The following is a 57,671-nucleotide window of genomic DNA, read 5'->3' as shown; positions in this document are numbered from 1 at the left end:
CCTGTTCCCCGTTCCCTGTTCCCCGTTCCCCGTTTCCTATGAGACGCAAAATATTGATGTTTCTAACTTATCTAGGTTCATAATCAAGAAAATTCTTAATTCTTAATTCTTAATTCTTAATTCTTAATTACTTAAACTCCTCTAGATAATCCAGTGTATTCATTAGTTGATACTTAGGACTGCGCTCTAACCACATATTAAAGAAGGCCGTATGCGTTCCTCCCATTAAGATAAATACGCGATCATCTTTCGTCAGTGGGATCTGATTTAAATTAGAATACATAACCAAATTACGGTGATAAAATTTAGCAGCTTCATCTGCTCCTTCTGAGTTACCAGGGCTAGAGATATGAGTCAACATATCAGCATTCAGATTAATCAAAGCATCGAATACTTCTTTTTTATTATTAAAATAAAGCATTTGCCTCACATCTCTCATCTCTTTTTCTCCTTCGTCTAATACTTTAAAACAAGCCGCCATATAATCATCATATAATTGCTTATCATTGTACCTTCCTACTTTTTGTGCTATCATATAGTTATACCCTTCCTTGTAATCAATGCCGTAGAATTTCTTAGTCCCTGCTAACCTACCTAATTCATAAGCTAATAGCTCAACTTCGTTTGGATTCTCAAACTTCATCTGTGGGTCTTTTACATAAGCTTGGAAAGCGGTGTTTAGTTCTTCATCATGTTTAGCTAACTGCTCTACTATGATAACAGTTGGTTTAAAAGCAGCCAAAGCTCTAGCTACCTCGTGTACCATCGCTTTATTATTAGCATTGTGTTCATCGAACTCTGTAGTAGTCGCATCAGGTGTATATCCCATGTGAAAAGTTCCCATATTCAGTACTGGTATAGGGTATTCTGACTTTAGATTATCGTTTACCTGAGCATTGGCTATTTGCCCTCCCATTAAACATATTGCTAATAAACTGAATAATTTAGTTTTCATAATTGTTTGTTTTTTTGCGATGTCGTGAAGTGTATTCTCCCGACTTGCCTATTTCTAGTTTCTTTAAATATTCTTTTAATTACAGAACAAAGATGAAATAGTAAGCGCTTTCTCTTTTTACTTTTTCGACCAACACTCTATTTTATCCGATGAACCCCCTTTACTAGAAAGGGAAGTTTTAATAGCTTTACAAAAAACAATACTTATGAAGACAGTAGAGGTTTTATCCATCCAAAAAGAAAGAAAACTACACCTATTCTTATGGTTATTCATCATCTATATTTACTATGTTCACTTAGATTATAATGCTCCATATTTAGTTAGTTTTACTGATTTTTCTATTCTAAGTAATACCACTGCGATCATCTTCGTTAGCGTTTTTTATTTTCACTATCTCTACGTCATGCCACGAGTGATGAAATCGTTCACTTGGAAAAGAGTCTTGCTAGGGTGGCTATCTTCTTATCTCTTTTTCTTAGTGATAAGAGCTTTTATAGAACAAGGTGTCATATTGTGGATATGGGGCGTACAGAATTATTACCCTGGTACTCCAGTATTATTTTACATTTTTGACAACTTATACTTTAGTCTAATTCCTATTCTTTCTTCTACCATCACCTTTATAATCATCTATTTAATTCGCAGTTTACAACTAAATCAAATCATACAGCAGGAAAAGAATGATACCGAATTGCGCTTCTTAAAGTCTCAGATAAATCCTCATTTTATCTTTAATACACTAAATAATATCTATTCTTTAGTTTATCAAAAGTCTGAACAGGCTCTCCCTGCTATCGATAAAATGAGTCAACTCATGCGGTATATGACTTATGAAACAGATACAGATCACATAGAACTACAAAAAGAAATCAATTATCTACAAGACTTTATTGACTTAGAAAAAATGCGCATTGCGGGTGAGACACACATAGTATTGAGCATTGATATAGACAATCCTCAGCTACTTATCCCTCCTCTATTACTATTGCCTTTCATAGAGAACGGCTTTAAACATGGAATATTGACAGATCAAGAACACCCTTTTACAATTACGATTAAACAGCACAATAATCTACTTGAAATACATACTCTGAACAAAGCTAATAATTATAACAAGGATAAGACTAAGGGAATAGGTCTAGCCAATATCCGCAAACGCTTAGATTTACAATTTCCGAATAAACATACTTTGAATATTACAGAAGAAGAAAATATCTTTACTTGCCAACTATCTATTGAATTATGAGTACTATCCGATGCTATATACTAGATGATGAGCCCTTAGCGGTAGCCTTACTAAGCGATTATGTACAGAAGTCTCCTCAGCTAGAGCTAGTCGGGAGTTCTACCTCTGCATTAACAGCTTTAACTGAATTACAACAACTAGACGTAGACCTGTGCTTCATCGATATACAAATGCCTGAACTAACAGGGTTGCAAATCATGAATCTACTGGGGAGAAAGGCTTACTTCATCATCACCTCAGCGTATAACCAATATGCATTAGAAGGGTATGAGCATAATGTAATCGATTATCTATTAAAGCCGATTACCTATGAGCGTTTTTTTAAAAGCATACAGAAGGCTTCTCCCATTATACAACAGAATAATATAGTGACAACTCCTCCAAAAATAGATCAAGAGAATCAATTATTTATCAAAACAGATGGTAAGCATATCAAAGTACTCTTTAATGATTTAAAGTACATAGAAGGGTTAAAAGATTATTTGGTATTACATCTCGTGAACGAACGTCTTATCACACTATGTACGTTAAAGGAGATGGAAGATAAGTTACCTAGTCACCTATTTATCCGTGTACATAAGTCCTTTATTATTAACAAACAACACTTAGACACTATAGAGCGTAATAGATTATATATAGATAAGACCATCATCCCCATAGGAGAAACTTATAAAAAAACTGTGCTTACACAGCTAATTAGAGAATAAAATAGATCTATAAAATCACTTGTATCAAGTGGAATTGACCATTGAGATAAATAAACGTCAGATTCGTATTTCTCCATTTTTTATTCAACGCAGAGGCAGAGTCTATCCCTAATACCAAAATTGGATACTTTGCCATACGCCACTCATTACAGTTATTAAAGTACTGCTCTAACTCCTTGACCTCAGCGAAACTAAAGGGAGCACTACTTTCTGACCTAATGTAATAGTCCTCTTTTTTTGCACCTTTGATCGTTTTAAGGTATTTCTCTATAGTCTTCTTATTACTTTCTAAAAATGCTGTAGGAACCAATGAATTAGTCACTTGCTCAGTGTAGTCAAAGCTGTAATAAGAAGTATAACTATGCTTTAATAGGTTGTCTACAGTAGGATTCGTTAATAATTCGCCATGAACAAAATCATTAAAAACAGCTTCTAAATCCGTAAAGTAATAATACTGACCATCTGTTCCCTGAAACATAATTGTATTCTTGTGCTCCTCAGGGTTTTCACTCATCTTATAGTTATATAAATCGATAGACTTATCGCCAATATCGAAGTTTTCTATTAACACTTTATTCTCTTTAGTCAGCAGTACAGTCTCGCCTCCTACTAAGCTATAGTGATTACATCCACTATGATTTCCTTCATCCCAATACTGTCTTTTAGCATTCTTAAGTCCGAGTACCAATCCATTATTACTCTTCGCTAACGCACTGTAAATAGCAGGAATAGCCACATTCCCTTTCGCATCGAACATCCCCTCTAGATTAGTCTCCCGATTCACAAAACGAATGAGTCCCTCCTGTTCACAGTCAAAAGTATTATCAAATACATATAGACTATCGCGACCTACTTTAGTCCCGTCTTTTAACAAATAATAACTATCATACTTGCCATTGAGTTCTTCATATACAGCAGCGATATCATCAAATCGATAAGCAGTCATAAATGGACTGAAACGTGGAGCAATCATTACTTCACCTTGGCTATTTTTATAACCTAATAGCTCTTCACTCTCATTGTAAAAAGTTGTCCAAGTATCCTTAGTTTGTCCATGAATAACAAAGCTGAATAGCAATACTGCAAATATAATTAGTCTCTCCATACTGCTTTCAAACTTAGCGATTAAATAGATTATTTCATATACCGAAAGCACAAAAAAAGGGTCTATATTTTATTGTTTCTTACTTCTCGAAATAACACTGATATATCTGATAAATCAGATTAGGTCAAATATAAAAAAAGCTAAAGTGCAAACCTTTAAGCTTTCAGACAAATAAATAGAAATATTGAAGGTATTCAATCTTTTACTTCAACACCTATATTATTATCGCCAGTTTTTGATTTAGACTTCCCTTAAATCAGCGATAGCGTTTTATTATCAATTATAGAGGTACCCCTACTCCATAATATTTAGTCCATATTCAATATACATACTTTCTAAACGATGAATGAAAGAAGTACAATAAGTCTATAGTAGGACAAAAACTACTCTAAGCCCTTTATAGTCCTACTATTGTCCAATAATTGTCCTAGAGTACACTATGAATACCCAATATCACTAGGATATAGAGCAATACACGATTATAAAGCAACTGACTAAAAAAACAATAAACAACTAAAAATCAATACTTTATAACAAAAAGTATTTCAAACAAAATTAGCTATTTTTTACTTTTTAGAGCTCGATAGGCTGTAAAGAGAGGAAATTGTAGTAAAAAAGGGGATAAAAAAGAGCGTGAATCTAAAAAAAATAGACTCAGAAAAGGAATTTTAGAAAAAAAAGATTGTTTTTTTAAATGTTGATGAATGAGTTATCGTATAAAACTGATTCACACTATAAGGATAGAATATTCTAGAGTAAAGATGAATCTATAACAATCAAAAAAAAAGGCTACATCTCTGTAGCCTTTATCCTTTTTAGGAACACTTTGTTGCAATACTTGTCACTGTTAGTAAGATGTATATGAAAAAGAAATCGACAAATACTTGATATTTCGTGTTTCAAAAAAAAATCAAAATTTTAAGTTTTTAGGTTAGTGCAATCTATAAAATAATATTAGGTTATCACTGGCCAAAAGCTAATGGTATTCAAACATTTACTAATATCCTCTTCTCACCTCCTTTGAATTACAATGATAATACCCTTAACTCTTCATCGCGTACAGTTATTACTTGAGTATTAGCTAACAATATTAAAGGCAATTTATCTTTATATTCTTGATATACTTGTTCTGCTACTGCTGTAAAAGGTTCACATCCATAATGTACTAAAGGATACTGGTCTATCATCCCCAGCGCCTTATAATCTGTCAGCTTAGGAGCAAATGATTTGTCGTCCATCACTTCTATATACTGGATATTAGGGGACATGACTACACTACCTGCAGAAGTACCTATGTATAACTTTCCATTAGACACTTGTTCTTTAATCAACTGATCAGCACCTGTTTCTTTTAATATTTGTAACAAATAGAAAGAATTACCTCCTGAAACAAAGATATAATCATTAGCAGTGATCTTTTCTTTTATTACGTTATTACTTGCTGTACTCAACTCTAATACATCTACAATAATCCCTAAATTTTCGAAAGCTCTTTTGTCATTCTCTACATGACCTACATAATCTTCTACTATACTCGCAGTAGGTATGAAGGTTACCTTTTTTCCTTTTACCTCCTCGCCTGCAAAGTCACTAAATAGACTAACAACATCACAGAATGAAGAACTTAAAAACATCTTTATCACACTACAAATTATTAAAAATAGATAAGACTAATTTACAATTCTTACCAATACACTTTTGCGATTAATTATAGCTATTTAGAGAAGGAGAAGTACAAGCATGTACAAGTAATAACTTACTTCTTCTTCGAACGATTGTATTCTTTTATAATTTCGATCTCTTGCTCTGCGATATCTACAGGCATTAATTCTAATCTTGTAACAATAGATAAGCCTATATTTTGTACTTTAATTCGCATGAAATATTCATACCCTTTCTCTATTTTTAACTCTGTCCATACTCGCCCATTTGTATCAGCTATATACCGATGCACTCCATAATCTTTGACCTGATAAGAGAAATAGTCATTACTTTTAATAGTCGCGACATCATTTCCCATTCCATCAAATACTTTCTCTGAGTTCAATGAATAAGATCCTTTACCTCTGTAGAAAGTAATGTATGCACAGTCTACATTATCTCCTAAATACTTTTTACGAGATAAGTGGTCTATCTTCTTACTTTTTCCTTCTGCTTGTTCTGTTAGCAAATTCTCATTGCGATAAACATTCGTTTTTATTCTATAACAATTACTTCCAAAAGTAGTAGGCATCTTTACTTCAGTAACTTGCAATATATTCCCTCCTATTTTAGCTGCTTGTATCTGAGCATCTAATAAAACTAATTGATAATCACAAGCATAAACATTTGTAATCCCAGAATCCCCTACATTCACAGTCCCTATAAAAGTAGATCCTTTAGGTATAGAGTCTTTCATTAGATATACGCTCACCTCTTTGGCATTAACTATAGGTGCTTGTTTAGCCCCTACTCTTTTAACATTAATAGATGTACCACATCCTACTAATAACAAACAACTTAACAATAAAAAGTAAAACTTCCTCATTTTTTATAATTAACATAATTAACTATTCGCTAAGTTAAGTGGATAATGGCTATTAGACTAGTGTTCTAAAGGGATATTACATCACTCCATTCTACTTTAACACAAGTAAGACAAAAGATTTTACAATGTATCCTACTATAGTTTAATAGAGTACTTATTTAAGAACTTTCATTAATAAAACCCAAAAAAACAAATATTGTAAAACACAATCTATTCTATATACAATACATTAGTATAGTTCCAACTCTAACTGAGAAGAAGTACTCCTCTCTTTATGCTCTAAATCTAATAAATACTTCTTGCGCCAAATACCTCCTCTATACCCTGTTAATCCTCCATCTGAGCCTATCACCCGATGACATGGTATCAATATCGCTATTCGATTCATTCCATTTGCATTGGCTACAGCTCTGATACTCTTAGGGATTTTTAGATAGTCCGACTGTTCTTTATAAGTACGTGTTTCTCCATAAGGGATAGTTAGTAATCCATTCCATACTTGTTGTTGAAATGTAGTTCCTACTAGATCTAAGGCAACACTAAAAGTAATCAGCTCTCCTTCAAAGTACTTCATTAACTCCGCTTTCAACTGTGTTATATGTTTATTCTCTCCTTGTAATATAACTGCATTATTTACTTTACAAAGCCTGTCATACTCTTTCTCTAATCCATCTATATCAGCAAATTCTAGTAAGCAAATTCCCTTATCTGTAGCACAGACCACGATAGTACCGATAGGAGTTTCTAGTTTTTGTAAATCTATAGTGTATGGTTCTGTGCTTTGTTTCATTTCGAATAGACTTTATTTAAGTCTACTAAGATAATCATCTATTTTGTACATTTTTATTCGCTTATCTATCTTTATAAAATAAAATAGGTTCCGAGAAACAACTGGAACCTATTTATCACTGACTTAGTAATCAAGTCAATTATAAAGAAATTTACTAGCCAATTAAATGAGTAAATAGTGCTTCATTATCATTTAAATATTGATAATTAAAATTACGTTCCTCTAATTGTTTAATTAGAGAATCATAATCGAGTCTATTGGCTAATTCGATACCAACTACAGCTGGCCCACGTTCTCTATTATTTTTCTTAGCGAACTGAAAGTAAGTGATGTCATCATTCTCCCCTAGTACCTCATTCACAAACTCCTTTAGCGCACCTGGTCTCTGTGGAAAGTTAACTATGAAATAGTGTTTCAATCCCTCGTATAATAGCGATCGTTCTTTAATCTCTTCTGTTCTCGTAATGTCGTTATTACTTCCACTGATGACACAGACTACCTTTTTATCTACTAATTTATCTTTATACAGATCAAGAGCAGCTATACTCAGTGCTCCAGCAGGTTCTACTACTAAAGCTTCCTCGTTATAAAGTTTGAGAATAGTAGTACATACCTTACCTTCAGGTATCGAGATGACTTCATACAAATTCTCTCTACAAATTTTGAAGGTCAGATCACCTACTCTCTTCACTGCTGCACCATCGACAAAGGTGTCTACTGTTTTAAGCATTGTATTTTTATTTTCGCGAAGAGAAGTCTGCATAGACGCAGCTCCTGCTGGTTCTACACCGATAATCTTCGTGTTAGGACTTAGCTGTCTAAATACTGTACTTACGCCTGCTGCTAGCCCTCCACCTCCTATAGGCACGAATACATAGTCAATAAATTCCGTCATAGACTGTAACACTTCTAACCCCACTGTCCCCTGCCCAGAGATGACTTCTTCATCGTCGAAAGGGTGAATAAAAACGGCATGATGTTCTGTACAATATTGACTCGCCTCTGCAAAACAAGCGTCAAATGTATCTCCTTTTAGAACAATCTCTACCTTGTCTTTTCCAAATAAGCGAACTTGATTTATCTTTTGCTTAGGGGTGGTAATTGGCATAAATATCGTTGCCTGTATTCCTAATTGACAACACGAATAGGCTACTCCCTGCGCATGATTACCTGCGCTGGCACACACTACCCCTCCAGACTTTTGGTCTGGAGTAAGTGTTGTGATTTTATTATAGGCTCCTCTTAATTTATATGATCTGACTGGCTGTAAATCTTCTCTTTTCAGATAGACTTCAGCCTGATATAGCTCACTGAGATTGAGGTTCTTTATCAGTGGAGTCTGCACGGCGACTCGAGCTATATTCTGTTGTGCTTGATATACTTTAGTGATTAGGCTCATACATTGGATGGTCTTAGTTTGCGCACTTCAGCACCTGCTTGCCACAGTTCGCTTTCTCTTAATTCTTTTAATTCCTCTTCTAGCTTCGCTCTGTAATCTTTCTTACTATTAGCTGTAATTACGATTTCTGCTTCTTTACCAGAGGCAACACTTTCGTACAACTCCTTAAACACGGGTTTAGTAGCATCTCTAAACTTATCTTTCCAGTCTAGAGCTCCTCGCTGTGCAGTAGTAGAACAGTTAGCATACATCCAGTCCATTCCGTTCTCTGCTACTAGAGGCATTAAACTCTGTGTCAGTTCTTCTACTGTCTCATTAAAGGCTTCGCTAGGTGTATGTCCTTTTTCTCTAAGCACATTATACTGCGCTTCAAAGATACCTGCGATAGCCCCCATTAGTACTCCTCTCTCTCCTGTTAGGTCACTATAAGCCTCTTTTTCGAAAGTCGTTTCAAACATATAACCTGACCCAATAGCAATCCCTACTGCTAGAGCGCGTTCTTCTGCTCTACCTGTAGCATCTTGAAAGATAGCGTAACTCGAATTCAGCCCACATCCCTTTAAAAATAGTGTGCGCAATGATGTGCCTGATCCTTTAGGGGCTACTAAAAATACATCTACATCTTTAGGCGGTACTACATTTGTTTTTTCGTGAAAAGCAACGCCAAAACCATGCGAAAAATACAAAGCTTTACCTGCTGTAAGATTAGCTTTAACAGTATCCCAAGTATGGATTTGCCCTGCATCAGATAATAAATTCATCACGATAGTCCCACGTCTGCACGCCTCATCAATATCAAATAAGTCTTTACCTTCTACCCATCCATCTGCTACTGCCTTATTCCAACTGTCTGAATCCTTGCGCTGACCTACAATGACATTGAATTTGTTATCTCTTAAGTTTTGTGCTTGTCCTGGTCCTTGTACACCATAGCCGATTACAGCTAATACTTCATTTTTTAATACTTCTCTAGCTTTATCTAGTGAAAACTCTTCTCTAGTTACTACGTTCTCTACTGTTCCTCCGAAATTAATTTGTCCCATAATGTATTGTTTTTTTTGTGATTTTATTTTTTTGTGATTTTGTGAAATCGTTTTTTTTGTATTGTCACGGATTGTAAATCCACGCCATCAAAGTCACTATAAGAAGTTCTTGTTTCTTATTTTCTTCTTTCTCTATTCTATTTCTAATTTTTGGTTGCCTATGTTCTTATCGCATAGGTTTAGTAATCGCTACTCTACCAGATCGGGTAAATTCTAAGATACCAAAGTCTGATAACTGTGTGAACAGATTCTCTATCTCCTCTATATATCCAGTCTTTTCTATCGCGATAAAATCTTTATCTACAGATAATATACGCGCTTGACTCTCTCGAATGATTTGCTCAACCTCGCGATTAGAAAGCAGATCTGTCTTCACTTTATACAGTGCTAATTCCTGATAAATAATATCTTCATTCTTATGTGCAAAAACGTTAAACACCTCTACTAATCGCTCTAATTGTCCGATTAGTTTTTCTATTTGTGCTTGCGAACTTTTAAACACCACTGTATATTTAAAGACCTGCTTAATCTCAGACTCTGATACAGTCAAACTATCGATATTAATATGTCTTCGTGTAAACACATTCGTGATTCTGGTCAGCATCCCTACGCTATTCTCTGTGAATACGGATAAGGTAAATTCTTGTTCTGTCATCATCGCTATTTTTTAATTTAATAAAACTTCTGATACACTAGCACCAGTCGGAATCATAGGGAATACATTCTCTTCTTTTTCTACCACCACCTCTAGTAAATAAGCACTAGGGTGAGCTAGCATTTCTTCTAACGCTTGTTTTAGATCACTAGCTTGCTCCACTTTATTTCCTTTTATATTATACGATTGGGCTATACCTACAAAGTTTGGATTACTCATTTCGGTAAAACTATATCTCTTCTCAAAAAACAGCTGTTGCCACTGTCTTACCATTCCCAAGAAACTATTGTTCAGTATAATCACCTTCACTGCAATATCACTTTGCATAATCGTCCCTAACTCTTGTATATTCATCTGAAAACCAGCATCTCCTGCTATAGCAATGACAGTCTGTTTAGGATTGCCTAATTTCGCACCAATTGCAGCAGGTAAGGCAAATCCCATCGTACCTAATCCACCAGAAGTTATATTAGTTTTCTTCTCATTATACTGATAGTTGCGAGCGGTCACCATCTGATGTTGCCCGACATCGGTCACTACAGTTACCTCTCCATGGGTCAATTCAGTCAATAACTTCACGACATCCTCCATCATAATCTTCTCCATCGCTACTTCTACTTTCTGCTTCAGCAATTGCTCTTGCTCATATTCCTTTCCTTGCACAAACTCAGCTAACCAATTCGCATGAGTCTTTGGCTCTACAAGGCCTAGTAATGTTTTTAATGCCGTCTTAGCATCACTGTGTATAGGGACTTTAGCAGGTATGATCTTGTTTAACTCAGCTGCATCTATATCAATGTGAATTACCTTAGCCTGCTTAGCATAGCGAGATACATCTCCCGTCACTCTATCGTCAAATCGCATTCCGATAGCGATTAATACATCGCATTCGTTCGTTTTGACATTTGCTGCATAGTCTCCATGCATTCCTAGCATTCCACAAAAATTAGGATGTGTATTCGGCAAAGCACCTAACCCTAATAAAGTAGAAGCAGTAGGGATACCCGTTTTTTCAACAAAGTCTTTTAACTCCTGTTCGGCATTAGCCAATACAATACCCTGTCCTACTAACAGATATGGTTTCTCTGCTTGGTTAATCAAATCCGCTGCTCGTATAAAATCTGCCAAATCAGGCTGTGGTATAGGAAAATAGCTTCTCACATTGAAACACTGTTGGTATTCAAAAGAAGTCATTTCGAACTGCGCATCTTTCGTAATATCAATCACTACTGGCCCAGGTCTTCCTGACTTAGCAAGGTAAAATGCCTTCGCAATAGTAGGAGCGATCTCTGATGCCTTAGTCACCTGATAATTCCACTTGGTAATAGGCATAGAAATACCGATCACATCTGTCTCTTGAAAGGCATCCGTTCCTAATAGTTTAGAAGCTACCTGTCCTATGATACACACCACAGGTGTTGAATCAATATAAGCATCTGCTAACCCTGTAATCAAATTAGTTGCCCCTGGCCCTGAAGTAGCAAAGACTACTCCTACTTTTCCAGAAGCTCTGGCAAATCCTTGTGCTGCGTGTATTGCTCCTTGTTCATGACGTACTAAAATGTGTTCTAACTCATCCATCTTATCATAAAGTGCGTCATAAATAGGCATTATGGCCCCACCTGGGTACCCAAATATTGTCTCTACTTCTTCACACAACAAAGAAGATATTACTGCTTGTGCTCCTGTTATTTGTTCTTGTTGCATAATTTGTGTTTTTATGTATTCGTTTATTTGTGAGGTTTGTGAGGTTGTGAAGTTGCTTATTTGTGAAACTGTGAAATCGATGTTCTTGTTTTCTGTTTCTCGTTCCCTGTTTCTCGTTCCTTGTTTTCTGTTCCCTGTTTTCTGTTCCCTGTTCCCTGTTTCCTGTTTCCTGTTTCCTGTTTCCTGTTTTCTGTTCCCTGTTTTCTGTTCCCTGTTTCCTGTTCCCCAACCATCTGTGAACAAAACATTCTTAAATTTAAATCCCTAATTATCAGAAGGATAAATATTCTTAATTTTATCTGTGATACACCCCTCTGATGCATCCGCTACACAGCTCAGATATTTATAGAGTACCCCTTTCGTACTTTTGGGATTAGGCTTAGTCCACTTTTTTCTACGCAAATCCAGTTCTTCTTTATCTACTAATAATTCTAACTTCCTCTGTTCTACATCGATACTAATCATATCGCCATTCTGAACTAAAGCTATGGTTCCTCCATCATAAGCCTCTGGAGTTATATGCCCAACTACGAACCCATGCGTTCCTCCAGAGAATCGACCATCCGTGATAAGAGCAACACTATTCCCTAAACCAGCCCCCATAATTGCGGAAGTAGGTTTTAACATCTCTGGCATTCCTGGGCCTCCCTTAGGACCACAGTATCGGATAACGATTACTTCTCCTGGTTGTACTTCCTTAGCAGACACACTTGCGATAACTGCATACTCATCATCGAATACTCTAGCAGGACCTCGAAAGAAGTTTCCTTCCTTTCCACTAATCTTAGCTACACTGCCTTTTTCAGCAAGATTGCCATAGAGAAATTGTAAGTGTCCACTTTCCTTAATGGGAGTAGTGATATCCACAATAATATCTTGATCTTTAGTCAAGTCTTTTGCTAAGCTTAGATTTTCTCTTACTGTCTTTCCCGTTACTGTAAGACAATCTCCATGTAGCAATCCTTTCTCTAATAGATGTTTCATAATAGCAGGTACACCACCTATTTTGTGCAAATCTTCCATAAGGTACTTTCCACTTGGCTTAAGATCAGCTAAGACAGGGACTCTATCACTAATCTCCTGAAAGTCCTTTAGTGTTATCTCAATGTCTACAGCGTGTGCCATAGCGATTAAGTGAAGTACAGCATTCGTAGATCCGCCTAACGTGATTACCATTGTCATCGCATTCTCAAATGCTTCTCTAGTCATAATATCTTTAGGTTTGATATCTAACTCAAGTAACTTCCTCAAGGCCTTACCTGCTTCTAAGCACTCTTCTCTCTTTTCCTTACTCAGCGCGGGATAAGACGAACTATTAGGTAAACTCATGCCTAACGCTTCTATCGCTGATGCCATGGTATTGGCTGTGTACATCCCACCACAAGCTCCTGCTCCTGGGCAAGCATTCTTAATCACTCCTTTGTAGTCTTCGTCCGAAATAGTATTGCTAAACTTCTTGCCTAGCGCCTCAAAGGCAGAGACGATATTTAGTGATTCGCCTTTGTACTTGCCAGAGTGAATACTTCCACCATATACCATAATTGAAGGTCTATTTAGTCTTCCCATGGCAATAATAGCGCCTGGCATATTCTTATCACATCCAGGAATAGCAATAACGGAATCATACCACTGAGCATTAACCACTGTCTCAATAGAGTCTGCTATGATATCACGTGATACGAGCGAGTATTTCATCCCCTCTGTTCCGTTCGAAATACCGTCACTCACTCCGATCGTATTAAAAATAAGTCCTACTAAATCGCTTTGTTTTACGCCCTCTTTGACATACTTCGCTAAATCATTTAAGTGCATATTACAAGTATTACCCTCATACCCCATGCTCACGATACCTACCTGTGCCTTATCCAGGTCCTCTTCAGTCAGTCCGATACCGTACAACATTGCTTGTGCCGCAGGCTGTGTTTGGTCTTGTGTGATTACTCTACTGTACTTGTTTAATACATTCATATCTATGTTTTTTGGTTAATTATATATCCTTGATAGCGAAACGACTAGAGAAGTTCAATTACAAAATACTATAACAAAAAAAGCCTCCCGATAACGGGAGGCTTCAAATATTCTTTATCTCTAGATAGAAAAAATTAGCATAGCAGCTCCCGTGCAAATGTGTTAATCACAATTACAATAATTAGGACCACTAGAATGTTTACTAAATTTTTCATTTTGTTTCAGTTCTATGGTTCAAAGATATAAATTGATTTAACACAACCAAACAACAAAAACCACTTTACTCAATATTTTAATCAAAAAATAGACAGTTTTACAGAATAAAAAACAAACAAATTCAGTATAAAATATAAAAAAAACATTACCACCAACATCACCTATAATTTTTTTTAACAAATAATAGTATTTAATCTATCAAAAACAGTTTCTATAAACCAGGTCAAGTCTTACCACGACTAGCTTAATAGCTAAAAGTATTTTTTGCTTAAAAAAGATGTATTTCACTCTATTTTCATCTAAAAATAACCAAAAAAGGATCTATTTAGTTCAAAAATCAAATAACTAAAGTCATCTCTTTTTTTTAGTAAAAAAACTTCAAAAAAATTTTAATTAATACTATTTTTAGTTCTATAAATACCTCAAAAAAGCAAAAAGGACACCTGTGAAAGTGTCCTTTTTCTTCTTATTCTGTCAGATTATTATTCATCTAAAACTATTTTTCCTAAAAAAGCATGATCTACATTAATAAAGATTGTGTTTAATTTCTTCTCACTTTTAGATAATCTTTTATTATAAATTACTGTTTCTAAAGCTCCATATACTTGTTCCTCCATAATTCTACTCCAAAAAACGATCAAAGTATTCTCAGACGTATTCTCCATTCTAAAACCATATAACTCTTGTATTTGTTGTAATTTTATGTCTAATGCTGATGTGCTAGATAATGGAGGAAACTGTTCAAATCGATCGTCTATATTCCAATCTAACTTCCATGTCCAATAATTTATAGGAACATTACAACTAGAATGTATAGAAACTAGACTATCCTCTTTAAAATACAATAACTGTATAGGTTTGGTCAAAACATATTGTTTGTCTTTCTCTACAAGAGACGAATAACTTATAAACTGTTCTTGTGTACTAATGAGAAACTGTGAGTCTTCAGGGTATTGCTCCTTTAACCTGATTAAAGATTCATCATAATCCTTTTGAGAAAATACTTCTAACTCTTGTATTCCCACTAATCTTAATACAATAGTTTCTGAGAAGACTACTCCAAGAGTGATTATAAAGCCTATCATGATTAAAATAAAGTACCTCTTTTTCATTATGCTTATTTTACTATTTTTAAACGTCTCACCAATCTTTTTATTTCATAATCAATACAGGTTCTTTACGTTAAAACAGATAATAGGCTAACACTACTTTATTTCTTCATCGCTTCTGCTTTTAAATCTAAAGGCATTTTTTCGATAGCATAGCGCAATGTCGTTCTAGACATTACTACCTTATACTGCATAATGAATTCATATACTTCAGCCTGATGTGACTTACTAGCCTCTTTTAGCATCCAACCTGTTCCTTTCTGTACTAGGTCATCCTCATCTTTCATTAACAAGATTGCTAATTCAAATACTTTCTCTAAGTACAATCCTTTCCTAGCAGGCACTACTAGACTTACAGCTGCACCTCTACGCATCCAACGATTAGGTGAAGTCGTCCATAAGGTCAACTGTTCTATCTCTAAAGGATATTTTATGAATAAAGGCCCAATAGTAGAACAGCAGAGCGTATCACAATCTGCCCAGCTTTGAACATACTTATTCAACCACAGACCAAAGTACTTCATATCTGTAGCTTCGTAGTGACGGTGTAATCGCTTTGTTATTATACAAGCGATATAAGCCTCTTCAAAATAAAATGATTTCCACAATTCTTGACATAGTGAGTATATTTCTTCTTTAGGTTTTGTTTTAAGGTCATTAAATAGTTCTTTTCCTATCTTATTTAAGATCTCTTTAGACACACCATACTCCTTAGGTTGCTCATCTCCTTTAAAGAAACGAGAAGAGACCACTATGTTTTGTGGATCTACATAGTCTTGTAGTGTTTGACGTATATCAGATAATAACTCTTTCATTACAGATTATTTATAAACGAAAGATATTCTATTTTCAAAAACTAATCTTGATTTACACTGCGAAATATTCGCACAAAAAAAGCCCACTTATTTAGTGGGCTAATATATTATCTAAAAATCATACAGTTGGACACAGCATGTGCATATAATTTGCCTTCTGCATCTAGTAATTCACATTCTAAGTAAGCTGTAGTACGTCCTTTGTGGATAATCTTCGTCTTTGTAGTTAAAGGAGGAGTATCAGCAGTTATTCTTCTCAAAAAATTTACTTTTAAATCTAATGAGGTAAAGCTTTCTCCGATCTCTAGGGTACTCAATAAAGAACACCCTATTGCTGAATCTAACACTGTACTAATGATACCTCCATGTACACTCCCTATTGGGTTATAATGAAATTCTTCTCCTTTTAACTCAAATACTACCTGTCCTTTCTCTACAGAAACTACTCTAGACGATATTGTCTCTTGTATAGGTGCCATAGGTAAATTACCTTCTAATACCTGCATTAGAAACTCATATCCATTTAACTTCTTTGCTTCTTCTAAAGTTTTATTAGGGTCTTCCCAAGAGAAAGTACGTGTTCTATTGATGCTCATAATTTTAGTTTTTAGATTAGTTTAGAGCTAAAAGTACTAAATCCTAAAAACAGAAACACTATCTCCCCTTTGAAATAGCCATTTTAAAAGCTAAAAATAACAATACACTTCCCATAAACCACTTCTGTACTTTTACCCATAAAGGTTGTCTCTGAAAAAAAGAAGCCATCTTAGCTGCAAATAATACGATTAAGAAGTTATTGATAAAGCTAACTAGTAATTGAGTAGTTCCTAACGTTAAACTCTGTAACAATACAGATCCATAAGCTGGCTTAATAAACTGGGGAAACAAAGAAAGATAAAATACCGCTACCTTTGGATTCAAGACATTCGTCAAAAAACCTATTGAGAATAACTTATTTGGAGAATCTACTTTAACGCTTTGTTCTACATCAAATATATTCTTTGCATTAGGTTTTAACGCCTGAAATGCCAAATACACTAAGTACAATGCACCTGTCCACTTCAGTATAGCATAGGCATAAGGTATGGTAAACAATATAGCCGTCAGCCCAAAAGACACTAATATAATATGAAATAGAAAACCGCAGATCACTCCCATTAGAGAGATAAACCCAGCTCTTTTGCCTTGTGATAATGTTCTCGTAATAAGGTATAACATATTTGGCCCAGGAGTAATAGCCAAAACTACTGCCGCTATTGCAAACAGCATTAAATCGTGTAGTGGAATCATAAATAGTAGTTGGTTTAGTCAAGTCAAATGTAATTTTTTTCTCTTGATAGATAAGTTTTCAAATTACTTTTTTCCCTTTTATTTCAACATGTATTTACAACACCCCCATTTCCTTTCTACTATTCTTGTTCTATATTAACAGTCTTTAGGTTTTGCAATTGTCTAGCTAATAAACCTATCTGTTTAATCTTTCCCTCTAATTGTACATCCCAAGGCAAGCCAAAACACAACCGCATGGAATTGTTATACTGATCTTGTAAAGTGAACATTCGTCCAGGTGCTATACTTATCCCTTTCTTCATCGCCAAATCATACAAAGCGATAGTATCAACCTCTTCACTAAACTCTATCCACAAAGACAATCCGCCCTGTGGTTGGCTAATCTTAATATTCTTAGGAAAACTCTGCTGAATAACTCTAGCATAGTTCTGATAATTCTGATATAGCTTTCTTCTTAATTTTCGCAAGTGCTTATCATATTTCCCAGACCTTAAGAAATTAGCCACAGCTTCTTGTTCTAAGGAAGAGGAAGAGATAGACTGTATCAGTTTGATATTTTGCACTTTATCTTTATACTTGCCAGGTGCTACCCACCCTACTCTAAATCCGGGTGCTAGTGTTTTAGAGATAGAACTACACCACAATACATTTCCTGTCTTATCGAATGTCTTGCAACAAGTAGGTCGATGCCCTGTAAAACATAAATCCCCATAGACATCATCTTCTATCAAAGGAATATCGTGCTGTGCCAATAGCTCTACCACTTCTTTTTTATTCTCATCAGGCATACAGCTCCCTACAGGAGTATTGTAGTTTGAGATTAAAATACAAATATCTATTTCTGAGACCACCTCTCTTAGCGCTTCTACTTTTATTCCTGTATTAGGATTAGTCGGTAATTCAAACACCTTTAATCCCAATCCTAAAGCTAATTGTAGAATACCAGGATAACAAGGACTTTCTATTGCAACAGTATCTCCTGGTTTACTCAATGCTGTCAGACAAAGAGCTACAGCATTCATCCCTCCATTTGTAGTGATTAAGTCTTCTTCATGAAGATTAGCTCCCCAACCCGAAGATCGCAAAGCAATCATTCTCCTAAGATTAGCGTTGCCTTCTAAACGTTCGTATTGTACCCCACCAGTAGGCAAGTCTCTAGTGGCTTGCACAATTTCTTTCTTTAGTTTAGCAATCGGTAACATATCTCCATACGCCACCGTATAAGATAGTAATAAGAGATCTTCTCTACCTATATTAGCATATACTCGTTGTAGAATATCATTAGGTTCACAGTGATTCGCTAATAAAATGGGATTACTCTCCTCAGGAAGAGGCAAGTTCTTATAACTTAGTTTACTCACAAAATAACCACTCTGAGGTTTCGAATAAATCAAAGACAGGGATTCTAACTCTAAGAAAACACGTCTTGCCGTATTCATACTAATCTCATATTCTGCGCATAACCCACGCAAGGAAGGTAACTTCTCTCCTTCTCTAATATTTCCACTTCTAATCTGAGAAGCTATATTCTCTGCAATCTCACTATACAAAAAGGTTTTGCTCATATTCATCTACTAACTGTGCCCATGCAAATATACAAAACTGATACTGTGTGAATCCTATACATAGAGGTAATTTTGTCCCAAATAAAACAGAATAATGGAACAATCAGGCATTTTAAATGCAACAACGAAATCATCTAACGGATGGTTAAATGGATTTATTGGAGTACTTCTATTCGCAGGTTCGATGCCTGCTACTAAGATGGCGGTTAAAGACCTAGACCCTATCTTCGCCACTGCAACAAGAGCAGTTATCGCAGCTTTGTTAGCGCTAGCTTGCGTAATAGCTCTTCGCGAAAAACGCCCTACCAAAGAACAAATGTGGCCTCTGATTAAAGTTGCCATAGGAGGAGTTATTGGTTTCCCTCTATTGACAGCGATGGCATTAGAGTACATCACCTCAGCACATTCCTTGGTATTTATGGGAATGTTACCCCTGTCTACAGCTATATTCGCTGTATTCATTGGTAAAGAGAAGCCTAAACCTATCTTCTGGTTATTCTCTTTAATAGGGAGTGCCTTAGTGATTGGTTTTGCATTCTCACAGGGAGTAAGTTCTAACCCTATCGGGGATATTTTAATGATCTTAGCGATCATCCTATGCGGACAGAGCTATGCAGAAGGAGCTAAACTATCTAAAACACTAGGAGGATACCAAGTAATCTCTTGGGCGTGTATTATCTCACTACCTCTTACAGTGCCAATTATGATTTATACGGTACCTACAGACTTAGTCCTAGTAAGTGGAGAATCTTGGTTTGGACTATTCTATATTTCTGTTGTGAGTATGTTCTTAGCGTATATCTTTTGGTATAAAGGATTAGCACAAGGAGGAATCGCAACAGTAGGTCAAATCCAATTATTACAACCGCTATTAGGAATGATATTAGCGGCAACAGTATTAAACGAAAAAGTAAGCCCTACGATGCTATACATCACTTTCGGAGTGATCCTTTGTGTAGCTGCAAGTAAGAAGTTTGCTAAATAGATATTTTTTTTTCTTCAATTATTACCCTTTTACTAACGAAAAACGCACTTATATAGTGCGTTTTTTTATTGTTTTATATATAGGCTGTGATTATCCATCTGTTATGTAAATACCTATCCCCTTATAATCCATGCTAATCTCCTTTTAAAACAAATGTTATGTAGAAAAACTTCGCACAAATTTAACAAAGAATGAGCGCTCACTTAGGTTAGTAAGGATTTGATATGTTCTACTTCGAACTTTTGGATACTCCTTGAGGGTAGGTAGAAGCAACAAAAAAACCCATTCCTAAGAATGGGTCGTAGCATAATGGGAGTCGTTAAACTATCCATTTATAAATTATCTTATACACTAAGCAGTGCTTCACTAATATCGCTTAATTTCTCCTACTAGTACATCATATTCATAGTTAGCTTCTCCTATTAATTTTCCCTTCTCATCATACCCCTTCGTCATTCCATGAAGAGATCCATCCTTGTAATTAACTTCTGACTTTAGTTGTCCATTCTTATAATACTTCTTAACCACTCCATCTAATACCCCATTCTTATAATTTGCCTCCATTTGTACTTGTCCATCCTCATAATATCCTTTCGTTATTCCATTTTCTATTCCATTCTCATAACTTGCTTCTCCAGTAAGTACGCCCTTCTCATCATACCCTTTAAGCTGGCCATGAAGAACACCATCCTTATAGTCTGCTTCAGTAATTAACTGCCCATACTCTGAATAACTCTTCTTTAATCCCTCTATCTTTCCGTTCTTATAACTGGTTTCAGACACTAAAACTCCCTTTTTACTATACTTCTTAAGCATTCCCTCTAGTTTTCCTCCCTTATAATTAGCTTCCCCTTTTAGTTCACCATCCTCATAATAGCTCTTAGTGATACCTTGTAAGACACCATCCACATATCTATCTTCTACCTCTAATTGTCCATTCTCATAATAGCTCTTTGCAATACCAGTAAATCGCTTTTCAGATTTGACCTCATAAAGCACTCCACCTCTTTCTTTAAGACTCTTAAAATCGACTTCTTTCTCTTTAGCAGTACAACTCATCACTATAATTGACAGCAATAAACTATATAACACTTTTTTCATACACGCTTAAATTAAACTAATTGGCTCAGTTTATAAAAATACAGCTTTATATCTTTACTTACCTGATGTTCCGTAAAACTTAACAAATATAGATAAATCCAACTAAGAACCTCCCTGCTCAAGCAGACAAAAAAACCTAACTACTCTCGTAATTAGGCTTGTATATTAAACTTTATGTCTTTAAAAAGGACTATTATTTACTGAAAATCAGATATATGTAATCATCCCTACGATTGCGTGATATACATGCCAAATGTCATAGGCAATACTGTTAACTGTCAACTGATAACCGTTAACCATATTCATTACTGCATACTTTCCACACACATAATTGCACATTTCTCACCATCGATGGCAGCAGATACAATACCCCCTGCATACCCTGCTCCTTCTCCGCATGGATAAAGTCCTTTGATTTGAGGGTGTTCTAAGGTATAATCCTCACGAGGGATACGCACTGGAGAAGATGTTCTACTCTCTGGAGCGTGTAAGATAGCCTCGTTCGTGAAGTACCCTTTCATTGATTTACCAAATTCTTGGAATCCTTGTCTCATGATTTGTGTTAAAAAGCCTGGGAATACCTGCCCTAACTCTATAGAAGTCGTACCAGGTAGATAAGACGTCTTAGGGATAGACTCTGACACTTTAGACTGAGAGAAATCCACCATACGCTGTGCTGGCACACGCTGTGTCTCTCCTGCTAGCCTATAAGCCTGTTGTTCTATTGCTTTTTGAAATTCCATACCAGCTAAAGCGCCGAACTTCTCAAAGGGCTTAAAGTCTTCTAAACGCAACTCTACTACGATACCCGAATTGGCTGTTGCTTGATCGCGTTTAGATGGAGACCATCCATTGGTTACCACTTCTCCTGGTGCGGTAGCACATGGCGCAATTACTCCACCTGGGCACATACAGAATGAATACATTCCTCTTCCGTTGACCTGCTTCACGATAGAATACGGGGCTGGAGGAAGAAACTCTCCTCTGTAATCACATGAATACTGTATCTTATCTATCAATGTCTGTGGATGCTCTGCACGTACACCTAATGCAAAAGGTTTGGCTTCTATCAGGACTTTCTTACGGTCTAATAATTCATAGATATCACGAGCAGAGTGCCCTGTCGCTAAGATTATTTTCTTTGCTTCAATCAGGTCTCCATTGTGTAGTTTAACTCCTTCTATTTCATTGCCTTTGATCAAAAAGTCAACTACTCTTTTCTCAAATAACACTTCACCACCAAACTCCTCAATTTTAGCACGCATATCCTGCATAATCTTCGGAAGTTTATTCGTTCCGATATGTGGATGTGCTTCTACTAATATATCTTGTGATGCACCGAAGGCTACTAATAACTCTAATATACGGTTGACATCACCACGTTTTTTAGAGCGCGTATATAACTTCCCATCAGAGTAAGTTCCTGCTCCTCCTTCTCCGAAACAGTAGTTCGAATCTGGATCAACGATATGATCAATATTTATTGCTTTCAAATCACGACGACGACCTCGCACATCTTTTCCTCTTTCGACTACAATAGGTTTTACCCCTAACTCGATTAGTTGTAAGGCTGCAAAATAACCTGCAGGCCCTGCTCCTACCACGATAACACGTGGAGCATCTTTTACATTTTTATACTCAGGAAAATCAATATGTCTATGCACGACATCTTCGTCAGCAAAAAAAACAGCAACCTTTAAATTGATCTTTACGGTGCGTTGTCTCGCATCGATAGATCTCTTTAAGATCGTGATATGCTTAATGTCCTTTGTAGAACACTTCACATGGTTTGCAACATACTGCGTCAATAAATCCGCTGTACCTGCAACTTCAGGAAGAACTTGTAACTGTAATTCTTGTGGCATTTTTCTATAAAGCAAATAAAAATTAAAGGCGCAAAAATAAACTAAAATCACTTAGCTTTTTTTACTATTTTATAGTCTTTCAGTATTTTTTTGACATCCCGTACACAAAATACAGAAAACAATACTAAAAAACTAATTATTAGTTATTTACTAAACTAAGATAACTTATTACAAAAAGTAATTTACTCTATTACATTTTTTTTTCTACATTCCGAAGGAGGAATACCATACTTATCTTTAAAAGCTCTATAAAATGAAGCATTTGAACTAAAACCAACTTCCTCACCTATATCTTTAACAGATTTATCGACATATTCTCTACATACTAATAACTCTTTAGCTTTAATTACTCTTATGTTATTGATATACTGATTGAAATTGGTAGCTAAATGATGTGAAAAAAAATAACTCAATTCATGATTTAATATATTTAAAGAACTAGCTAATTGACTTAAATCTAAATAAGAATTATAAAAATATTCACTAGGTAATGCTTCTAAAGATTTAGTAATAGCCATTAATTGTTTAGAGCTAAAAAGTGATTTCTCATTTCTATATTCGTCATTAATATACTCATCTACATTATAATGTCTAGATGAAAAAAGTGCTACATTTATACTCTTACTTAATTGAATAATTAAACTATTATTCATCATTACACAATAACAAACAAAGAAAAATAAAAATACAATATAACTAATACAAGTTACCATTATTAGACTCTTTGATAAACTACTAAATAATAGACTTATTACAGTAATTAATATTCCTAATAAAGCCAATTTTGATATCGCATTTTTATCTTGATTATACAGCTTATTTACTGTGAATAAATACAAATAATATCCTATTACCATTAATAAAACTGCCCAAACAAAAAAATCTATAGGAAAAGCAAGTTCATCATAAAAATCAAAAACAAAAAAAATAATTAATGTTACAACCCCCATTACATAAGAACCATATAGGGTAATATAATAATTAGTAATATCAAATCTTTTATTTTCTGACTCTAAATAAATAAAATATATATTGGGCCATATCAAAAAAAGGAAACTAAATGTTACATGCGTAAAGGAGTCCTTTGCATTGAGTATAATGGAAAGAAAATGAACAATACAATATATGATAATTATGATATTGAATTGTTCTTTCACCTTTTGAACATCAGTTTTTGTTTTTTTTAATTTCTGGATTAATGACAGATTTATTACAGCTACTACCAATAAAATAGTAATGGCAATAACTAATGATATATCATATAAGGTATACATCTCCATTAAACATTACTTTTTATTTTTAACTTCATTGAGATACTGAATAAAAAACGAAGGATTAACACCTATTATTTTTTTAAACTCAATAGTAAAACTACTATGCGAACTAAATCCAGTCACCTCTGCTAAATGCCCTATCTTATAGTTTCTATATCTTTCTTCAAACCTTAGAAGAGTGACTGCTTCTAATAACCTATACTGAGATATATAAGTTTTAAAGTCTACATTTTTAGTCTTCTTTAATATACGACTTATAGTTGTTGTATTAGTATTACATACTCTTGCTAGAGATTCTATAGTCACCATTTTATCTAAATATCCTTTAGACTGTTCAAATTTTTTTATCCCATCAATAATAGATTTCTCAGACTGATCTACTAGGTCTGCTTCTTTCCACACAACACTTTCAAATAGAGAGGGTAATTTTTCCTTACTTATATGTAGTAGTTGATATAAAAAGCTATTTGGATTAGGTATTTCTTCTTCTATTTTATTTTTTTTATCTCTTTTGCGCCATACGTAAAAAGCAATAGGCAAAATTAACAGAGCTATTAAAAAAGAAACTATTACAGTAAAATACTTCTTATTTTTACTATCTGTTCTTTCTTTTTGAATATACTGTTTTTCTAATAATTCATTAACTGTAGCAACCCTAAAATCCTCCTTAGCCTGTTTTTCTTGAAGATAAGCTTTATTATATTTACTATAATTTATAATATCACCACTGTACTCATAATATTCACTTAAATAGAAATAAATACTTTCCTTTAAATCCCTATTACTATTAATCGTAGCTATATGTAGACCTTTTAAGTAATATTGTAATATTTCCTCTGTTGGCACTTTATTATTTTGTTGGAAACTTATCTGTGCCAAACCTACATAGATATAAGCTGTTGTTAAAGAATTTTCAAATTGTGCACTTTCTTTTATATGAGAATACCCCTTTTCATAAGCCTCTTTAGCCTTGTCATATTCTTTAAGCTCTAAATAGTTAATGCCCTTATTTTGTTCATTAGAACCTAAATAATCGTCTCCATGCAACAATAGAGAAGAAATTTTATTAAGATACAACTCACTTTGATGAATGCTTTCTAATGCCTTACTATAATTCTTTTGTTGATAATAATAAGACGATAATAAATGGTAATAATAATAAGTAGAGAAAACACGATCATACTCATCTTCAATTTTAGGCAAAACCCCCTCTATTTTATCAAAATAATGTATTGCCTCTCCAAACAATTCTAAACGGCTATACTCTGCCCCAACAAAACCATAAAGCCTGCTTAACCACTTATAACTTTTGTTAGCTTCAGCTAGTTCAATCGCTTTTAATGCTTTTCCTAAAGAATTGGGAATATCAAAGTCATCATGATACAAATAAGCACTAATAAATAATGCATGAACTTTAGTATGTACATTAGAATTATTATGATAAATAGAATCAGTAATAAAGAAAGCTCTATTCTTATCAATAGGTCTTATTTCAGTTAATATTCTAGCCAATAAAATATCTGTATCATTGTGTTTTGCCTGTATTAATACAGTAAACAAAAGAAATACATATACTACATACCTTATACCTTTTTTCATCATACAACTTTACCTTATCCTTTTTCGTCAAAACAAAACTTGACGAAATGTCTTTATGATTATACGGTTTAAAAAATATTCTAAAAACTCAACTAGCACTTTACTAAAAATATTGACAATTTAATACTATAATTAAATTTACATTTTCACATTTTTGCAAATTACCGAAGAATTTTATACTAAAAAAAATTCAAAATATAATTTATTGATAATTATTTTTAAAATATTTACCAAATTTCTTATTTTATAGCATCAAAATTACACTTCACATATTTTCAAGTACTCAAAAAGAAATTTCATTGCTATTTATACAACTATAAATACTATTCTCTTCTTACTTCTCTATTCCATAAAGACATTTTGATTTTCAATATTTATTTAAATCAAAGGTTTATAGATACGAGTTTTTATGTATCAATATTTAAAAGTCTTCTTGTTCTAATTTTTGGGAAAATTATACATTTTTAATACTTAGAAGTGTTAAAATTCTAAAACTGTATTCAAAAATAAAATTTTAAAAACAAAAAGTCTAAAATAACAAAACAACACTCTTAATTACAGACAGATAGCTATTTGTTTCAAATTATTGGCATACTTTTTAATTTTTTTTTGAGAAGTCATTATTTACATTATTAAGGACTTTTGACTCACATAATAACAAATGTTAATCAACTTCTGTATAGGTTATACATCATGTATTTTTAACAGTTGTTATTTACTTTAAGGTGGTGTCATAACAACCCTTTTAGAGTTTTTTTTATAACTTATTTTAACAAGCTATGATTAAAAGAAAAAGAAAACAATTATTAAACACAACATTATTACTTCTGACATTATTTTCCTTCTATCAAGGGATAGCTAGTAATATAAATTGTAAAATACCCTCTGATGCAATATTGTTAACAGCATCAACTAATACTTTACAAAGTGGAAAGAAATATTTCACAGACAAAGACCTTCTAATTGTAGGAAGTACTTTCACTATTGAGTCAAATGCTGAATTATATATTCCAGAAGGTGTAATCCTACAAGCATCAGGAACAATGCATATGAAAGGAGGATTAATCAATATCTGTGACAATGCAGGTTTTTTCTTTAAAGGAGCAGTAAATATTGGTGAAATAAGAAGTAATAACAATGCTATAGTAAATGTAGGAGACTTTAGCTTCTTCAGTGTTAATGGTTCAATATCTCAACTAGATCCAGCTGATGGAGATAATAGTAAAACAGCTAAAGCACAATTTAATTTAAGTGATGGGGCTAATATTAATGTATGTGCTACTTTATCTGTAGCTTCTATTCATTATCCTATGGTAAAATATATAGGCAAAGGGCATGAAAGTGCAAACGTAGTAAATAGAGCTCCAGCATCTGGAACTCCTGGAGCTAAATTATCAGACTCATCATCAGTAAATTGGTTCGCTTTGGCTGGATTAGCGCATGTCTCACCAGGATCAGCTAATTTGTGTACTGATTCTCTAGCATGTGAGTCTATGTGGCCTCCTGGATTAAAAGCAGAAATAGAAGGTATTTGTAGCGAAACTGGAGAAACAAAACCAGCCATTAGTTTAACTAAAGTAGGCGCTTTTAATACAACTACTGTAAATCAAGGTTATGCTTCTGTAGGAGAAACAATTACCTATACTTTTAAAATTAAAAATATAGGGAATGTCACATTAAAAAACATTACACTAACAGATGAAATGGTTGGTAGTAACTTGACTCCAGAGTTTCTCAGTGGGGATATAAATAATAATAATTTATTAGATGTAAATGAAGAATGGGTTTATACATTAATATACCCTGTTACTCAAGAAGATATTAATCAAAAAGCTGTATACAACATTGCTTCCGCATCAGCTAAAGATTTTAAATTCAAAACAGCAACAGCGACATCTTATGATCCTAATCCATTGCCATTAGACACACCTGGTCACCCAGGACTTTTAGCAGATTGTAAGAAGTGTACCATAGTATTATTAAAAGAATACAATTTAGTTATAACCAATCCTCATGTGAGGCAACTCATGCTAAATCTAGAATAAAATAAATAATAGTTATTGTAAGCTAAATTTATATTAGACAGCAAATATTTATTTTTTATATTCTTCTCCCTCAAGAAGCATAGTTATTAATAATATATGTTAATCTTAAATTATTTAAATACAAGGTCCCCTCTATTCGCTAAAATCTGTTCTACTTTTAATAGAATAAAGTATCTATTAACGAGAAACACATCTTGTTAAATTGCAAATACTTGTACTTTACCTTCATATAGCAAGACTTACAATAACTCAAAGAAGCCAGATATCCCTGGCTTCTTTTTATTTTAAATAGGTTTCAAAAATTAATACCTTCTTATCTCAACCTACTTAAAACAAAAAAGCCTGTGATACAATATCACAAGCTTTTACATAAAAGGAACTAAGGAAAAGCTAACTTGGGGTAAGCTTATCAAATGAGTCTACTATCTGTCCTTAGCCCTTATAATCTATAGAATACAATTGCCATTTCTTCCTAAAACAAAGCTTCTATTTGCTTCTCTGCTTCCCATAGGTCACAGTATTTACCTTGTTTTGCCATTAAGGTTTCATGTGTTCCCTCCTCTACTATCTGCCCTTTTTCTAGGACACATATCTTATCTGCACCTCTCACAGTTGATAGCCTATGTGCAATGATAATCACGATCTTCTCTTTCACTAGCTCATCGATAGCACGCTGTACGGCTAGTTCGCTTAAAGAGTCCAGAGAAGATGTTGGTTCATCTAGAATAACTATAGGACTGTTCTTAAGCAGTGCTCTCGCAATAGAGATACGCTGGCGCTCTCCACCTGATAAGGTATTTCCCATATCTCCTATAGGTGTGTCATACCCTTTAGGTAATTGACTGATAAAGTCATGACATTGAGCACGCTTAGCAGCGTCTATTATTTCTTCTTGGGTAGCAGTAGGTTTAGCCATGCGGATATTGTTCCCTATGGTATCATCAAATAAATAAACCTCTTGGAATACCACAGAAATCATACTCAACAAATCATTTTGACTCAAATTAGCAATATCAACTCCTCCTATACTAATGCTTCCCTTCTGACAATCAGCATAGCGCATAATCATTCTTGCCAGCGTAGTCTTACCTGAACCAGAAGGACCTACTAAAGCTACAATAGACTTCGGTGCAATAGATAAGTTAATATTAGACAAAGTCTTTTCTTGAGCATCTTCATAATAGAAGTCCACTTCGTTAAACTCTATACCATAAGAAGTTGGTTTTGCTTGAGGTGTCTTTACTTCTAAGACAGGAGCAGTTAACATCGCTGTGATTTGCTTATATCCTGCTTCCATCAGGCTAAATATCATGGTCATCGGTACAAAGCTAGAGATCAACTCTGAAAAGCGAATCACGATAATCATTAAGGCTGTCATGACCATCATATTGCTATCTGCTTTTAGCACAAACAATATTCCCAATCCCAATGATACTAACATCCCTACTTCTAAAGCAGAAGTAATAATCAGGTTAGGAGTACTCCCCTTGCCATGCCCGAAGATTTGCACTTCTCTTACTTTGTCAATGCTTTTGTTTAAACGAGCCACGATACGCTCTATACCATTACTTGCCTTAAGAACAGGTAACCCTTGGATAAACTCTATAGACTCCGCATTTAGCTCAGAGTGTACTTCGTTTAGGTAATACATCCCGCGGTCATAAGCAGGTTTTCTCCAGCGATATAATGGAATAATCACAGGAAATAAAATCAAAATAACTATCGCTATCTTCCAATCAAAGAAGAAAGTCATCAGCCCTACTGATATAGGGGTAATCACTCCATACATCATCAAACTCGACACTGTAATCGTGTAAGAGATCACCTCATCTACATTATTACTAATCACAGCACTCCATTTTCCAGAACGCTTATTAGATAAAAACTCTAAGGGCATCTCTCTCAATTTCTCCCCTTGTCTCTTGCGAAGGTCATACTGCGCCTGCGAAGAAAAACCTCCGTAGTCATAGTCTTGCCCTACCCATCTACAGATAGCACTAATCACAACGAAGCCTAATGCTATCCAGATATAAAACCATACTTGCTCAGGCTGTCCCTTGCCTATATTCATAAAAATAGGGTAAAAGCAAGTATAAGCTGCTCCTTGAAAAACAGAAGACAACAATATCAATATTAAACTCATTCGCAGTCGTCCGCCCATCGGACCTGCTGCTTTAATCAGGTTAGATAATATACCGATAAAAGAACTGCTCTTATTTGTTTGTACTTTACTCATCTCTATTATTTATCTGATTTAATATGCCAATTTCTCGCTTGTGTATACGATTGCCACATCGCTTGATATATTCCTTGATTAGCGGCTAATTGTTCATGTGTTCCTATCTCACTAATACTTCCCTTATCCATCACAATGATCTGATCCGCATTCTTGATTGTCTCTAATCTATGGGCAATCATAATGACTGTTTTGTCCTTCATCAGATTGCGGAAAGCACGCATCAGTAATAGTTCGTTTTCTGTATCTGAGAATGAAGTTACCTCATCAAGTATCAATATTGGTTTATTTCTCAAAATCGCTCTAGCTATCGCTAGACGTTGTTTTTGTCCACCTGAGAAGTTATTTCCTCTTTCTTTTACTAAGGTCTCATACCCATCAGGAAGTTCCATTATAAAATCGTGTATTTGGGCAGCCTTAGCCGCTTCCATCACTTCTTCTAAGGTAGCTTCTTCTGCGCCCATCCTTATATTGTTAGCTATCGTATCAGAGAAAATAAAATTGTCTTGAAACACAAATGATATTGTATCTAATAATACCTCAGGCTTTAATTGACGAATATCTGTTCCGCCCAGTTTTATTTCTCCTTCGCTAACATCCCAAAAACGAGGTAACAATCGAGCTACAGTAGACTTTCCTGCTCCTGATGCTCCTGTGATAGCAGTAAAAGTACCTGGCTTCACTGTAAAGCTGATATTATTTAGTGCCTTGTCCTCTCTACCAGGGTAAGTAAAAGAAACCTTGTCAAACTCAATAGTTGTATCATTTACTGTAGTTTGTTCTCCTGTAGAAGTTAAAGGTTCTACTTCTAGTAATTCTTCTATACGCTTTGCACTGATTGCTGCTCTAGAGATCACATTAGTCAAACTGCGGTAAGGCAAAATAGACTCTATCATTCCTGTCCCCAGTAATAAAGAGGCTACAAAAGACACAAAACTCAAAGACCCCTCTTGGAACCAATAGGTTCCTAATACAAGTAAAATAATAAATGTAGGTAATGGATTTAAAATAAACATAGACAACTTAGCATTCAATCCGTTTTCCTTAAACCACAAGGTAATAATAGATAAATAGCGTTGTAAAGCGTTCTCATAACGCACAAATGATTTCTCTCCTCCATCGAAGACACGTACTACTGGCATTGCCTGTACATACTCTATCACGGCTACATTAATATCTTCTTTTGCTTTATTAAATTGATGTGTTACTTCTGTCTTATTCTTCATCGCTAATGCTAAGAACCCAAGCCCTACGATAAGAATAGCTAGACAAACTAATGCTACTCTATAATCAAACCAGAATAATGCGACTAAAGTAACTACTGGAAAGGCATACGTACGCACAAATAAAGGGGTACTATCTGCCGCAAATCCATGTAATAAACGAACATCTTCATTTAAGATTTTAGTCAATGCTCCTGAACCTGTCTCTGTCAAGAATCCCAATGGCAATTTCGCCAAATGATGACTGATATTCTTACGCAAAATAGCTTCTAAATCAAAAGCTGCGTAATGGGATACGTCAAATGACTTTAGACGTAATACATAACTAATGACTACACATAAGATCATCGCTCCGAATAGATACAATAATTGTGTTGTATCTCCTTGATACAGTGCATTAATTAGGTAACTTAATATTATTAAATTGGCTATTGTCAATAAAGTAGAACCCACAGAAAGAGCCATTGCAAAGTTTAGCTTCTTCTTGACTGGTTTTACGATACGCCATAGCACATTATCTGTTGCCATATTCTTTTTGTTGTTTTGTGATTTTGTTGTTTTGTTGTTTTGTGAAACCGTTCTGTGCTCTGTTCTCACTGCAAAGTCTCCCTACTGTGAGCTATCATGCCATCGGTTTCCCGTTTCCAGTTCCCTGTTTCCAGTTTCCAGTTTCCAGTTCCCCGTTCCCGTAAACACCATAAAAAATAATAGTAGAGAAGAAAACTCCTCTACTATTGCATCCAAACTCTATGGAGAGTTCTAAATAATTAAACTTATTATTTTTCTAATTTCACTAAGCCCCATACTTGACCACCTTTACCGATGTTAAACGCAGGTTTAGCTACATTATCAGATCCTAATACATAGTATCCGTTGTAATCTTTATTATTCACTACTCTGAAGTACACTTTACCATCTATTGTAGTAATCGCTTGAGCATCTTGGAATGCATAAGTAGATTGAGGTATACCAGTTACTGCTTTTGGTCCTGCAGCAATATTCTCTTTATCAAAAGCATAGTATGTAAAATTAGGGTTTGGCAAAATATCTGTGTATGAGAATGCTTTATCACTCCATGCAGTATATAATTTACCATCTTTTACCCCTACTGAACCTACTGTAGTATTCTTTACATAATCATCAATCTTAATGATCCAATCTTTATCTATTTCTGTTGCTCCTTTTTTAATTCTAACAATAGCAGAACCATTAGTCGCTCCATTTACTCCGAACCCATGAGAACACATATATAGCGCTCCATCGTCTCCCATAGTCCACATTTGGTTAGCATTACCACCATATCCTACATAACTTATACGGTTATCTTGAATCGTTTTTTCATATTTACCAGTAGCGATGTCGATCACGGCTAGTTTAATATATCCAGGAGCAGGGTCTTTCATCTGACTACCTTGTCCATCTTTAGAACCTGTGATGATATCTACATATAATTTTCCATCTTTAGAAGCGATAAAGCGAGATCCCACAGCTTGGTATTCTGCTTTTTTATCTTCTACTACAGAAAGGTCTATTTCTCCTGTACGCTGCATTGTAGAAGGATTGAATACTTGTATCTTTAACAATCCTCTTCCTATATCAGCATAATATCCAGTCGTTTTATCATGTACATAAAAGTTAGAAGACATACCTGTGATTCTACCTGTCTCTGATAAAGAACCATCTGCGTTAATAGAATATCTCAAGATACCATCATCAGGAGAAGAAACGCGTCCTAATTGAAGACGTTGGAATACCCATTCTCCATACGCTTTCATTCCATTCCCTTTTATCTGTAATGAACCCTTATGGATATTGTCTAAATCTCCTTCAGGCATTTTATCATAGTTAGATAAGTATCCTACGAATGGCTGTACTCCTAATGTAGCTGTTAATAGTGCGTAAGATGTCTTCGTTTGCTCAACTGGTTTAGTTGGCTCTGAACTTGAGTTATCATCTGATGAACATGATGCAAAAGCAAATAATCCTGCCATTGCTAATGCTCCTATCGTTTTAGTACTAAAAATGCTTTTTTTCATTTTAATAGATTTATTGTGTTTTAATGATAAGTTTCTGTATTTCTAAACTGCTCCTTTTTAAAGAGACATATTCACTTTAAAATGAAGACTAAATCCTTCATTTTGTATTTTATAATTGTCAAATATTTCACTGTTAAACAAGTTCTTAGCTTCTAAACCGAAAGACAGTTTAGGTGAATAACTCCACACCACTCCTGTAGAATGTAAATTCTGATCAGGGATCACATAGGCTTCTGCATTAACTTGTGCTTTTCCCCATAATCCTAAGAAACCACTAGGTTCAAATTCTTTAGGAATAAAGTCTAGGTAATAAGCCTTTACAAAACTGTAGTTGTAATAAAACGAGAACTTGTCTCCTGCCTTGAATACATTGTCATGTGAAGTACGCAGACCAAGGTTAGCAAAGAAATAAGGTGTATTTCTCAGACGAGAACCTTCATACGTCTTATCTTCTTTATCATATAGTCTAAAGTCTTGATATGTCACGTTACCAGACAGTCTCAACCACTTTAATGGAGAATATGCTGCATCTACCTCTACTCCTACTCCTTTTATCTTTTCTATGTTCTCGTAACTACCGAAAATACCTGTGTTTAACAGCATGATCATATCATGCGTTCTTCTGTAAAACACATTGACCTCTGTTGTGAAATTGGTTTGATTATTATAGTTAAACCCTAGATTATAGTTCCAGCTCTTTTCTGGTTTTAAAGCAAAATTGGTACGGGTAAATGTTCCATCCCCAAAGAACTCTTCTTGCTCTGGTAGACGTACGGCTACTTCTCCTGAGAATCTAGCATACATACGATCGTTAATCTGATATTTTAACGACTCTGATACTCCCCAGTTCCCTTTTGTTTTAGATCTTTTCTGCTCCATCGAAGTATCTCCATGCGCACTCTCATACCCCTCTGTACGCAAGTAGTAATATTTCGCCGATAAGTCATTCGTCAAACGATCATCTAATGCGTATAATCTCCAGTTTAGCCCTGTAATCCACTTCTGGAATACTACAGAGCGCTGTAGCATATCTATCTTAGAGAAAGGAAATGTCTCTCCGTAAGGGTCAGAACCACGGCGGGTAGAAGTATTGTACACAGAGTTTAACTCTATAAACCCATTGTCTAAGCGATAAGATAGATTAGTACGAGATACGAAGTTATAATAGCGTAACTTTTTGATACTTCCACTAGTAGTCGCTTCTCCATTCTTACTAGGTACTGGAGTGAACTTCCCTCTCCAATCATAAAAGCCCTTAATCGTATCAGTATAGCTAGAATGCAGTGTATTATAGACAAGGAATTGATCTAACTTCAAGTCTTTATCTAAAAAAGCCTTGCGATAACGTAGTGTTGGCACTACAGAATTCATATTACTAGTCACTCCTCCGAATGGATAATTCATCGTCATCCCGTAATTGTGCTGTTTATTAATGTAAAAGCTACTTACAGTCAAACGTAACTCATCTGCCCAAGTCTTGTTCTTCACTCCCACAAATCCTTCTACAAATCCATTAGAGAAACGGTTGTGAAACAGTTTGTGTTTCTCTCTACTTACTTGCGCCGTTTCTGGATCAGTGTAAGGTACATTGACCTTATAATTGTTATCAGAGTAATTAATAAAAGTATTTACTCCTCCAAATAAACCTGTCTTTTTATCTTGAAAATAAGCATTTACAGTTCCTCTATGCGTATTATAAGAACCTATCTGATAAGACACATCTACAGACTGACTACCTTCAGGTTCTTTTGTTACGATATTAACAGCTCCTCCTAGTGCATCTGCTCCTAACGCTACAGGTACCACCCCTTTATAGATTTCAATACGATCAATCATCGTAGGCGGTACAATAGAATAACTAAAGGCATTCCCTAAATAGTCCATCGGTACCCCATCTCTAAAATACTTTATTGCCTTACCTTCAAAACCGTTCAACATCAAATTAGCAGCATTTCCTAATCCTCCTGTTTGTCTCACTCGTACACCTACTGTTCTGTTCATCAACTCGATCACACTAGACGGCTGTTGTTTCATCGCTTTTACATCAAGTACAGTAGCGCGTATAGGTTGGCGACTTTCTTTTTCGGCTTTGGTCTCTCTCTGAATAATCACTTCATTTAACCCTGTATTTTGTAAAGTATCTTGCTGTGCAAAAACAGATTTAGAGTTAAATGATAAAACAGCGATTAAGGATAAAGTAAGGTATGGTATTTTCATCTTGATCTCTCTTATAGAATAGCCTTGTAGAAGACTATCTCTTTTATTGATAGGGCAAAAGTAGGCATCCCTTTGCCTGAGTACTGACGCTAAAAGGAATATAAAAGACGTAAGAAGGAGTATTATTTAGATTCATTAAAAAGGAAGACAACACTTCATTTAGTTCAACACTCAGGACTAGAAGTCATTGACTCATAACCTTGATACCCTGTGTCTAGCTATGATGATATACTGATCGTAGTTTGATCCCATAGTGGTCGCATAAAAAACGAGCAAAAATATGCGAGCAGTATGCCATCACTATGCGATAACTATGCGACCACTGCTATTTTTGAAAAATAAAAACGAGATTTAACCAACTTCAACTAGAACTTCACACAGGCATTTACTACCTCGTAGTACCTCTTCCTTATACAGAGCTTCCTCCTTAATGATTATACAGATCAAGTAAGATATACGCATTAATCATTGAGTAAAGTTTATATAGATACGTCCTTATCTGTGAGTTTTCTAATTTTTGAATAATAGTATTGTATTTGGGTGGCAATGCTAGACTATTAAAAAACTTTATTCTACTCCTAAAAACACCTCTGTGAATCATTTTAATTTAATTATCTTGCTTATTCGTCTTAAAAACACCTATATGTCTTCACCATTACAAACAGAAATACTTCAATTAGCCAAACAAGATGACCGCATTAGGGCTGTTATTCTCAATGGTTACTAGCTTGGAAAATAGGAAGTGAACACCATTTTAGCGTTTCTATAGGCAAATCAGGTAAATTCATTAAAAACTACTTAAGCGATGAAGATTATAATCAGGTATTGAGAACCTATAGCAATGCTAATATTCAAAATACATGGGAAGCCTTTCACACAATGACTTCCTTCTTTCAAAAATTACAACTAGAATTAGGTAAGCGACTTGCCTTAAACACAAATGTAGAAGAGGCTGCGAATGCCTTACAGTATATCAATAGGATCTACCAAGATTAACAATTTAGCAATCCCTAATTAAGGCATAAAAAAAGCGACTAGCCTTTATCAGTTAGTCGCTTATAGATTATAATTAGCAAATTAGTTCTTCGTTCTATTGGTCACCAACTGTTTTAAAGCAGCCCATTGTCTCAACGTTGTTTTTGCTTCTTGCGCAGGATACCCTAATACGGTCTTACCAGCTTCTACATCTCCAGTCACTCCAGATCCAGCTCCTACTACAGCACCTTGTCCGATAGTAACGTGATCTTTGATAGAAGCACTACCCCCTATTACTACAAAGTCTTTTAACGTAACAGAACCGGCTAAGCCACTATTACCTGCCATAATACAAAATTTTCCTAATTCACAATTATGTCCTATCTGAACAAGATTGTCAATCTTACAACCATCACCAATAATGGTAGCACTAAACTTTCCTCTATCTACACATGAGTTAGCTCCTATTTCAACATAATTACCGATAACTACATTACCAATCTGAGGTATCTTCACTAACCCTAACTCAGGAGAAGGACAAAAACCAAAGCCATCAGCTCCAATCACTGCGTTAGGATGTAAAATACAATTATGCCCGATATGACTGCGCTCACGCACAATGACACCAGACCACAATATCGTATTATCACCAATCGTACTGTCATCTAATACAGTAACATTAGGATACATCTTTACATTTTTTCCGATTACTACATTCTCACCGATTACACAACCAGCTGCTATTCTAGCTCCTTCACCTATCACTGCTGTACTATCTATCGTAGCATTAGGATGAATATCTTCTTTAAAGACAGGCATCTTAGGTGCAAATAGAGTAAGTAACTTTGCCAATGCTAAATCAACATTATCTACTTTAATAAATGCTCTATCTATGCCTGGTAGAATAGAAATATCTTTATTTACAATCGCAATAGGAGCTTTTGACTCTCCCCATAAGCGTTCGTACTTTTTATTACCTATAAATGAGACTTGACATTCTTTGGCTTTTTCTAACTGCTCCGCTGTACTAATCTGTCTTAATGTACTTCCTACAACAACGCCATTCAAAACATCGTTCAATTCGGTTAAAGAGTATAATTTCATAATTGAAAAATAAAGTTTTTGAGTTTTATTTAATTAAAACGAATAAAACCAAAAAATATTATAACACAAAATGCTTTTTGTTTATTTTAATAAAAACAAAACATTCTACTACTTTAAAAAACAAAATTACCAAAAACAAGACAGTCACTTATTTCCTCAATAACTGTTTACTCAACTCTCCTACTCTTTTCAATTTAGCTTCTACGTCCTCAGACCAGGGTAAACCTATACACAATCGGATACAGTTCTCAAATTGTTCTTGTACTGTAAACATTCTACCTGGTGCGATACTTATTCCTTCTGCAATAGCTAAGTCATATAAATCCATCGCTTCAAGTGAAGGAGCAAGCTCAATCCACAATGACAATCCCCCTTGAGGACGATTCACCTTTGTCCCCAATGGAAAACTAGTAATAATAGTATTCAAGTATTTTTGATAATTGCTATAAATGTCTTTTCTAAGCTTTCGCAAGTGCTTATCATAATTACCTGATCGCATAAAGCTAGCTACAGCTTCTTGCATTAAAGAGGGCGTAGATATTAAATGTACTAACTTCTGATGCATAATCTTGTTTTTATACTTACCAGGCGACACCCACCCTACGCGATACCCAGGAGTTAAAGTCTTAGATACAGAGCTACACCAGATCACATTACCCGTCTTATCAAAGGCTTTACAACATTTAGGACGGTGATTGCCAAAATACATATCTCCATATACATCATCCTCTATTAAGGGGATATTGTGCTTCTCTAAAAGTTCTACTATTTCCTTCTTATTCTCATCAGGCATACAACTTCCCAATGGAGTATTATAATTAGAGATTAATAGACACATATCGATATGCTCTACTGCATCTTTAAGCGATTGTACAATGATACCTGATACAGGATCTGTGGGTAACTCAATCACTTTAAACCCTAAATCGATAGCCAGCTGAAAGATACCTGGGTAACAAGGACTTTCTATTGCAATGGTATCTCCTGGTTTTCCCAATGCTAATAAACACAGTGAGATAGCGCTCATGCTTCCATTAGTTGTAATAATATCTTCCTCTTTAAGACTACCTCCCCAAGTGATAGAACGCTGTGCAATCATTCTTCTCAAGTTTAGATTGCCTTGTACAGAATCATATTCTATTCCTCCATCTACTAACGACCTAGAGGCAGCTATAATTTCTTTCTTCATTTTAGCCAAAGGCAAAAAATCATCATATAACGTACTATACGAGAATAAAGTTAACTTTCTGTTTCCCATATTAGAATATACCTTGCGAATAATCTCTTTAGGCTCTCTGTTATTCGCTAACAAGATAGGATTACTAGGCTGAGGCAAAGGAATATCAGTGTAGGATAAGTTGCTCACAAAATATCCTGACTGAGGCTTAGACTCTATCAATGCCTGTGTCTCTAGTTCTAAATACACTCGTTTGGCTGTATTCATACTAATTTGATGTTCTGTACACAACATTCTAACAGAAGGGAGCCTATCTCCTTCTCTTAATACACCTGCTCTAATCTGACTAGCAATAGCCTCCGCTATCTTCAAATACAAATAATTCTGTTCCATAACAATCTTAACTGTGTCCTTCCAAAATTACAAAATTGATACTGTAACACATGCTAATACAGTCTATTTTTGTTAAAAATAAAACAGAAGAAAATGAAACAGACTAGTGTAATTGATTCAACACAACAAACTTCAACTAGTGGTTGGATCAATGGATTCATAGGAGTACTTCTATTCAGTGGTTCTATGCCCGCTACTAAAGTAGCTGTACTAGAACTAGACCCTATATTTGTAACAGCAACTAGAGCTGGTATTGCAGGTATACTAGCACTACTATGCCTATTGGTTTTTAAAGAAAAGAGACCTACCAAGAAACAATTGTTGCCTTTATTTATAGTTGCTATAGGTGGAGTTATTGGGTTTCCTTTATTATCTGCCTTAGCGTTACAATATATCACCTCAGCACATTCACTAGTATTCTTAGGTACCTTACCGATGTGTACTGCTGTATTTGCAGTATGGAGAGGTGGAGAAAAACCAAAGCCTATCTTCTGGTTATTCTCTATACTTGGATGTCTATTAGTCGTGGGATTTGCCTTTATGCAAGGAGTTACAAGTTCCCCTATAGGAGATATATTAATGCTTATCGCTATCTTATTATGTGGACTAAGTTATGCAGAAGGAGCTAAACTATCTAAATCTCTCGGTGGATGGCAAGTTATCTCTTGGGCAGTTGTATTATCTCTTCCCGTATCTATACCGATTATGCTGATCACAGCTCCTGAAGTACCTTCTCTAATAAGCAAAGAAGCATGGATAGGAGTGTCATATCTAGGAATATTTAGTATGTTTGTGGGGTTCGTATTCTGGTATAAAGGATTAGCACAAGGAGGTATTGCCTCTGTAGGACAACTACAGTTATTACAGCCTTTTTTTGGGCTGGCACTTGCAGCAAGTCTTTTAAACGAACAAGTAAGCACAGCTATGATTGCAGTAACTGTAGGCGTTATTCTATGTGTAGCTGGAAGTAAAAAATTCGGCTAGTAACCCCAATTACTAGCTATTTCAAACAGTGTAGAACAATACTGAAAGCAATCACCTTACTTTTGATATTTCCTCCTTCTGCACTGTTTATTTTTAGCAAGAAAGGGATTGGTTCTTGATTCTTAAACCCAGAATCCGCATTCACTCGATACTACGAATAAATTCAGAGCTGTTTTGTATAATTTACTCTCGTTAATAGGTCTATCGCGTATTCTGGGTTAAAATTGAACAAAATTACCACTCTTTACATCTTTAGGTAGTTCCTTAAATTTGCGTTTAAAAGCTGCAGTAAAATGAGTTGGATTCTTATACCCTACTTGTTGAGCGATATCTGCTATAGACAAGTCTTGTTCTATCAATAACTTCTGCCCTAGCTCCATACGCTCATCATAGAGATGATTAAAAATGGTAGTAGAGAACAATTCTTTAAACCCCCTTTTTAGCTTAAACTCGTTAATACATGCTAATCGAGAGAGTTCTCTTAAAGAATATGGGTTCTGAAGATTATTACTAACTAATTCTCTGACATAATAGAGCTTATCAATATCGCTTCTCGTCAGTGAACCACTTATCAAATCACATTTATAATCTCTACTATTCTTAATCACTAAAAGAAGAAGCTCTACAATCTTAGTCTCCAAATAAACCTTCTTCATCATACCCTCATAAGGATTATTGACTAGGTCATAAAGTAACTTCTTCATCTCAGGAACAATCATTAGATTAGAAGAAAAAGCACTTTCTCGCTCATTGTATAATGATTTACCAAAGTCTCCTAATAGTTCTAAATCTCCATTAAACACACGTTCTAAATAAGGTAATGTTAGTTCTATACCTATAGCACTGTAATTTTCTTCAACAGGATTAAAGGCTAATAAACCATCTATGTAGGGTAAGTGAAAAAAACTAAAGCGTCCTGTAGAAGTATTGACACGTTGTTTCTTATTCGATTGATAAAAGTGATCTCCTTGAAATAAAAAGAAAAGCTCTATATGCTTCTGGTCTTTAATAAATTGTTTTTGCTGTTTATTTTTATAACTTAAAGAAACACAATCTATATGTATGTCATCTAAATCTACTAATCGTATATTACCTTTCATACCATGTTCAATATAGTCTCTACTTACATCTATAACTGTTTCTTTTATCATCGCAACTACTATAAATACGTTTCTCTTATTTTAAGGTAACAAAGTTAATCAAAATACTTTATTTACATTTAATCTAAATAATATAGCTTATCGTTTTTTATTGATAAGAGTACTCGGTGTAACATTATAGCGTTTCTTAAAAGCAATAGTAAAATGTTGAGGGTATTCATAATGAAGTAATTCAGCAACTTTATTGACTGAGAATTTCTGTGAGGACAATAACTGATGGGCATACTCAAAACGCAAATCTCTAATATACTTAATCAAAGATGACTGATAATACTTCTTAAAATACTTTTTCAGTTTATACTCATTAATATAAAACCTCTGACTCAACATAGAGAATGTAATGTCTTGCAAAAAGTGATTATCTATCCATGTCTTAACATGTAATAACTTGTCTACATCAGACATTGTATTCGTTTCTAATAAAGGTACATCCTGATTATCTAAAGTCTCTTGTACACTTAATATCAAAAGCTCTGTTATTTTAGTCTCTAAGTAAATTAATTTTATATCTGGATGTACATCATTCTGAAGTACACTTAATAACAACTGATGTATCTCTACAGATATTTGCTTGGCATGAGTAAATAATGTTATTGTCTTATTTTCTTCTAATTCAGACAAAAAGTTAGATAATGCAGGTATTTTCGTTTTAACTAGAGTTGTGAAATAACTAATATCAAAGATTATTTCTATAACCCTTCGATTAGTTTTATACTTTAAATGACCATCTAATTCTGGTACATAAATTAAATTAAAACAATCTTGGGGTATTTCTATTACAGCATTCTCTGCTAAATAGCAAGAATACCCTTCTAGTTCAAACATCAGTTTAAACATATTCCTGCTATTCTTAATCCTTATTTCTCTTTCTGTTGTAAGAGTCCATTCTCCATAGCAGATAATAAATGAAGGATGGTCTATAAACTTCTGTTTTACAGGAATTCCGTTAAAGTTAAGTTTACCATATCTCTCCTTATACATTACACTATTACCCCACTCAATGCGGTTTGGAATATTCTTTAATACCTCTTGATATTGCTGATATAAAAGACTCATAACTCGTAGATTTATTAATACTTTTTGCGTAGATATAGACGCAAATTTACTACTATTTTCGCACGACAACAATTTGAATTAAATCTAAATAAATATCTAATCATTTAGTATTAGAAGTTTTTACACTTTAGTAATTCCATGCTATTACTATAATACTATTCTTAATTATGAAGAAAAAAGGTAAATCAACATTCTCCAAAATCATTGCTTGGCTACATTTATGGCCGAGTATTGTCGCTGGAATTATATTGGTATTCGTGTCTCTTACAGGAACTATCATTGTTTACGGAGACGAAATCATGCAATGGTCAGCTGGTAAAGAAGCCCGTTATATAGAGCCAAAAGGAACTCCACTAAAAATAGACGAAATAACTGCTATACACAAAGAGAAATTTCCTGGCCATAGCTTTTCTTACATCGTTGTAGATAAAGATCCTACTAAAAGCTGGATTATCAATACTGTTGATCTAAAAGATAGAAAATTAAAGTTTGTTTACATAAACCCTTATACAGGGGAAATTCTAAAACAGGACCATACTATCAGTTTCTTCTATGTCATGGCACAACTTCACTCTAATCTTTTAATGGGCAAAACGGGAGGTTGGATAGTCGCAATCTCTACTATTATATTTGTGTTAAGCACCTTGACTGGGTTAGTCCTTTGGTGGCCTAAAAAATGGACAAAAGCGACTAGAGATAGCAGTTTTAAGATTAAATGGAAAGCTAAATTTAAACGCCTAAATTATGACCTACACAATGTATTTGGTTTCTATAGTGCTATTATTTGCTTTCTACTTGGAATGACGGGTTTACTTATCTTCTTCAGCCCTTTAATGAAAGGAACTGTCAGTTTATTCGGAGGAGAAGGTAAAATGTGGTTCTATACCTTACAAGACTATCCTAGAGATCATGAAGCTACTAAAGACTTAGCCTTCTATGATACGAATGTTTTAATCCAAAAAGCATTTGACCTACATCCAGATAAAAAAATTGTCAGAATCTGGACTTATAATTATGACAATGTAAGCATCTATCCATTCTTTTTAGGAACTAATGCTGGTCTAAAAAGTGAAGAAGGAAAAGAGGCTATTTACTTTGACAAATTTACAGGAGAAATGGTCAATGACAGCAAAGAACAAAAGATCTACGATAAGGTAGACAACTTAGTTTGGCAAATACACATGGGGCAATGGTGGGGACAACTAGGTAAGTTCTCAACATTTATAGCTGGTATTATCGCTACTTCTCTTCCTATCACAGGATTCTTAGTGTGGTGGGGACGCCGAAACAAAAAATCAAAACCTAAAAAATAGTAATATTCATGAAAAAGCAACTAATAACTTTTGTATTACTAGCCTTAACCATCACGGGCTGTAAAGAAAGTCAAAAAGAAAAAGAAACTTCTAATTTTATAGAAGTAGAAAACAATGGAACAACAGTTCGAGTGCCAATACAACCTAAGACTGTAGCAGTCTTAGAAAGAGGTATTATGGAAAATATGAATGAATTACAAATTCCGTTTCAAGGAATGGCAAAAGAATTCACACCTAAGTATTTATTACATCTAGAAAAAGATAAAAGTATCGTAGATGTAGGAGCTGTATTTAAACCTAATTTTGACGCTGTAGCTAATTTAAGTCCTGACTTAGTATTTATGGATAATGCATTTCCGACAGATTATGATGAGATGGTAAAAATAGCGCCTACCTTAATGTTAGGAATCCCTCATAAAGGAGATAACTATCTAAAGTACATACAAGACAATATTCTTCTACTAGGAAAAATATATCAAGTCGAATCTAAAGCAGAAACACTTTCTAAAGATTTAGAGACTCGTTTAAGTGATTTAAAAGCTCTTATTGCTAAAAGTGATGCTAAAGCAATGGTGATCATCCACTCAGAAGGAAACTTCCGCTTATTCGACGAGAATACACGTTATGGTTTTATATTTAAAGACTTTGGAGTAAGAAGCGCTACCAATATTACCACAGAGATTGCTAATAATCATGGACAAATGATTAATAGTGAGTTTATCTTAGAACACAATCCTGATATCTTATTTATTATAGACCGAGATGCCATTGTACAAAACACTGATAAACCAACCCAAATAACCAATGCTCTACTAGAAAAAGTAACTGCGTATAAGCAGAATAAAGTCATCTATTTAGATCCAGATGCTTGGTTCTTATCTGGTTCTGGAGCTACCTCTTTCAAAATCTTCTTAGAAGATATTGCCAAAGGTTATCATTAACACCACCATAATAATTCTACAAAGAAAGCCTCTTAAAAATTGTTTAAGAGGCTTTATTCTTTTGTATTCTCCTATAAAGAGGGATTCTCTCTCCTATACTAGATTTATTTTTTTCTTCTTACTTCACTTGCTTTGTATTCGTCGCCGTCTGTAGTGTAAATTTTGAATCTTACTTCATATTCTTCAGGAACGTATACTACGATAGGTAATTTACCATTGTAACGTGTTAAATGAGGTTGTCCACTTACAAATAAGTTTCTCTTAGCTGCATCAGGGCATCCCATCATTGTAGAAGCTACATCACCTTTAGTAGTGAACACAAAATAACTATATCCCCATCCTTGAAGATCTTTTTCTTCTAAGGTCCCCATTAGATTAAAATGATTACATCCGTCTACCTCCATCATTTTACCAACTGTAAACTCAATCTTCTTATTATCATCTTTAGAAGAATGAGGTACTTCAATTACTACCTGCTTATATCCTTTCTCAGGAGCAGGAAAAATAGATACATCTGTTCTTGTGATTGTCTGTGCCATAGTTACAGTGATTAGACCAAAAAATACAACGATTAAACTTAAAACTTTTTTCATTTCTTTTTCTTTTTTAAGTAATAACTCTTATCACATATAGAGATAAAAGTTATTGTCATTATTAGTTAATAGCAAATTACAAAAAAAACACAAACCAACTTGTTAAATAGTATCTTATTTATAGTTAAATCCACAAACTGATTATAATAATACAATATTTATAAAGCTTTATCATGTAATTTAAAAAAAGAAAGCACAACTGAATTAACAATTGTGCTTTTTATAACTTATAGTTGAATAGTGTTATCCTATCTTCACTAATTTACTGTTTTCTTTCTCAGCAACCTCTTTTCTCAATAAGCTACTAGAGAAACGGTGATCTCTACTATTAAAATAAAGCTCTATTCCTTTTTCTTCACAGTATTTACGCCCAGTAAAATTCTTATCCTGGTACTCATCACCTAAAATACGAACATCTATCTTAAATGATCTTAAAATATCTTCTAGATCTTGTTCTGTAGCATATGGAACAATCTCATCAACAAACTTACACCCTTTAAGTTGTATATATCTTTCTACTACAGATTGTGTAGGTTTATTTTTCTCTGGTCTATCTAAAGTAGGATCTGTCTGTAATCCTACAATTAAAAAATCACATTGACGTTTTGCATCTTCCAACATCTTTACATGCCCAGCGTGCAATAAGTCAAATGCACTAAAAGTTATTCCTATTTTCATACTTGTTTTTTTTGCCTAGTTTTTAAACAGTAATAAAACAATTTATCAACCATTTATAAACTAGATTATATTTTATACCTTCTTTTATTTTCCCAAATTAGGATACAAATTTACTAATTATATTCACTTTATGTTAAAACGAGTTCAAAAAACCTTTAATTATATAAATAAAAAAATAATTAAGCATTATTATTATTTTTTCAAAACGCTTTTATTAAATATAAAATGACATTTAAAGAACAAATTCAACGTAGCACATTAGCCTAATAATGTACTATTTTTACACACAATGCCACAATTAATTTTTATTCTTTAGATTACAAAGATAAATACTCTTACCTCTTTTTTAATAAGGAATTCCGTAAAACAGCTATATTTTTTAGGGAAAGGTTTATAGTTTTATAGTACCTGTCTAGGTAGTCATCCTAGAATCAGTCTCTTATTTTGGATATTTAGCTCTACAATCAACAAGGGGTAGCCCATATTAAGGAAGTCAAAAAAACTGCAGCACAAATTCTTAGGGAAAAGAATAGAATGTGCTGCAGGTGGGGAAAATACAATTGCTCAGAAAAAATCTTCGCAAAATACTCTACACTGAGCTAGCTAAATGTAAAGCTTTCCTAATTAAAAATTTGTTGTTTTGAATTACAAATATAGGAAAAGGTTCTAATAATTACTTAATACTAAAGTACCAAAATATATCTAAAAAACACCACTTAAAACACTAATAATAAATACTCTAACACCTTACTAATACTAAAGTACCATATCATTTTTTAGGAAAAAAAAGCAGATACGATAGTTTTACTCAAAAAAAAGCACACTTTGCCCTAAAACTTCAATACGCGAATTTTTATTTTTAAAAAAGAGTTATTTTTGTCGCTTAAATCACTGACTAACAAAACATGAATGCCTTACACAGTCGTAAAAACAAGAGCTTATTACAGATATTACTAGTTTTACTACTACTCACACCTATCACTTATTGTTTAAGTCAAACAAACAATGAGCAGTTTAATTTTACAATAAATCAATTAGAATTCAAGGTATTAGACTATAACTCATCAACGCAATATTCTAAGGATAAAAAAGGAAATACTTGGTTAAAAATAACTATCTCGAAAGATTTATTAAACAAACCACTTATACTACAATTTCCTACAATTCACGTAAATAATTATAGTATTTATGCCAAACAGAAAGGTAAATGGGAAAAAACAAGCATAAATACTGACTTACAAGGAGGAGAAATAAGTCCACAATATCAAGAAAATCACTTCATCACTGATCATGAAGTAATATATTTTAAATCGAAATCTTCCTATGTTCATTATGGAAATTTCATACTTGTAGAGCGTGCAGAGTATAGAAGTATTATACTTAATACGATGATCAAAATAGAGATTTTTTATAGTTTATTCTTACTTTCTATAGCTTTAACCTTTGCCCTATATTCACTGTTTAAGGAAAAAGTCATTCTTATTTATTGTATATATATTGTATCTGTCTTTATTATATACTTAGTAGAAGATGGGTTACTCTATTACTTATACAATAGACAGTGTAACGAGTTGCTTATATTAGCTATATTTATGCCTATTAGCTGTTTAATTTTCTCCTTATTTCTATACTATTTTTTAGAAATACAAAGATTACCTGCAAAACTGAAATACTTTTATTTCTTTCAAGTGATATTATATATTGTATTAGGTATCTTACTTTATCAAACAAATAATTCACTATATTTCATTGTAATAGTATGTAGTACGCTAATATCTACTTTAATCACCTTGGCTCTTGTGTCAAAGTATTATAAGGAGGATGTATCTGTTCGTTTTATCACCTATTCATTTAGCGTAATTGCACTAACTTCAATGACATATTATCTTTCCATTTTTCTAGATAATCATTATCTTTCTTTTGTTGATAAGGATAAGATTCGGATAATCTATAGTATCGCATTTACTTTAGCAAGTTATTCCTTATGGATCAAAGTAAAGAAGCTTAAAACAGATCATGAATCCCTTAAAACTGAGTTTGAATATCTTAAAGCTAATCAATCAAAAAAGACTGACAAGGATATAGAAAATAAAGAGAAAGTTTCAAAGTCCCTTACAGAAAAAAACTCTTTAAAGGAGCAATCTTTTCAAGAAATATTAAAAGAAAAATACCTCTGTACTGATAGGGAAATAGATGTCATTATAGGAATATGGGATGGACTGTCTAACCAAGAAATAGCAGAAAAACTATCTATATCTCTTAGTACAACAAAACATCATGTAAGCAATGCATATACAAAACTAGATGTAAAAACTAGGAGTCAAGCATTACTTGTAAAAGAAACATTAGTTTTAAACAAATAAAGAAGAGCTACTAAAAAGTAGCTCTTCTTGCATTATTGTTCTTTTTATTATCTATCTATTCGTAAGAAATTCCCTGCTTTATCGAATATTAATTCAACTTCTTGTCTTCCTTTAACAATTTCGACCTGATAAGAATCATATTCTTTTTCTATAGTTTCTAAACGAAAATCTTTATAATTAGCGTCAATATATGTTAAGATATTCGCTGGAATAATACCCGCAGGTATGGCTGTATTTTGCTTTGTTTCTATTTCAATCCATTCACCTACTTGATTAAACTCTACTTTCACCCCATTAGCCAAATATACTTTATACTCATCTCCTTCTCTATCTAATTCTTTCTTTACTAAAGAAACTTCTACACCTGGGAAATTTGTTTTTAGAAAATCCTGAGCTTTTTGTGGTAACATTGCTTTTTCAATAAGCTCCTCATCTCTATCCAAATCTAAGTCTACACCAACAAATTCTTGTTTTGTGTTAAAAATCAGCTCCAATCCACTGCTTAACTTTACTTCAAAACCTCTATTCATGTCTCTATCTACTTCTACGATAAACAGATCTGAATAAGCATTAGTTACATACTCATATATATGAGGTACCTCCTTTTTTAAAAATTCTGTAGGTACTGCAGAATTATCTTCCATTTCTATTTCAGTCCAATTTCCTGCTTTGTCAAAGTCAATTTCTACTCTGTTATCTAATGTAGTTTTATAGGCAGAGTTATAATAATTTGGAGTACTTACCTTAGCAGTATGTCTTAAAGATGCATTTGGAAAAACAGTACTTAAAAAACTTTTAGATCCAGCTGGTAATTGTTCAGGCGAAATCGTTTCTACCTTGTGATCATTTCCATTATCATCACTACTACATGCTGTGAACCCTAAAGCCATTACCATCATTAACGCTAAAGCAATTTTTCTTTTTTTCATTTTCTTTTTCTTTTAATTATTTATTGATCTATTCTTTTAAATTTCCCGTCTTTTGAAAACTCTAATTCTAATCCATTACTTAACTTCACTTCATATTTTCGAGTTTCTTTCTCTATTTTAGTGATCGTCTCTCCTTTATAGTGGTCTGATACGTAAGTCACGATCGGAGAAAGAATAAACCCTGTTGGTAATGCATTATTATTACCATCTACTTCATCCCATTCACCAGATTTATCAAACTCTAATTCTACATTATCCATAAATTTTACCTTATAAGATACAGATAAGAAGTCCTCATCCTTCTCTATCCTACTCACCTCTTTATCTTTAAAGTAAGTGTCTATAAAACCACTTGCTTTCTTAGGTAACTCACTCTTAGTGATGATCACATCTTTAGCTAATGTCGATTGTGAAGCTAATAAAGCCACTGACATAAATAATCCTGCAAATAATGTTTTTAAACTTCTCATAGTAATTCTTTTTTTAGTTTTACATGACAAACTTAGGAACAGATTCTGGAAAGAATTGGGAATAACTATTTTTTACAATAAAAATTAAAATTCTTAAAAAAATAAAGGACAGCTTAATTAGCTATCCTCTTATACTATAATTAATCACTAAATATGGTAATTTGAATAATAGACTGTAAAAGAATGCTTATCGTCAAACTGATACTTGATAGAAAGTCCCTTAGTCACTTTTATAATCGTGTGTACTAGAGCAAGCCCCAGTCCTGTAGATTGCTCATTTGTAGTACTTCTAAAAAATCGATTATATATCAAATTTTCATCTAATGGAGTTGGTATTAAACTAGTATTACTAATCCTAAAGTAATGATTGGTAATCTCTACCTCTACCACACCTCCATGCATATTATGTATCAATGCATTTTTTAATAAATTCTGTACAAGAGTAATTGACAATCCCTTATCCATATTGACTATAAAAGGTTTCTCTTCTTCTTTAACAACTATACTCACAGCTTTAAACTCAAAAAAATCTTCAAAATCTTCTATAATCTCTTTTATAATTTCATTAAAATTAATGTCCTGGTAATTAACAAATTGGTTATTCTCTATTTTAGCCAACATCAATAGAGATTTGTTCAGTTTAATAAGTCTTCTCAGAGTCTGATGAATAGATTGTACCTGTAGCATCTGTTCTTCATTTAACTCTTCTTTTTCAGCCATTAATTCTAACTTATTACTCATGATCGCTAAAGGAGTCTGAGATTCATGGGCAGCATTAGATACAAATGCTTTTTGTTGTTCAAAAGTGTTTTCTATACGCCTTATCATCTTATTAATCTCCAACTGGAGATCTGCAAATTCTCGAATCGGTGTCTTTGTCTCCTCAGTCACCACCTCTTTACCTATTGTATAATTCTTTAGATTATCTAGTAATTTATAAAACGATCTCCAAACTACTTTCTTCAAAATGAAATAATTAATTAAGAATATACTGATAATTAACATCAAGTATAATGCACCAACAGCAATACCAAAATCTCCTAATAAATCATCTGCTTCTATAGTAGAAGTACGTATCTCTAATAAAAAATTATCTCCATTCTTATCTTCAAAAGTAGTGGTCAGCATACGTACAGGCTCCTCATTATCATCTACATCCATATAGATCATCTCGGTCGTGAATACATTCTTTCTAGAATAATCGCCTGGCGCTAATGGAGTAATTCTAAAACCACTTGCTCCAAATGACTGTATACTCGTAATACTAGGATTATTATATGCTTTTTTTACAATCTCACTTTTTGAATTTTTCAATCCATCATCTATATTATCATAGACTTCTTCTGTCATGAATGCGTAAAATATAAGCACCCAAACAGTGAGGACTATTACAATACCAATAGATAAATATCTAAGTGTATAATTATGTAACTTCATAACTTACTCACTAACTAATTTATATCCCATTCCATACACTGACTGAATATTTACTTCTGCGTGATGGCTCTTTAGTTTTTTTCTCAAATTTTTCACTTGAGAGTATACAAAATCATAACTATCTGCCTCATCCATATTATCTCCCCATATATGCTCTGCAATAGAAGATTTGGTCACTAACCTATTTGCATTCACTACAAAATAGTATAATAATTCAAACTCTTTATTATTAAGTGACATCGCACTTCCCTGTACTACTACCGTTCTCTCATCTATAAAAATCTCTATGTTATTCCATTTTACACTCTGAAATCCCTGTTGATTCTTTCGTCTCAAAACAGATTTTATTCGAGCTAATAACTCAGATAAATGAAATGGCTTAGTAAGATAATCATCAGCTCCTAACTCTAATCCTAATACTTTATCATCAATAGAATCTTTAGCTGAAATAATAATAACAGAGTCTGCTTTTCCTATCGATTTTATCTCTCGTAGCAAGTCTATTCCATTACCATCTGGAAGCATAATGTCTAATAAAATACAGTCATAATCATATCCTACTAGCTTCTCTATCCCTATCTTATAATTACTAGCTACTTCGACCAAATAAAACTCTTTTTCTAAGGACTCTTGTATGATATCTCTTAATTCCTGTTCGTCTTCAATAACCAAAATTTTCATATCTCTCTATTATTAACTACTAATATACAAGTTATCTACTAAATGTTTTTCTTTTTCTATTACAATAAACAATGAAAAACTAATATCCATAATTCTTAAACGCAAACTACCTATCTTTATGTATTAAAAACTCTTTACTTATACCTAACGATTAAATGATGTAACTGATGTACAATACAAATAGACTACAAATCTCTCCACTGTCTCATCGCGATAATTCCTTTATTATAGAATTAGTAAACACTCCAGGATGGCTTAAATACATAGGAAATAGAGACATCTATACTGCAATAGATGCTCAGATGTATATACAGAACATATTAGATAATCCACAGTGTCAATACTGGGTGATTAATAGAAAAGATGATGGCAAACCAATAGGGTTAATCTCTCTGATTAAGCGAGACTACTTAGATCACCATGATATAGGCTTTGCCTTCATACCTACTTGTATTGGGCTAGGATATGCTTATGAAGCCACTAGTTACATAATCAAAAAAACACTCAAAGATGAAAGGTATAAAACCCTATATGCTATAGCACTTCCTGACAATAAGAGCTCGATTAAACTTTTAAATAGATTAGGTTTTACTTTTATAGAAACAATAAAATCACCTGAAGAAGTACTCAGTTTATTTAAAATACAACATTTTAATTATTGATATCTAACACATTGTAAAATACTTAATACTACAATTTAAAAAAAATCCCTTTCCGTAATGTATTAACGCAAAAGAACATTTCGTTTATAGACTTTTATTCATACAATACTTAGCCAAAAGCAAACGCGTTTATTAGGAAAGGGAGTAAAATCGCATGAAGTACTAAGTCCCCACAATTCCTTCATACGCCGACAAAATTATAGATTTTTGCAAGAGTTTCCACCATGATAACAAATAATTATTAACCACTTCATCAACAATTCATTTTTCACCACTTAATCACATAAATTAACATATTATAATGCTAATTTATTCTAACATTAAGTACAATTATTCAATCTAAAAGTCGCCTATTGCGTAAATCCAAATTTAAAATCGCACTAATTACACAACTTTTTTCTTAAATTTAATGATCAAGTATGCAAATACTGCCTATTTTTGTCTTTCAATTATAAAAAAACAAATTCAAAATACCCTTTCTCTCTTCCCTATAATCATAAAAAAACTGATCCAAAGATATACTTCAGATCAGTCATATAATTTCAATAATCAAACTCTATTTTTACTTCTTTGCAAAAGTCAATACAACCATATCACCAGAACGCATAATTAAGTGATTATCTACAATATCATAATGCGTCACAGACTTTAGAGCATCCATAAACTCTCTATCTGCAACTCCTTCACAAAACATCATTGTAGAAGCCATTTTATCACCTAGCTTGATGGCGTTTCCTTCTTTTAATTCAAATCCTCCATGAATGTTATTACACCCATCATTTCCATAAACTTTCTTATCCTTAACTTCAAAACTTAAGCTTGGATGCTTCATTGAAAAAAGTGTACTCAGTTCTTTACCAGAAGTTGCTGGAGTTGTAATAGAACTTAACACCCACTCTCCTTCTAAATTTTTACTCATATCTACTTTTTTCTCTACTGTTACAGTAGTAATTTCTCCTGCTGTTTTACAGCTTACAGCTGTTAAGGCTAAAACAGCACTTAGTAATACTAATGTCTTTTTCATCTTACTTTTATTTATTATATTTTCCCTTTTTCAAGGTTATTAGCAAATTTACCATTTCATATCACAGTCTATAATAAAGAATTCTTAAAATTTCAATATTCTAACTAATTCTAAAGAATATCTCTCGTCAAAACATAAATAATTACACAAAAAAAGAGGGCTACTTGTATTACAAATAGCCCTCTTATTATCTCTTAAATATACTAAGAATACATTTTTACTCTTAATTCTTTTACTTTTGGATCATCTAAATAATCGTCGAAAGTCATATATCTATCAATAGCTCCATTAGGTGTCAACTCTAAGATACGTGTTCCTACTGTCTGTGCAAACTCGTGGTCATGCGTAGTTAATAAGATAGTTCCCTTAAAGTTTTTCAATGTATTATTGAATGCAGTAATAGACTCAAGGTCTAAGTGGTTCGTAGGCTCATCTAACATTAATACATTAGCTCTCATCATCATCATACGAGATAACATACAACGCACTTTCTCTCCTCCTGATAATACACGCCCAGTCTTAAGTGCCTCTTCCCCAGAGAAGATCATCTTACCTAAGAATCCACGTACATATACTTCATCTCTTTCTTCTTCTGTTTTTGCCCATTGACGTAACCAGTCTACTAAAGTTAAATCATTATCAAAAAACTCGTGATTCTCTACTGGCAAGTAAGATTGTGTTGTAGTGATTCCCCACTCATACTTACCTGCGTCAGCCTGTCTCTTTCCATTTAGGATTTCGTAGAATGCTGTAGTAGCACGAGAGTCTTTTGAGATAACTACTAGTTTGTCTCCTTTAGCCATATTTAGATCGATATCTTTAAATAATACCTCTCCATCGATAGAAGCAGATAATCCTTCGATATTTAAAATCTGATCTCCAGCTTCTCTATCTGTATCAAATATAATAGCAGGGTATCTTCTAGAAGATGGCTTAATATCGTCTAATTTTAATTTGTCAATCATCTTCTTACGAGAAGTTGCTTGTTTAGACTTCGCAACGTTCGCACTAAAACGACGGATAAACTCTTCTAGTTCTGCTTTTTTCTCCTCAGCTTTCTTATTTTGTTGAGCTCTTTGTTTAGCCGCTAACTGACTTGACTCATACCAGAATGTATAGTTACCTGAGTAATGGTTAATCTTACCGAAGTCAATATCAGACACATGCGTACACACAGCATCTAAGAAGTGACGGTCGTGAGATACTACTAATACTGTGTTCTCATAATGAGCTAAGAAATTCTCTAACCAAGCGATTGTCTCAAAGTCCAAGTCGTTGGTAGGCTCATCCATAATCAACACATCAGGATTACCAAATAAAGCCTGTGCTAATAACACACGTACTTTTAACTTAGCATCCATCTCTGCCATAGGCGTATAATGAAAATCTTCTGATATACCTAAGTTAGACAATAGCGTAGCTGCTGCTGATTCGGCATTCCATCCATCCATTTCATCAAAACGGATCTGTAACTCTCCGATACGGTCAGCATTTTCGTCTGTATAGTTTAAGTAAAGCTCATCCATCTCTTTCTTAACATTATACAAATCTTTATTCCCCATCATTACAGTTTCAAGAACTGTATATTCGTCAAACATATTGTGGTTCTGATTAAGAACTGACATACGCTTTCCTGGTTCTAGAGAAACATGACCTGATGTAGGGTCGATATCTCCTGATAATATTTTTAAGAATGTAGATTTACCAGCACCATTAGCACCAATAATACCGTAGCAGTTACCTTGAGTAAAAGTTACATTAACTTCGTCAAATAAAATTCGTTTACCAAACTGAACTGACAGATTCGAAACTGTTAACATTATTATCTTTTAATTTAAATTGCCTACAAAATTACTAATTTTATATTTAGAAACATCTATAAATAAAACTTATCGCTTATCCTAACCACTTTAACCAATCATTAACAAGATAAAACACGCGTAAAACTTAAATTTGCTTATATTATCTCTCGAACAAATAGTCATTTAGCTAATGCAGAAAAAACTACTTAATACAAATTTATTATTCCTTTTTATCCCTCTTATAAGCCTTTTAGCTTCTTGTCAAAAGAAATTTGATCCCAAGGATTATAGTGCATATATACAGGGTGAGATTATAAATCCTACTTCTAATTATCTTTTATTCTGCAAAGACAATGAGGTAATAGACACTTTGTTCCTAGATAAAAACAATAAGTTTTACAAAAAATTCGATTCTTTAACCCCAGGAATGTATATATATAAGCACAATCCTGAGTTTCAATACGTCTATTTCGATAAAAACGACAGTCTGACACTACGCCTTAACTCTAGAGATTTTGACCATTCTATCATCTTCTCTGGTAGAGGGGCCGAAAAAAATAATTTTTTAATGAATCTGACGGTTAGAAATATCATGGATGAGAGCGAAGGCTATAGCGCTTTCGATGTATCACCAGAGAAATTTAATCGTCGAATAGACTCTGTACATGCTGCCAGGACTACTTACTATCTAAGAAATAAAGCTATCATTAACTGGTCTGACAACTTTGACCTATATGCAAAAGCTAAACTTGACTTACACTTCTTTGCATTAAAAGAGCTATACCCTACTGCACATTATGTGAGAACAGATGAGGATGTAAGAGATAAACTACCTGCAGACTATTATGGATTTAGAAAAAAAATAAACTTCAATGATGAACGTTTATTAAAATACTCTTCATTCACTAAATATCTAGCTATTATGCTAAACTCTATTGTGAATGAACCGGAACAAACCATTATACCAGATAACAAATTTGATAAATATATCGATAAACTTAATATAGTAGACACCTTGATCAGAAATGATAAAGTAAAAAATGCTATCTTAGACAATATTGCGTTTATCTACTTATTAGAAGATCAGAATCTGAATAATAATGATAAATTCTTAGAACGATACTTTGAACTATCTACAGATAAGAATCAACACAATGAAATTATTCAGATTCAACAAGCTATTCAAAATCTGAAATATGAGAAGAAGTTACCCGAAGTTCCTCTAGTTAATACTAAAAATCAGAGAGTATCGATCAACTCTATTATCAATAAAAGAACTCTAATGTTCTTCTGGACTAAAAATGGAATAGCACATGCTGATGCTGCACATCAAATAGCAGCAGAACTAAAAGCAGAAATACCGAATATAGAAATCATTTCGATCTGTATAGATGGTGAACATGGAGAATGGCTAAATATATTAAGACGCTTCCCTTCTAATGGTATTATAGAGCTTAGATCTGATGACTTTAATCTAATGAAAGATCAATGGATTATCACTAAGATTCAGCGATGCATGATATTAGATAAAGATGGCTCTATCATAGATCCATTTGTCAATATCTTTGACAAGAATTTTGAAACAATTTTAAAGCAATAATAAAATAAAGCAATAGCCCAACCACTTGGTTGGGCTATTGCTTTTATTATCCTCCTGTCTTGCTTTGCATAAAACAGAACCAGGTATATCGTGACTCATTAATGACTCCGTTTAAATGACTCTTTTAACGGAGGCACTACGGACTCATAACGGACTCATAACGGACTTAGAACGGACTTAAATCAAGGGAGACATGTCTCGTCCTGCTATAACTGTACAGCTATAGTTCTACTTTTATATTCTGCTGTCTATTTTCGACAAAATTCATCTATTATACCTAAGACAGCTGACACTCTATATAGCATGTAGTACTCGCTATTTTAAATAAGAAAACATCAACTTCTACCGCATAATTAGAGAGAATTGACAAAATTCAAAACTCGAAAAGGTTTCAAATCCCTTGTAAAATCAAGAAAAACCAAAGAAATTGACATTTTCCACCAATTATAAACCTCTTGATATCAAACCATTGATTTATTTACAAAAAAAAGTAATATTTTACCTTGGTACTTTTAAATAAAAAGCAATATATTTGCCACGTCAAAAAAACCAAGGTATACACCTTCTAAAATTGACAATTTTTAATCTCTTTTATAAAGATTAAATGGTCCAATAGCTCAGCTGGATAGAGCAACTGCCTTCTAAGCAGTA

At 33.7% G+C, this 57,671-nt stretch carries 45 protein-coding genes and 1 pseudogene; 11 read left to right on the top strand and 35 right to left on the bottom strand.

Annotation, left to right across the window (positions count from 1 at the left end; translation table 11 throughout):
* Positions 1-127: 127 nt before the first annotated feature.
* Entirely contained in the window at positions 128-955 is an 828-nt protein-coding gene (locus AABL85_RS14470; RefSeq protein WP_341310606.1) for a DUF5694 domain-containing protein, read from the bottom strand.
* 205 nt (positions 956-1,160) lie between these two features.
* Between AABL85_RS14470 and AABL85_RS14465 the strand changes: the two genes are divergently transcribed.
* Together AABL85_RS14465 and AABL85_RS14460 are read left to right on the top strand one after the other, a co-directional pair.
* Positions 1,161-2,201 carry a sensor histidine kinase gene (locus AABL85_RS14465; protein WP_341310605.1) on the top strand — a complete coding sequence of 347 codons (1,041 nt, stop codon included), beginning with the start codon at positions 1,161-1,163 and terminating at the stop codon, positions 2,199-2,201.
* Positions 2,198-2,908 (top strand): LytTR family DNA-binding domain-containing protein, encoded by a 711-nt coding sequence (locus AABL85_RS14460; RefSeq protein WP_341310604.1) that lies wholly within the window; start codon positions 2,198-2,200, stop codon positions 2,906-2,908. Before AABL85_RS14465 ends, AABL85_RS14460 begins: the two co-directional genes overlap by 4 nt.
* A 7-nt stretch (positions 2,909-2,915) precedes the next feature.
* On the opposite strand, the gene AABL85_RS14455 is transcribed toward AABL85_RS14460, so the two are convergent.
* The 14 genes from AABL85_RS14455 to AABL85_RS14390 all read right to left on the bottom strand — a co-directional run bounded on the left by AABL85_RS14455 (position 2,916) and on the right by AABL85_RS14390 (position 19,103).
* Positions 2,916-4,013, bottom strand: coding sequence for a hypothetical protein (locus AABL85_RS14455; protein WP_341310603.1), 1,098 nt, complete (start codon positions 4,011-4,013; stop codon positions 2,916-2,918).
* 1,025 nt (positions 4,014-5,038) lie between these two features.
* Positions 5,039-5,647 carry a Type 1 glutamine amidotransferase-like domain-containing protein gene (locus AABL85_RS14450; RefSeq protein WP_341310607.1) on the bottom strand — a complete coding sequence of 203 codons (609 nt, stop codon included), beginning with the start codon at positions 5,645-5,647 and terminating at the stop codon, positions 5,039-5,041.
* A gap of 122 nt (positions 5,648-5,769) precedes the next feature.
* Entirely contained in the window at positions 5,770-6,540 is a 771-nt protein-coding gene (locus AABL85_RS14445) for a hypothetical protein (protein WP_341310602.1), read from the bottom strand.
* Positions 6,541-6,769: 229 nt separating this feature from the next.
* Complete coding sequence (locus AABL85_RS14440) at positions 6,770-7,330, bottom strand: methylated-DNA--[protein]-cysteine S-methyltransferase (protein WP_341310601.1); 561 nt, start codon at positions 7,328-7,330, stop codon at positions 6,770-6,772.
* A 154-nt stretch (positions 7,331-7,484) separates the two neighbouring features.
* Positions 7,485-8,729: a threonine ammonia-lyase IlvA gene (gene ilvA, locus AABL85_RS14435; RefSeq protein WP_341310600.1), complete on the bottom strand. Its 1,245-nt coding sequence runs from the start codon at positions 8,727-8,729 to the stop codon at positions 7,485-7,487.
* Positions 8,726-9,772: a ketol-acid reductoisomerase gene (gene ilvC / locus AABL85_RS14430; protein ID WP_341310599.1), complete on the bottom strand. Its 1,047-nt coding sequence runs from the start codon at positions 9,770-9,772 to the stop codon at positions 8,726-8,728. The genes ilvA and ilvC overlap by 4 nt, the downstream gene beginning before the upstream one ends.
* Before the next feature lie 166 nt (positions 9,773-9,938).
* On the bottom strand, positions 9,939-10,430 hold the full coding sequence (gene ilvN, locus AABL85_RS14425; RefSeq protein ID WP_341310598.1) for an acetolactate synthase small subunit: 492 nt from the start codon (positions 10,428-10,430) through the stop codon (positions 9,939-9,941).
* 9 nt (positions 10,431-10,439) lie between these two features.
* Positions 10,440-12,134 carry a biosynthetic-type acetolactate synthase large subunit gene (gene ilvB, locus AABL85_RS14420; RefSeq protein ID WP_341310597.1) on the bottom strand — a complete coding sequence of 565 codons (1,695 nt, stop codon included), beginning with the start codon at positions 12,132-12,134 and terminating at the stop codon, positions 10,440-10,442.
* A 264-nt stretch (positions 12,135-12,398) separates the two neighbouring features.
* Positions 12,399-14,102, bottom strand: coding sequence for a dihydroxy-acid dehydratase (ilvD, locus tag AABL85_RS14415; RefSeq protein WP_341310596.1), 1,704 nt, complete (start codon positions 14,100-14,102; stop codon positions 12,399-12,401).
* A gap of 698 nt (positions 14,103-14,800) precedes the next feature.
* Positions 14,801-15,430, bottom strand: coding sequence for a hypothetical protein (locus AABL85_RS14410; protein WP_341310595.1), 630 nt, complete (start codon positions 15,428-15,430; stop codon positions 14,801-14,803).
* 98 nt (positions 15,431-15,528) lie between these two features.
* Entirely contained in the window at positions 15,529-16,242 is a 714-nt protein-coding gene (locus AABL85_RS14405; RefSeq protein ID WP_341310594.1) for a DNA alkylation repair protein, read from the bottom strand.
* Between the two features lie 107 nt (positions 16,243-16,349).
* Positions 16,350-16,838, bottom strand: a complete 489-nt coding sequence (locus tag AABL85_RS14400) for a PaaI family thioesterase (RefSeq protein ID WP_286432674.1) — start codon at positions 16,836-16,838, stop codon at positions 16,350-16,352.
* A gap of 58 nt (positions 16,839-16,896) precedes the next feature.
* A complete protein-coding gene (locus AABL85_RS14395) occupies positions 16,897-17,532 on the bottom strand; it encodes a LysE family translocator (RefSeq protein ID WP_341310593.1) in 636 nt (211 codons plus the stop codon).
* A gap of 119 nt (positions 17,533-17,651) precedes the next feature.
* Positions 17,652-19,103 (bottom strand): PLP-dependent aminotransferase family protein, encoded by a 1,452-nt coding sequence (locus tag AABL85_RS14390; RefSeq protein WP_341310592.1) that lies wholly within the window; start codon positions 19,101-19,103, stop codon positions 17,652-17,654.
* 88 nt (positions 19,104-19,191) lie between these two features.
* On the opposite strand from AABL85_RS14390, the gene AABL85_RS14385 reads away from it, so the two are divergent.
* Positions 19,192-20,082, top strand: coding sequence for a DMT family transporter (locus AABL85_RS14385; protein ID WP_341310591.1), 891 nt, complete (start codon positions 19,192-19,194; stop codon positions 20,080-20,082).
* 366 nt (positions 20,083-20,448) lie between these two features.
* Here AABL85_RS14385 and AABL85_RS14380 read toward each other — a convergent pair whose 3' ends face one another.
* From AABL85_RS14380 to AABL85_RS14365, 4 genes are all read right to left on the bottom strand, one after another.
* Positions 20,449-21,183 (bottom strand): toxin-antitoxin system YwqK family antitoxin, encoded by a 735-nt coding sequence (locus tag AABL85_RS14380; RefSeq protein ID WP_341310590.1) that lies wholly within the window; start codon positions 21,181-21,183, stop codon positions 20,449-20,451.
* Positions 21,184-21,488: 305 nt separating this feature from the next.
* Entirely contained in the window at positions 21,489-23,048 is a 1,560-nt protein-coding gene (locus tag AABL85_RS14375; protein WP_341310589.1) for an NAD(P)/FAD-dependent oxidoreductase, read from the bottom strand.
* Positions 23,049-23,230: 182 nt separating this feature from the next.
* The gene (locus tag AABL85_RS14370; RefSeq protein ID WP_341310588.1) at positions 23,231-24,328 is read right to left on the bottom strand and encodes a helix-turn-helix domain-containing protein; all 1,098 of its coding nucleotides are present in this window, start codon (positions 24,326-24,328) and stop codon (positions 23,231-23,233) included.
* A 6-nt stretch (positions 24,329-24,334) separates the two neighbouring features.
* Positions 24,335-25,924, bottom strand: a complete 1,590-nt coding sequence (locus AABL85_RS14365) for a helix-turn-helix domain-containing protein (protein WP_341310587.1) — start codon at positions 25,922-25,924, stop codon at positions 24,335-24,337.
* Between the two features lie 776 nt (positions 25,925-26,700).
* Here AABL85_RS14365 and AABL85_RS14360 point away from each other — a divergent pair.
* Positions 26,701-27,966, top strand: coding sequence for a DUF11 domain-containing protein (locus tag AABL85_RS14360; protein ID WP_341310586.1), 1,266 nt, complete (start codon positions 26,701-26,703; stop codon positions 27,964-27,966).
* 472 nt (positions 27,967-28,438) lie between these two features.
* On the opposite strand, the gene AABL85_RS14355 is transcribed toward AABL85_RS14360, so the two are convergent.
* The 4 genes from AABL85_RS14355 to AABL85_RS14340 all read right to left on the bottom strand — a co-directional run bounded on the left by AABL85_RS14355 (position 28,439) and on the right by AABL85_RS14340 (position 35,678).
* Positions 28,439-30,202, bottom strand: a complete 1,764-nt coding sequence (locus tag AABL85_RS14355; RefSeq protein WP_341310585.1) for an ABC transporter ATP-binding protein — start codon at positions 30,200-30,202, stop codon at positions 28,439-28,441.
* 5 nt (positions 30,203-30,207) lie between these two features.
* Entirely contained in the window at positions 30,208-31,953 is a 1,746-nt protein-coding gene (locus AABL85_RS14350) for an ABC transporter ATP-binding protein (RefSeq protein ID WP_341310584.1), read from the bottom strand.
* A gap of 248 nt (positions 31,954-32,201) precedes the next feature.
* Complete coding sequence (locus AABL85_RS14345) at positions 32,202-33,461, bottom strand: hypothetical protein (protein WP_341310583.1); 1,260 nt, start codon at positions 33,459-33,461, stop codon at positions 32,202-32,204.
* Positions 33,462-33,518: 57 nt separating this feature from the next.
* A complete protein-coding gene (locus AABL85_RS14340; RefSeq protein ID WP_341310582.1) occupies positions 33,519-35,678 on the bottom strand; it encodes a TonB-dependent receptor in 2,160 nt (719 codons plus the stop codon).
* A 729-nt stretch (positions 35,679-36,407) separates the two neighbouring features.
* Between AABL85_RS14340 and AABL85_RS14335 the strand changes: the two are divergent.
* A pseudogene (locus AABL85_RS14335) lies at positions 36,408-36,674 on the top strand (aminoglycoside 6-adenylyltransferase); the annotation flags it as partial.
* Positions 36,675-36,755: 81 nt separating this feature from the next.
* Here AABL85_RS14335 and lpxD read toward each other — a convergent pair.
* Both lpxD and AABL85_RS14325 read right to left on the bottom strand, forming a co-directional pair.
* The gene (gene lpxD, locus AABL85_RS14330) at positions 36,756-37,757 is read right to left on the bottom strand and encodes a UDP-3-O-(3-hydroxymyristoyl)glucosamine N-acyltransferase (RefSeq protein ID WP_225600553.1); all 1,002 of its coding nucleotides are present in this window, start codon (positions 37,755-37,757) and stop codon (positions 36,756-36,758) included.
* Between the two features lie 148 nt (positions 37,758-37,905).
* Positions 37,906-39,327 carry a PLP-dependent aminotransferase family protein gene (locus AABL85_RS14325; RefSeq protein ID WP_341310581.1) on the bottom strand — a complete coding sequence of 474 codons (1,422 nt, stop codon included), beginning with the start codon at positions 39,325-39,327 and terminating at the stop codon, positions 37,906-37,908.
* Between the two features lie 93 nt (positions 39,328-39,420).
* Between AABL85_RS14325 and AABL85_RS14320 the strand changes: the two genes are divergently transcribed.
* The gene (locus AABL85_RS14320) at positions 39,421-40,311 is read left to right on the top strand and encodes a DMT family transporter (RefSeq protein ID WP_341310580.1); all 891 of its coding nucleotides are present in this window, start codon (positions 39,421-39,423) and stop codon (positions 40,309-40,311) included.
* Between the two features lie 218 nt (positions 40,312-40,529).
* On the opposite strand, the gene AABL85_RS14315 is transcribed toward AABL85_RS14320, so the two are convergent.
* Together AABL85_RS14315 and AABL85_RS14310 are read right to left on the bottom strand one after the other, a co-directional pair.
* Positions 40,530-41,462: an AraC family transcriptional regulator gene (locus tag AABL85_RS14315; RefSeq protein WP_341310579.1), complete on the bottom strand. Its 933-nt coding sequence runs from the start codon at positions 41,460-41,462 to the stop codon at positions 40,530-40,532.
* Positions 41,463-41,549: 87 nt separating this feature from the next.
* Entirely contained in the window at positions 41,550-42,527 is a 978-nt protein-coding gene (locus tag AABL85_RS14310; protein WP_341310578.1) for an AraC family transcriptional regulator, read from the bottom strand.
* A 167-nt stretch (positions 42,528-42,694) separates the two neighbouring features.
* Between AABL85_RS14310 and AABL85_RS14305 the strand changes: the two genes are divergently transcribed.
* Positions 42,695-43,840, top strand: a complete 1,146-nt coding sequence (locus AABL85_RS14305) for a PepSY-associated TM helix domain-containing protein (protein WP_341310577.1) — start codon at positions 42,695-42,697, stop codon at positions 43,838-43,840.
* Positions 43,841-43,848: 8 nt separating this feature from the next.
* Entirely contained in the window at positions 43,849-44,781 is a 933-nt protein-coding gene (locus tag AABL85_RS14300) for a siderophore ABC transporter substrate-binding protein (protein WP_341310576.1), read from the top strand.
* A 104-nt stretch (positions 44,782-44,885) separates the two neighbouring features.
* Here AABL85_RS14300 and AABL85_RS14295 read toward each other — a convergent pair whose 3' ends face one another.
* Positions 44,886-45,374, bottom strand: a complete 489-nt coding sequence (locus tag AABL85_RS14295) for an ecotin family protein (protein WP_341310575.1) — start codon at positions 45,372-45,374, stop codon at positions 44,886-44,888.
* 243 nt (positions 45,375-45,617) lie between these two features.
* On the bottom strand, positions 45,618-46,052 hold the full coding sequence (locus AABL85_RS14290; RefSeq protein ID WP_006258385.1) for an adenylyltransferase/cytidyltransferase family protein: 435 nt from the start codon (positions 46,050-46,052) through the stop codon (positions 45,618-45,620).
* Positions 46,053-46,957: 905 nt separating this feature from the next.
* Here AABL85_RS14290 and AABL85_RS14285 point away from each other — a divergent pair.
* Complete coding sequence (locus tag AABL85_RS14285; protein ID WP_341310574.1) at positions 46,958-48,415, top strand: LuxR C-terminal-related transcriptional regulator; 1,458 nt, start codon at positions 46,958-46,960, stop codon at positions 48,413-48,415.
* A gap of 47 nt (positions 48,416-48,462) precedes the next feature.
* On the opposite strand, the gene AABL85_RS14280 is transcribed toward AABL85_RS14285, so the two are convergent.
* From AABL85_RS14280 to AABL85_RS14265, 4 genes are all read right to left on the bottom strand, one after another.
* Positions 48,463-49,344, bottom strand: coding sequence for a PepSY-like domain-containing protein (locus AABL85_RS14280; RefSeq protein ID WP_341310573.1), 882 nt, complete (start codon positions 49,342-49,344; stop codon positions 48,463-48,465).
* A gap of 20 nt (positions 49,345-49,364) precedes the next feature.
* Positions 49,365-49,814, bottom strand: coding sequence for a PepSY-like domain-containing protein (locus AABL85_RS14275; protein WP_341310572.1), 450 nt, complete (start codon positions 49,812-49,814; stop codon positions 49,365-49,367).
* Between the two features lie 147 nt (positions 49,815-49,961).
* On the bottom strand, positions 49,962-51,164 hold the full coding sequence (locus AABL85_RS14270) for a HAMP domain-containing sensor histidine kinase (protein ID WP_341310571.1): 1,203 nt from the start codon (positions 51,162-51,164) through the stop codon (positions 49,962-49,964).
* A gap of 90 nt (positions 51,165-51,254) precedes the next feature.
* Positions 51,255-51,932 (bottom strand): response regulator transcription factor, encoded by a 678-nt coding sequence (locus AABL85_RS14265; protein WP_341310570.1) that lies wholly within the window; start codon positions 51,930-51,932, stop codon positions 51,255-51,257.
* Between the two features lie 167 nt (positions 51,933-52,099).
* On the opposite strand from AABL85_RS14265, the gene AABL85_RS14260 reads away from it, so the two are divergent.
* Positions 52,100-52,594 (top strand): GNAT family N-acetyltransferase, encoded by a 495-nt coding sequence (locus AABL85_RS14260; protein WP_341310569.1) that lies wholly within the window; start codon positions 52,100-52,102, stop codon positions 52,592-52,594.
* A gap of 562 nt (positions 52,595-53,156) precedes the next feature.
* On the opposite strand, the gene AABL85_RS14255 is transcribed toward AABL85_RS14260, so the two are convergent.
* A complete protein-coding gene (locus AABL85_RS14255; RefSeq protein WP_341310568.1) occupies positions 53,157-53,618 on the bottom strand; it encodes an META domain-containing protein in 462 nt (153 codons plus the stop codon).
* A gap of 203 nt (positions 53,619-53,821) precedes the next feature.
* On the bottom strand, positions 53,822-55,438 hold the full coding sequence (locus AABL85_RS14250; protein ID WP_341310567.1) for an ABC-F family ATP-binding cassette domain-containing protein: 1,617 nt from the start codon (positions 55,436-55,438) through the stop codon (positions 53,822-53,824).
* A 172-nt stretch (positions 55,439-55,610) separates the two neighbouring features.
* Here AABL85_RS14250 and AABL85_RS14245 point away from each other — a divergent pair, with 172 nt between their 5' ends.
* The gene (locus AABL85_RS14245; RefSeq protein ID WP_341310566.1) at positions 55,611-57,020 is read left to right on the top strand and encodes a thioredoxin-like domain-containing protein; all 1,410 of its coding nucleotides are present in this window, start codon (positions 55,611-55,613) and stop codon (positions 57,018-57,020) included.
* The last annotated feature ends 651 nt before the right edge of the window (positions 57,021-57,671 follow it).

Origin of the sequence: Myroides odoratimimus (genome assembly GCF_038039805.1) — a bacterium.
Lineage (GTDB): Bacteria > Bacteroidota > Bacteroidia > Flavobacteriales > Flavobacteriaceae > Flavobacterium > Flavobacterium odoratimimum_B.
The sequence above is the reverse complement of the archived record's forward strand: the minus strand, read 5'-3'. Positions and strand labels throughout refer to the sequence as shown.

What these genes read in the sequence shown, in the direction of transcription:
- AABL85_RS14470 (WP_341310606.1), bottom strand. Translation starts at nt 955, where the DNA reads ATGAAAACTAAATTATTCAGTTTATTAGCAATATGTTTAATGGGAGGG.
- AABL85_RS14465 (WP_341310605.1), top strand. Translation starts at nt 1,161, where the DNA reads ATGAAGACAGTAGAGGTTTTATCCATCCAAAAAGAAAGAAAACTACAC.
- AABL85_RS14460 (WP_341310604.1), top strand. Translation starts at nt 2,198, where the DNA reads ATGAGTACTATCCGATGCTATATACTAGATGATGAGCCCTTAGCGGTA.
- AABL85_RS14455 (WP_341310603.1), bottom strand. Translation starts at nt 4,013, where the DNA reads ATGGAGAGACTAATTATATTTGCAGTATTGCTATTCAGCTTTGTTATT.
- AABL85_RS14450 (WP_341310607.1), bottom strand. Translation starts at nt 5,647, where the DNA reads ATGTTTTTAAGTTCTTCATTCTGTGATGTTGTTAGTCTATTTAGTGAC.
- AABL85_RS14445 (WP_341310602.1), bottom strand. Translation starts at nt 6,540, where the DNA reads ATGAGGAAGTTTTACTTTTTATTGTTAAGTTGTTTGTTATTAGTAGGA.
- AABL85_RS14440 (WP_341310601.1), bottom strand. Translation starts at nt 7,330, where the DNA reads ATGAAACAAAGCACAGAACCATACACTATAGATTTACAAAAACTAGAA.
- ilvA (WP_341310600.1), bottom strand. Translation starts at nt 8,729, where the DNA reads ATGAGCCTAATCACTAAAGTATATCAAGCACAACAGAATATAGCTCGA.
- ilvC (WP_341310599.1), bottom strand. Translation starts at nt 9,772, where the DNA reads ATGGGACAAATTAATTTCGGAGGAACAGTAGAGAACGTAGTAACTAGA.
- ilvN (WP_341310598.1), bottom strand. Translation starts at nt 10,430, where the DNA reads ATGATGACAGAACAAGAATTTACCTTATCCGTATTCACAGAGAATAGC.
- ilvB (WP_341310597.1), bottom strand. Translation starts at nt 12,134, where the DNA reads ATGCAACAAGAACAAATAACAGGAGCACAAGCAGTAATATCTTCTTTG.
- ilvD (WP_341310596.1), bottom strand. Translation starts at nt 14,102, where the DNA reads ATGAATGTATTAAACAAGTACAGTAGAGTAATCACACAAGACCAAACA.
- AABL85_RS14410 (WP_341310595.1), bottom strand. Translation starts at nt 15,430, where the DNA reads ATGAAAAAGAGGTACTTTATTTTAATCATGATAGGCTTTATAATCACT.
- AABL85_RS14405 (WP_341310594.1), bottom strand. Translation starts at nt 16,242, where the DNA reads ATGAAAGAGTTATTATCTGATATACGTCAAACACTACAAGACTATGTA.
- AABL85_RS14400 (WP_286432674.1), bottom strand. Translation starts at nt 16,838, where the DNA reads ATGAGCATCAATAGAACACGTACTTTCTCTTGGGAAGACCCTAATAAA.
- AABL85_RS14395 (WP_341310593.1), bottom strand. Translation starts at nt 17,532, where the DNA reads ATGATTCCACTACACGATTTAATGCTGTTTGCAATAGCGGCAGTAGTT.
- AABL85_RS14390 (WP_341310592.1), bottom strand. Translation starts at nt 19,103, where the DNA reads ATGAATATGAGCAAAACCTTTTTGTATAGTGAGATTGCAGAGAATATA.
- AABL85_RS14385 (WP_341310591.1), top strand. Translation starts at nt 19,192, where the DNA reads ATGGAACAATCAGGCATTTTAAATGCAACAACGAAATCATCTAACGGA.
- AABL85_RS14380 (WP_341310590.1), bottom strand. Translation starts at nt 21,183, where the DNA reads ATGAAAAAAGTGTTATATAGTTTATTGCTGTCAATTATAGTGATGAGT.
- AABL85_RS14375 (WP_341310589.1), bottom strand. Translation starts at nt 23,048, where the DNA reads ATGCCACAAGAATTACAGTTACAAGTTCTTCCTGAAGTTGCAGGTACA.
- AABL85_RS14370 (WP_341310588.1), bottom strand. Translation starts at nt 24,328, where the DNA reads ATGGAGATGTATACCTTATATGATATATCATTAGTTATTGCCATTACT.
- AABL85_RS14365 (WP_341310587.1), bottom strand. Translation starts at nt 25,924, where the DNA reads ATGATGAAAAAAGGTATAAGGTATGTAGTATATGTATTTCTTTTGTTT.
- AABL85_RS14360 (WP_341310586.1), top strand. Translation starts at nt 26,701, where the DNA reads ATGATTAAAAGAAAAAGAAAACAATTATTAAACACAACATTATTACTT.
- AABL85_RS14355 (WP_341310585.1), bottom strand. Translation starts at nt 30,202, where the DNA reads ATGAGTAAAGTACAAACAAATAAGAGCAGTTCTTTTATCGGTATATTA.
- AABL85_RS14350 (WP_341310584.1), bottom strand. Translation starts at nt 31,953, where the DNA reads ATGGCAACAGATAATGTGCTATGGCGTATCGTAAAACCAGTCAAGAAG.
- AABL85_RS14345 (WP_341310583.1), bottom strand. Translation starts at nt 33,461, where the DNA reads ATGAAAAAAAGCATTTTTAGTACTAAAACGATAGGAGCATTAGCAATG.
- AABL85_RS14340 (WP_341310582.1), bottom strand. Translation starts at nt 35,678, where the DNA reads ATGAAAATACCATACCTTACTTTATCCTTAATCGCTGTTTTATCATTT.
- lpxD (WP_225600553.1), bottom strand. Translation starts at nt 37,757, where the DNA reads ATGAAATTATACTCTTTAACCGAATTGAACGATGTTTTGAATGGCGTT.
- AABL85_RS14325 (WP_341310581.1), bottom strand. Translation starts at nt 39,327, where the DNA reads ATGGAACAGAATTATTTGTATTTGAAGATAGCGGAGGCTATTGCTAGT.
- AABL85_RS14320 (WP_341310580.1), top strand. Translation starts at nt 39,421, where the DNA reads ATGAAACAGACTAGTGTAATTGATTCAACACAACAAACTTCAACTAGT.
- AABL85_RS14315 (WP_341310579.1), bottom strand. Translation starts at nt 41,462, where the DNA reads ATGATAAAAGAAACAGTTATAGATGTAAGTAGAGACTATATTGAACAT.
- AABL85_RS14310 (WP_341310578.1), bottom strand. Translation starts at nt 42,527, where the DNA reads ATGAGTCTTTTATATCAGCAATATCAAGAGGTATTAAAGAATATTCCA.
- AABL85_RS14305 (WP_341310577.1), top strand. Translation starts at nt 42,695, where the DNA reads ATGAAGAAAAAAGGTAAATCAACATTCTCCAAAATCATTGCTTGGCTA.
- AABL85_RS14300 (WP_341310576.1), top strand. Translation starts at nt 43,849, where the DNA reads ATGAAAAAGCAACTAATAACTTTTGTATTACTAGCCTTAACCATCACG.
- AABL85_RS14295 (WP_341310575.1), bottom strand. Translation starts at nt 45,374, where the DNA reads ATGAAAAAAGTTTTAAGTTTAATCGTTGTATTTTTTGGTCTAATCACT.
- AABL85_RS14290 (WP_006258385.1), bottom strand. Translation starts at nt 46,052, where the DNA reads ATGAAAATAGGAATAACTTTTAGTGCATTTGACTTATTGCACGCTGGG.
- AABL85_RS14285 (WP_341310574.1), top strand. Translation starts at nt 46,958, where the DNA reads ATGAATGCCTTACACAGTCGTAAAAACAAGAGCTTATTACAGATATTA.
- AABL85_RS14280 (WP_341310573.1), bottom strand. Translation starts at nt 49,344, where the DNA reads ATGAAAAAAAGAAAAATTGCTTTAGCGTTAATGATGGTAATGGCTTTA.
- AABL85_RS14275 (WP_341310572.1), bottom strand. Translation starts at nt 49,814, where the DNA reads ATGAGAAGTTTAAAAACATTATTTGCAGGATTATTTATGTCAGTGGCT.
- AABL85_RS14270 (WP_341310571.1), bottom strand. Translation starts at nt 51,164, where the DNA reads ATGACAGAAGAAGTCTATGATAATATAGATGATGGATTGAAAAATTCA.
- AABL85_RS14265 (WP_341310570.1), bottom strand. Translation starts at nt 51,932, where the DNA reads ATGAAAATTTTGGTTATTGAAGACGAACAGGAATTAAGAGATATCATA.
- AABL85_RS14260 (WP_341310569.1), top strand. Translation starts at nt 52,100, where the DNA reads ATGTACAATACAAATAGACTACAAATCTCTCCACTGTCTCATCGCGAT.
- AABL85_RS14255 (WP_341310568.1), bottom strand. Translation starts at nt 53,618, where the DNA reads ATGAAAAAGACATTAGTATTACTAAGTGCTGTTTTAGCCTTAACAGCT.
- AABL85_RS14250 (WP_341310567.1), bottom strand. Translation starts at nt 55,438, where the DNA reads ATGTTAACAGTTTCGAATCTGTCAGTTCAGTTTGGTAAACGAATTTTA.
- AABL85_RS14245 (WP_341310566.1), top strand. Translation starts at nt 55,611, where the DNA reads ATGCAGAAAAAACTACTTAATACAAATTTATTATTCCTTTTTATCCCT.